The organism is Ruegeria sp. K5, assembly GCF_056531805.1.
This window is the reverse complement of record NZ_JBQFML010000005.1, coordinates 228,858-284,052: the sequence shown is the minus strand read 5'-3', so window position 1 is coordinate 284,052 and position 55,195 is coordinate 228,858. Positions and strand designations below refer to the sequence as shown.

Annotated in this window: 58 protein-coding genes (2 of these 58 only partly in view); 27 read left to right on the top strand and 31 right to left on the bottom strand. The window is 59.8% G+C overall.

What is annotated here, in order from left to right; translation table 11 throughout:
* The 4 genes from ACR0MO_RS15445 to ACR0MO_RS15430 form a co-directional block, all read right to left on the bottom strand.
* Window positions 1-781, bottom strand: partial view of a xanthine dehydrogenase family protein molybdopterin-binding subunit gene (locus ACR0MO_RS15445; RefSeq protein ID WP_170622938.1) — the 5' portion only. It extends 1,475 nt beyond the left edge of the window; 781 of the gene's 2,256 nt are visible here — the first part of the coding sequence; its start codon is at window positions 779-781; its stop codon lies beyond the left edge, outside the window.
* Window positions 781-1,260, bottom strand: a complete 480-nt coding sequence (locus tag ACR0MO_RS15440; RefSeq protein WP_170622937.1) for a (2Fe-2S)-binding protein — start codon at window positions 1,258-1,260, stop codon at window positions 781-783. The genes ACR0MO_RS15445 and ACR0MO_RS15440 overlap by 1 nt, the downstream gene beginning before the upstream one ends.
* Window positions 1,257-2,123 carry an FAD binding domain-containing protein gene (locus ACR0MO_RS15435; protein WP_170622934.1) on the bottom strand — a complete coding sequence of 289 codons (867 nt, stop codon included), beginning with the start codon at window positions 2,121-2,123 and terminating at the stop codon, window positions 1,257-1,259. Before ACR0MO_RS15435 ends, ACR0MO_RS15440 begins: the two co-directional genes overlap by 4 nt.
* A 162-nt stretch (window positions 2,124-2,285) precedes the next feature.
* Window positions 2,286-3,137, bottom strand: a complete 852-nt coding sequence (locus ACR0MO_RS15430) for a LysR substrate-binding domain-containing protein (RefSeq protein WP_170622933.1) — start codon at window positions 3,135-3,137, stop codon at window positions 2,286-2,288.
* 104 nt (window positions 3,138-3,241) lie between these two features.
* On the opposite strand from ACR0MO_RS15430, the gene ACR0MO_RS15425 reads away from it, so the two are divergent.
* Window positions 3,242-3,946 carry an SDR family oxidoreductase gene (locus ACR0MO_RS15425; protein WP_170622931.1) on the top strand — a complete coding sequence of 235 codons (705 nt, stop codon included), beginning with the start codon at window positions 3,242-3,244 and terminating at the stop codon, window positions 3,944-3,946.
* 4 nt (window positions 3,947-3,950) lie between these two features.
* On the opposite strand, the gene ACR0MO_RS15420 is transcribed toward ACR0MO_RS15425, so the two are convergent.
* From ACR0MO_RS15420 to ACR0MO_RS15410, 3 genes are all read right to left on the bottom strand, one after another.
* A complete protein-coding gene (locus ACR0MO_RS15420) occupies window positions 3,951-5,162 on the bottom strand; it encodes an NAD(P)/FAD-dependent oxidoreductase (protein ID WP_480892151.1) in 1,212 nt (403 codons plus the stop codon).
* Between the two features lie 276 nt (window positions 5,163-5,438).
* Window positions 5,439-6,596 (bottom strand): acyl-CoA dehydrogenase family protein, encoded by a 1,158-nt coding sequence (locus ACR0MO_RS15415; protein ID WP_480892138.1) that lies wholly within the window; start codon window positions 6,594-6,596, stop codon window positions 5,439-5,441.
* 112 nt (window positions 6,597-6,708) lie between these two features.
* Window positions 6,709-7,272: a TetR/AcrR family transcriptional regulator gene (locus ACR0MO_RS15410; protein ID WP_480892136.1), complete on the bottom strand. Its 564-nt coding sequence runs from the start codon at window positions 7,270-7,272 to the stop codon at window positions 6,709-6,711.
* A 303-nt stretch (window positions 7,273-7,575) separates the two neighbouring features.
* Here ACR0MO_RS15410 and ACR0MO_RS15405 point away from each other — a divergent pair, with 303 nt between their 5' ends.
* From ACR0MO_RS15405 to ACR0MO_RS15375, 7 genes are all read left to right on the top strand, one after another.
* The gene (locus tag ACR0MO_RS15405; protein WP_480892134.1) at window positions 7,576-8,040 is read left to right on the top strand and encodes a nuclear transport factor 2 family protein; all 465 of its coding nucleotides are present in this window, start codon (window positions 7,576-7,578) and stop codon (window positions 8,038-8,040) included.
* Window positions 8,041-8,051: 11 nt separating this feature from the next.
* Window positions 8,052-8,672: a pyridoxamine 5'-phosphate oxidase family protein gene (locus tag ACR0MO_RS15400; protein ID WP_480892131.1), complete on the top strand. Its 621-nt coding sequence runs from the start codon at window positions 8,052-8,054 to the stop codon at window positions 8,670-8,672.
* Window positions 8,673-8,720: 48 nt separating this feature from the next.
* Window positions 8,721-8,882, top strand: a complete 162-nt coding sequence (locus ACR0MO_RS15395) for a hypothetical protein (protein ID WP_480892129.1) — start codon at window positions 8,721-8,723, stop codon at window positions 8,880-8,882.
* A 141-nt stretch (window positions 8,883-9,023) separates the two neighbouring features.
* A complete protein-coding gene (locus tag ACR0MO_RS15390) occupies window positions 9,024-11,495 on the top strand; it encodes a heavy metal translocating P-type ATPase (protein ID WP_480892126.1) in 2,472 nt (823 codons plus the stop codon).
* Complete coding sequence (gene cueR, locus ACR0MO_RS15385) at window positions 11,492-11,881, top strand: Cu(I)-responsive transcriptional regulator (RefSeq protein ID WP_170452536.1); 390 nt, start codon at window positions 11,492-11,494, stop codon at window positions 11,879-11,881. Before ACR0MO_RS15390 ends, cueR begins: the two co-directional genes overlap by 4 nt.
* 96 nt (window positions 11,882-11,977) lie before the next feature.
* Window positions 11,978-12,850 carry an NAD(P)-dependent oxidoreductase gene (locus tag ACR0MO_RS15380; protein ID WP_170452538.1) on the top strand — a complete coding sequence of 291 codons (873 nt, stop codon included), beginning with the start codon at window positions 11,978-11,980 and terminating at the stop codon, window positions 12,848-12,850.
* A gap of 69 nt (window positions 12,851-12,919) precedes the next feature.
* Window positions 12,920-16,018: an aminotransferase class III-fold pyridoxal phosphate-dependent enzyme gene (locus ACR0MO_RS15375; RefSeq protein ID WP_480892123.1), complete on the top strand. Its 3,099-nt coding sequence runs from the start codon at window positions 12,920-12,922 to the stop codon at window positions 16,016-16,018.
* A 41-nt stretch (window positions 16,019-16,059) separates the two neighbouring features.
* Here the strand turns inward: ACR0MO_RS15375 and ACR0MO_RS15370 are convergent, their stop codons facing one another.
* Complete coding sequence (locus tag ACR0MO_RS15370; RefSeq protein WP_170452540.1) at window positions 16,060-16,536, bottom strand: hypothetical protein; 477 nt, start codon at window positions 16,534-16,536, stop codon at window positions 16,060-16,062.
* Window positions 16,533-16,706, bottom strand: coding sequence for a hemin uptake protein HemP (gene hemP / locus ACR0MO_RS15365; protein WP_170452542.1), 174 nt, complete (start codon window positions 16,704-16,706; stop codon window positions 16,533-16,535). The genes ACR0MO_RS15370 and hemP overlap by 4 nt, the downstream gene beginning before the upstream one ends.
* A gap of 224 nt (window positions 16,707-16,930) precedes the next feature.
* Here hemP and gph point away from each other — a divergent pair, with 224 nt between their 5' ends.
* Window positions 16,931-17,593, top strand: coding sequence for a phosphoglycolate phosphatase (gph, locus tag ACR0MO_RS15360; RefSeq protein WP_480626333.1), 663 nt, complete (start codon window positions 16,931-16,933; stop codon window positions 17,591-17,593).
* A 269-nt stretch (window positions 17,594-17,862) separates the two neighbouring features.
* Here gph and dld read toward each other — a convergent pair whose 3' ends face one another.
* From dld to ACR0MO_RS15340, 4 genes are all read right to left on the bottom strand, one after another.
* Entirely contained in the window at window positions 17,863-19,572 is a 1,710-nt protein-coding gene (dld, locus tag ACR0MO_RS15355) for a D-lactate dehydrogenase (protein ID WP_170452547.1), read from the bottom strand.
* Between the two features lie 18 nt (window positions 19,573-19,590).
* The gene (locus tag ACR0MO_RS15350) at window positions 19,591-20,742 is read right to left on the bottom strand and encodes an alpha-hydroxy acid oxidase (protein WP_170452549.1); all 1,152 of its coding nucleotides are present in this window, start codon (window positions 20,740-20,742) and stop codon (window positions 19,591-19,593) included.
* Window positions 20,743-20,754: 12 nt separating this feature from the next.
* The gene (locus tag ACR0MO_RS15345) at window positions 20,755-22,818 is read right to left on the bottom strand and encodes a TRAP transporter large permease subunit (RefSeq protein ID WP_170521776.1); all 2,064 of its coding nucleotides are present in this window, start codon (window positions 22,816-22,818) and stop codon (window positions 20,755-20,757) included.
* A 118-nt stretch (window positions 22,819-22,936) separates the two neighbouring features.
* Window positions 22,937-23,986: a TRAP transporter substrate-binding protein gene (locus ACR0MO_RS15340; protein WP_170521774.1), complete on the bottom strand. Its 1,050-nt coding sequence runs from the start codon at window positions 23,984-23,986 to the stop codon at window positions 22,937-22,939.
* Between the two features lie 335 nt (window positions 23,987-24,321).
* Between ACR0MO_RS15340 and ACR0MO_RS15335 the strand changes: the two genes are divergently transcribed.
* Together ACR0MO_RS15335 and ACR0MO_RS15330 are read left to right on the top strand one after the other, a co-directional pair.
* A complete protein-coding gene (locus tag ACR0MO_RS15335) occupies window positions 24,322-25,095 on the top strand; it encodes a FadR/GntR family transcriptional regulator (RefSeq protein ID WP_170622919.1) in 774 nt (257 codons plus the stop codon).
* A gap of 111 nt (window positions 25,096-25,206) precedes the next feature.
* On the top strand, window positions 25,207-26,031 hold the full coding sequence (locus ACR0MO_RS15330) for an IclR family transcriptional regulator (protein WP_170452555.1): 825 nt from the start codon (window positions 25,207-25,209) through the stop codon (window positions 26,029-26,031).
* Here the strand turns inward: ACR0MO_RS15330 and ACR0MO_RS15325 are convergent.
* Window positions 26,028-26,594, bottom strand: coding sequence for a tetratricopeptide repeat protein (locus ACR0MO_RS15325; RefSeq protein ID WP_170452557.1), 567 nt, complete (start codon window positions 26,592-26,594; stop codon window positions 26,028-26,030). The genes ACR0MO_RS15330 and ACR0MO_RS15325 overlap by 4 nt on opposite strands.
* A 30-nt stretch (window positions 26,595-26,624) precedes the next feature.
* Window positions 26,625-27,110, bottom strand: coding sequence for a winged helix-turn-helix transcriptional regulator (locus tag ACR0MO_RS15320; RefSeq protein ID WP_170622915.1), 486 nt, complete (start codon window positions 27,108-27,110; stop codon window positions 26,625-26,627).
* Between the two features lie 103 nt (window positions 27,111-27,213).
* Here ACR0MO_RS15320 and putA point away from each other — a divergent pair, with 103 nt between their 5' ends.
* Together putA and ACR0MO_RS15310 are read left to right on the top strand one after the other, a co-directional pair.
* Window positions 27,214-30,612, top strand: a complete 3,399-nt coding sequence (putA, locus tag ACR0MO_RS15315; protein ID WP_480892118.1) for a bifunctional proline dehydrogenase/L-glutamate gamma-semialdehyde dehydrogenase PutA — start codon at window positions 27,214-27,216, stop codon at window positions 30,610-30,612.
* A gap of 42 nt (window positions 30,613-30,654) precedes the next feature.
* On the top strand, window positions 30,655-31,398 hold the full coding sequence (locus ACR0MO_RS15310) for a rhomboid family intramembrane serine protease (protein WP_170622911.1): 744 nt from the start codon (window positions 30,655-30,657) through the stop codon (window positions 31,396-31,398).
* 7 nt (window positions 31,399-31,405) lie between these two features.
* Here ACR0MO_RS15310 and ACR0MO_RS15305 read toward each other — a convergent pair whose 3' ends face one another.
* Both ACR0MO_RS15305 and ACR0MO_RS15300 read right to left on the bottom strand, forming a co-directional pair.
* Window positions 31,406-32,191, bottom strand: coding sequence for an inositol monophosphatase family protein (locus ACR0MO_RS15305; RefSeq protein WP_170622909.1), 786 nt, complete (start codon window positions 32,189-32,191; stop codon window positions 31,406-31,408).
* A 98-nt stretch (window positions 32,192-32,289) separates the two neighbouring features.
* Complete coding sequence (locus ACR0MO_RS15300; RefSeq protein ID WP_170452567.1) at window positions 32,290-33,195, bottom strand: LysR family transcriptional regulator; 906 nt, start codon at window positions 33,193-33,195, stop codon at window positions 32,290-32,292.
* A gap of 94 nt (window positions 33,196-33,289) precedes the next feature.
* Here ACR0MO_RS15300 and metF point away from each other — a divergent pair, with 94 nt between their 5' ends.
* Window positions 33,290-34,156: a methylenetetrahydrofolate reductase [NAD(P)H] gene (gene metF, locus ACR0MO_RS15295; RefSeq protein WP_170622907.1), complete on the top strand. Its 867-nt coding sequence runs from the start codon at window positions 33,290-33,292 to the stop codon at window positions 34,154-34,156.
* Between the two features lie 234 nt (window positions 34,157-34,390).
* A complete protein-coding gene (locus ACR0MO_RS15290) occupies window positions 34,391-35,041 on the top strand; it encodes a J domain-containing protein (protein ID WP_170453140.1) in 651 nt (216 codons plus the stop codon).
* Between the two features lie 59 nt (window positions 35,042-35,100).
* On the opposite strand, the gene ACR0MO_RS15285 is transcribed toward ACR0MO_RS15290, so the two are convergent.
* On the bottom strand, window positions 35,101-35,619 hold the full coding sequence (locus ACR0MO_RS15285; protein ID WP_170622905.1) for a YHS domain-containing (seleno)protein: 519 nt from the start codon (window positions 35,617-35,619) through the stop codon (window positions 35,101-35,103).
* Between the two features lie 239 nt (window positions 35,620-35,858).
* Here ACR0MO_RS15285 and yghU point away from each other — a divergent pair, with 239 nt between their 5' ends.
* Entirely contained in the window at window positions 35,859-36,737 is an 879-nt protein-coding gene (yghU, locus tag ACR0MO_RS15280) for a glutathione-dependent disulfide-bond oxidoreductase (RefSeq protein ID WP_480582565.1), read from the top strand.
* A 58-nt stretch (window positions 36,738-36,795) separates the two neighbouring features.
* Here yghU and ACR0MO_RS15275 read toward each other — a convergent pair whose 3' ends face one another.
* The gene (locus ACR0MO_RS15275; protein ID WP_480892113.1) at window positions 36,796-37,584 is read right to left on the bottom strand and encodes an SseB family protein; all 789 of its coding nucleotides are present in this window, start codon (window positions 37,582-37,584) and stop codon (window positions 36,796-36,798) included.
* On the bottom strand, window positions 37,577-38,164 hold the full coding sequence (locus tag ACR0MO_RS15270) for a uracil-DNA glycosylase family protein (protein ID WP_480626340.1): 588 nt from the start codon (window positions 38,162-38,164) through the stop codon (window positions 37,577-37,579). The genes ACR0MO_RS15275 and ACR0MO_RS15270 overlap by 8 nt, the downstream gene beginning before the upstream one ends.
* A gap of 151 nt (window positions 38,165-38,315) precedes the next feature.
* On the opposite strand from ACR0MO_RS15270, the gene ACR0MO_RS15265 reads away from it, so the two are divergent.
* From ACR0MO_RS15265 to ACR0MO_RS15250, 4 genes are read left to right on the top strand one after another with little or no spacing between them, the layout of a single operon-like run.
* Entirely contained in the window at window positions 38,316-38,975 is a 660-nt protein-coding gene (locus ACR0MO_RS15265) for an ATP-binding cassette domain-containing protein (protein ID WP_170452578.1), read from the top strand.
* Window positions 38,953-40,539 (top strand): capsule biosynthesis protein, encoded by a 1,587-nt coding sequence (locus ACR0MO_RS15260; protein WP_170521756.1) that lies wholly within the window; start codon window positions 38,953-38,955, stop codon window positions 40,537-40,539. The genes ACR0MO_RS15265 and ACR0MO_RS15260 overlap by 23 nt, the downstream gene beginning before the upstream one ends.
* Before the next feature lie 5 nt (window positions 40,540-40,544).
* Window positions 40,545-41,378 carry a 3-deoxy-8-phosphooctulonate synthase gene (gene kdsA, locus ACR0MO_RS15255; protein WP_170622901.1) on the top strand — a complete coding sequence of 278 codons (834 nt, stop codon included), beginning with the start codon at window positions 40,545-40,547 and terminating at the stop codon, window positions 41,376-41,378.
* A 15-nt stretch (window positions 41,379-41,393) separates the two neighbouring features.
* Complete coding sequence (locus tag ACR0MO_RS15250; RefSeq protein WP_480626341.1) at window positions 41,394-42,890, top strand: phosphomannomutase/phosphoglucomutase; 1,497 nt, start codon at window positions 41,394-41,396, stop codon at window positions 42,888-42,890.
* Window positions 42,891-42,920: 30 nt separating this feature from the next.
* Here ACR0MO_RS15250 and ACR0MO_RS15245 read toward each other — a convergent pair whose 3' ends face one another.
* Entirely contained in the window at window positions 42,921-44,873 is a 1,953-nt protein-coding gene (locus tag ACR0MO_RS15245; RefSeq protein ID WP_480626342.1) for an AsmA family protein, read from the bottom strand.
* Between the two features lie 95 nt (window positions 44,874-44,968).
* Here ACR0MO_RS15245 and rimO point away from each other — a divergent pair, with 95 nt between their 5' ends.
* Both rimO and ACR0MO_RS15235 read left to right on the top strand, forming a co-directional pair.
* Window positions 44,969-46,357 carry a 30S ribosomal protein S12 methylthiotransferase RimO gene (gene rimO / locus ACR0MO_RS15240; RefSeq protein WP_170622896.1) on the top strand — a complete coding sequence of 463 codons (1,389 nt, stop codon included), beginning with the start codon at window positions 44,969-44,971 and terminating at the stop codon, window positions 46,355-46,357.
* A gap of 110 nt (window positions 46,358-46,467) precedes the next feature.
* Window positions 46,468-46,818, top strand: a complete 351-nt coding sequence (locus ACR0MO_RS15235; protein ID WP_170622894.1) for a hypothetical protein — start codon at window positions 46,468-46,470, stop codon at window positions 46,816-46,818.
* A 126-nt stretch (window positions 46,819-46,944) separates the two neighbouring features.
* On the opposite strand, the gene ACR0MO_RS15230 is transcribed toward ACR0MO_RS15235, so the two are convergent.
* Entirely contained in the window at window positions 46,945-47,130 is a 186-nt protein-coding gene (locus ACR0MO_RS15230) for a hypothetical protein (protein ID WP_170452593.1), read from the bottom strand.
* 229 nt (window positions 47,131-47,359) lie between these two features.
* Here ACR0MO_RS15230 and ACR0MO_RS15225 point away from each other — a divergent pair, with 229 nt between their 5' ends.
* Complete coding sequence (locus tag ACR0MO_RS15225) at window positions 47,360-47,602, top strand: CDGSH iron-sulfur domain-containing protein (RefSeq protein ID WP_170452595.1); 243 nt, start codon at window positions 47,360-47,362, stop codon at window positions 47,600-47,602.
* Here ACR0MO_RS15225 and ACR0MO_RS15220 read toward each other — a convergent pair.
* From ACR0MO_RS15220 to ACR0MO_RS15200, 5 genes are all read right to left on the bottom strand, one after another.
* A complete protein-coding gene (locus ACR0MO_RS15220; RefSeq protein ID WP_170521744.1) occupies window positions 47,585-47,863 on the bottom strand; it encodes a DUF6455 family protein in 279 nt (92 codons plus the stop codon). The genes ACR0MO_RS15225 and ACR0MO_RS15220 overlap by 18 nt on opposite strands.
* 14 nt (window positions 47,864-47,877) lie before the next feature.
* Window positions 47,878-48,132 carry a DUF6455 family protein gene (locus tag ACR0MO_RS15215; RefSeq protein WP_170521742.1) on the bottom strand — a complete coding sequence of 85 codons (255 nt, stop codon included), beginning with the start codon at window positions 48,130-48,132 and terminating at the stop codon, window positions 47,878-47,880.
* Window positions 48,133-48,145: 13 nt separating this feature from the next.
* The gene (locus ACR0MO_RS15210) at window positions 48,146-48,397 is read right to left on the bottom strand and encodes a DUF6455 family protein (protein ID WP_480892107.1); all 252 of its coding nucleotides are present in this window, start codon (window positions 48,395-48,397) and stop codon (window positions 48,146-48,148) included.
* Between the two features lie 69 nt (window positions 48,398-48,466).
* On the bottom strand, window positions 48,467-48,835 hold the full coding sequence (locus tag ACR0MO_RS15205; RefSeq protein ID WP_170521740.1) for a YigZ family protein: 369 nt from the start codon (window positions 48,833-48,835) through the stop codon (window positions 48,467-48,469).
* Window positions 48,832-49,539: a M48 family metallopeptidase gene (locus ACR0MO_RS15200; RefSeq protein ID WP_480892104.1), complete on the bottom strand. Its 708-nt coding sequence runs from the start codon at window positions 49,537-49,539 to the stop codon at window positions 48,832-48,834. Before ACR0MO_RS15200 ends, ACR0MO_RS15205 begins: the two co-directional genes overlap by 4 nt.
* A gap of 121 nt (window positions 49,540-49,660) precedes the next feature.
* On the opposite strand from ACR0MO_RS15200, the gene ACR0MO_RS15195 reads away from it, so the two are divergent.
* From ACR0MO_RS15195 to ACR0MO_RS15185, 3 genes are all read left to right on the top strand, one after another.
* Entirely contained in the window at window positions 49,661-49,909 is a 249-nt protein-coding gene (locus ACR0MO_RS15195; RefSeq protein ID WP_170452608.1) for a hypothetical protein, read from the top strand.
* A 220-nt stretch (window positions 49,910-50,129) separates the two neighbouring features.
* Window positions 50,130-50,708: a nitroreductase family protein gene (locus tag ACR0MO_RS15190; protein WP_480892102.1), complete on the top strand. Its 579-nt coding sequence runs from the start codon at window positions 50,130-50,132 to the stop codon at window positions 50,706-50,708.
* The gene (locus ACR0MO_RS15185) at window positions 50,705-51,403 is read left to right on the top strand and encodes an EI24 domain-containing protein (protein ID WP_170453141.1); all 699 of its coding nucleotides are present in this window, start codon (window positions 50,705-50,707) and stop codon (window positions 51,401-51,403) included. Before ACR0MO_RS15190 ends, ACR0MO_RS15185 begins: the two co-directional genes overlap by 4 nt.
* A 6-nt stretch (window positions 51,404-51,409) precedes the next feature.
* Here ACR0MO_RS15185 and ACR0MO_RS15180 read toward each other — a convergent pair whose 3' ends face one another.
* Complete coding sequence (locus ACR0MO_RS15180; RefSeq protein ID WP_170452611.1) at window positions 51,410-51,682, bottom strand: DUF1467 family protein; 273 nt, start codon at window positions 51,680-51,682, stop codon at window positions 51,410-51,412.
* A gap of 24 nt (window positions 51,683-51,706) precedes the next feature.
* A complete protein-coding gene (gene mce / locus ACR0MO_RS15175; RefSeq protein WP_170452613.1) occupies window positions 51,707-52,111 on the bottom strand; it encodes a methylmalonyl-CoA epimerase in 405 nt (134 codons plus the stop codon).
* Window positions 52,112-52,246: 135 nt separating this feature from the next.
* On the opposite strand from mce, the gene ACR0MO_RS15170 reads away from it, so the two are divergent.
* A complete protein-coding gene (locus ACR0MO_RS15170; RefSeq protein WP_170452615.1) occupies window positions 52,247-52,966 on the top strand; it encodes a response regulator in 720 nt (239 codons plus the stop codon).
* A gap of 258 nt (window positions 52,967-53,224) precedes the next feature.
* On the opposite strand, the gene aspS is transcribed toward ACR0MO_RS15170, so the two are convergent.
* Window positions 53,225-55,000, bottom strand: a complete 1,776-nt coding sequence (gene aspS, locus ACR0MO_RS15165) for an aspartate--tRNA ligase (protein ID WP_480892099.1) — start codon at window positions 54,998-55,000, stop codon at window positions 53,225-53,227.
* A gap of 79 nt (window positions 55,001-55,079) precedes the next feature.
* Window positions 55,080-55,195 carry the final stretch of a CPBP family glutamic-type intramembrane protease gene (locus ACR0MO_RS15160; protein WP_480892149.1) on the bottom strand. Its footprint extends 127 nt past the window's final position, so the window shows 116 of its 243 coding nt (coding positions 128-243); the start codon falls outside the window, past its right edge — the gene reads right to left on this strand; it ends in the stop codon at window positions 55,080-55,082.

Sequence of the window (55,195 nt, the reverse complement as noted above, 5' to 3'; positions counted from 1 at the left end):
CGAACCCTCCGCCGATTTCCGACGCGGTTACGCGCAATTGCGAGGTCTCTATGCCCAACAGCGCGGCGCAGGTTTTCTGTGCGATCCAGTGGCCTTGGGTGGTGCACCACAACTCACCCTTGCCGTCATTGCCCAACATACCCAGACAGGCATGTGGTTCGATATAGCCCTGATGGGTCGCCTCGGTCACAAAGCTGTCCTCGATGACCAGATCAGCCTCGGCAAAGCCAGCCTCGACATCGCCATGGCCGCTTTCGTGATAGCGGACAACGTTCGTATGCATGCCTTGCGGCACCGAGTAATCCGCAGCCCCTTCGCGGATCACCGGCGCGTCCGCTGCCATCGCTTTGTCTACATCGGTGACATGGGGCAGGACCTCGTATTCAACCTCGATCAGCTTGAGCGCATCGCGGGCCGCCAAAGCCGAACTTGCGGCGACTGCCGCCACGGCATGACCGTCATACAGCGCCTTTTCACCGGCCATGACGTTTTCCAGCACGTTCCAGAACTCGCCCGCCAGACCGGGGGCAAAGGGCACGTCGGCGAAATCGGCGCGTGTCACGACGGCTTTGACGTCCTTGTGCGCCTCGGCCTTTGAGGTGTCGATCTTCACGATCCGCGCATGGGCATGGGGCGAGCGCAGAACCGCGCCGTGCAACATGCCAGGTGCCGACATATCCGCGCCGAACTTGGCGCGGCCCGTGACCTTGTCCAAACCATCGGGGCGGTTCGGGCGGGTGCCAACAAAGGTGAAATCAGATTTGCGATCGTCCAGAGCCATTATGACGCCTCCCGCAGGTCTGCTGCCGTTTCCATCACGGCGCGAATGATCTTGTCGTACCCGGTGCAGCGGCAGAGGTTGCCTGCCAGCCAATACCGCGCCTCTTCCTCGGTCGGGTCCGGGTTCTTTTCCAGCAGCGATTTGGCCGCCACCAGAATGCCGGGCGTGCAGATGCCGCATTGCAGGGCAGCGTGCTCGATGAACTTCTGCTGCAATGGATGCAGTACGTCACCGTCTGCAATCCCCTCGACGGTTTCGATCTGTTTGCCGTCCGCTTCGACCCCCAGCACAAGGCAGGAACAGACCAGACGACCGTCAACGGTCACCGAACAGGCCCCGCAGTCTCCGGTGCCGCAGCCCTCTTTCGCGCCGGTCAGGTTCAGTTTGTCGCGCAGACAGTCCAGCAGTGTTTCGCGCGGGTCGCACAGGTATTCGACCGTGTCCCCATTCACGGATGTGGATACGTGGAGCTTGCTCATACATTTTCTCCCTTCGCACGGGCATAGGCGATTTTCGCGGCGCGCTTGGCCAGAACGCCTGCGACCTCGGTGCGGAATTCAATTGTGCCGCGCTTGTCGTCAATCGGGTTGCAGGCGGCAGAGGCCGCAGCGGCCAGCGCGTCCAGCGCTGCATCGTCCAGCGTGCTGCCAATGATCGCCGTGGCGCAGTCTTCCACCAGCAGAACAGTCGGTGCCACAGCACCCAAAGACACACGCGCTTCGGTGATGGTATCGCCGTCCAGACGCAGACTGACACCGACGCCGACAACCGCAATATCCATCTCGGTCCGCGGAATGAACCGCAGATAGGCGTCGCCTGCGTTGTCACCACGGGCAGGGATGTTAACCGCTGAAACCAACTCTCCCTTCGCCAGCGAGGTTTTGCCCGGTCCGGTCGGAATATCCTCAACCGCGACCTCTCGGGTGCCATCCGGTCCGGTGACCGTGACCGTCACACCCGCAGCCACCATGGCAGGCACCGAGTCCGCCGCAGGCGACCCGTTGCACAGATTGCCGGTCAGCGTCGCGCGCCCCTGAACCTGAGTCGAGCCGATCAAATCCATCGCCTCGACCACGCCGGGCCAGTCGCGGCCGAGTTCGGCATGCTCGCTCATTTCCGCGCCGGTGGTTGCCACGCCCAGCGTCCAACTGCCATCCGCGTTGCGGGTGATGTCATGCACACCGTTGATTTTCTTGACATCGATCAGCGTGTCGGGCGTCACCAGCTCGGCGCGCAACTGCACCAAAACATCGGTGCCGCCTGCCAGAAATCGTGTTATGCCCGTTGCGTTTGCCGCCAGGGCCGATGCTTCGGCAAAGCTGGCAGGACTGTGATAATCCATGAATTTACCTCGCGCCTGTTTGTCAGGGTTCACTGGGGATCGGGGCGACGTTAGAGGAGCCTAATGCCCGCGTCTATGGCTGGAATGGTAAATTTTCGCGGTCCCATTTTGCACGGTCGGGGGAACAGCAAACGCTTGGTCCGCCGAGCGTGCTATGGGCGCTTAGACCTGTGACAGCAACCAACGCCGCATCGCGTCGACCAGTTTGGGCTGGCGCGGCTTCCTCGGGGTCACGATGTAAAACCCCGGATCACCGCTTAGCACCTGTTCGAAGGGTTTGACCAACTGGCCTAAGGTCAGTTCGGACCCGACAAGCGCCGCATCTGCCAGGGCAAACCCCTGCCCCGCCACAGCCGCGTCAATTGCAAGGCTGGTGTGGTTGAACGTCATCATGCGCGGCCTTCCGTCCACCCCGGCATGTTCCAGAAACAGCGGCCAAAGACCATGTGAATCGCTAAGCAACGTCTGCCCCATCAAATCCCGCACATCAGACACGCGCCCGGCCAGATCTGGCGCGCAGACGACAATAAGCTCGGTCGAAAACAAGGGCTCGGCCCGCAGATCGGATGTCAGATGCGATTGACCGTGGCGCACAGCGATGTCGGCACCGTCTTTTCCAAATTCGGCAAGATGTTCCTGCGCATCGATCTGAACCTGAATTTCCGGGTGCTTCGCCGTGAAATCCGACAGCCTGGGCACCAGCCATTTCGACGCAAAACTGGGTGTCACGGATATCGTGATCCGACGCTGGTCTGCCGCCTCTTCCACCGCGTTTTCGATCAGGCGAAACGCGCGTTTTAGAGGCGCGCTGAGTTTGCGGCCCTCTTCCGTCAGGTGCAGACCGCGCGGCATCCGATCGAACAGGGCAATGCCCAAGCGCGCCTCAAGCCCTCGAACCTGCTGCGCCACAGCCCCTTGCGTAACGCCCAGTTCTTCCGCCGCAAGGCGAAAATTCAGATGTCGGGCCGCAGCTTCAAAAGCACGCAAAGCGTTCAGAGGTGGAAGGGCTGGCATATCCGCACACAGTAGATTTTCTACAGGCTTAGAGCAGAAGAACTGATTGGTCAAACGCAGCGCCGCGGCTCATTCTCAGGAAAGATGCAAATTGGAGCGCGAAAATGACCGAAAAAGTTGCCCTGATCACAGCCGGCGGCAGCGGGATGGGCGCTGACGCGGCCCGTCGGCTGGCCGCTGACGGGTTCAAAACCGGTATCCTGTCCTCATCCGGCAAAGGCGAGGCATTGGCCCGGGAACTGGGTGGCGTCGGTATAACCGGGTCCAACCAATCCAACGACGATCTGCAACGGCTGGTGGATGCGGCCATGTCCCATTGGGGGCGGATCGACGTTCTGGTCAATTCAGCCGGGCATGGCCCAAAAGGCGCGGTGCTGGATCTGTCGGATGACGACTGGCATCTGGGGATGGAGGTGTATTTTCTAAACGCCGTCCGCCCGACCCGGCTGGTGACCCCGATCATGCAGGCCCAAGGCGGTGGATCGATCATCAATATCTCAACCTTCGCCGCATTCGAACCGGACCCGGCCTTTCCGACCTCGGGCGTATTTCGCTCTGGCCTCGCGGCTTTCACCAAGCTCTATGCCGACAAATACGCGGCAGACAACATCCGCATGAACAATGTGCTGCCCGGCTTCATCGACAGCCTGCCCGAGAAACAGGACTTCCGCGACAGGATTCCGATGGGCCGCTATGGGCGCAGTCGCGACGAAATCGCGCCGGTGATTTCTCTGCTGGCTTCTGAGGGAGGCGGATACATCACCGGACAAAACATCCGGGTCGATGGCGGTATCACCCGCTCGGTCTGACGTATCAGAGCCGCGCCTTGATCAGATGCGTCAGCGCCGCGCCGGTTTCGAAATAAGCACGGCGCAGGCGCGTCCAGCTTTCGCGGTGCTCGGATACGACTGGCACCGGCAGGCATGAGAAATCCCCTGTCAAAAGGCTTTCAGCCATCAACCGCCCGAACATCGTGCCGGGCCCGATGCCGCGCCCGGAAAACCCATGGGCGGACAGGGCGTTTGGGCCAAGCTGAGTGATCTTGGGAATATGATCCGACGTCATGGCTATCCGCCCGTGCCAGCCCTGAACCAATGGTTGATCCGATAGGTGCGGAAACAGTTCGGCCAATTTGCGACTGACCCATCCTGTATGGGCCGCGCGGCCAGCATGGCTTAGATCCCCCATCCCGCCAATGATCATGCGTCCGTCCTGATCCAGCCGGAACGATGTCATGATCAGGCCGGTATCCCAGCACCCTTCGCCCTGCGGCAGAATGCTGTTGCGCAGATTGTGGGACAAAGGCGCAGTCGCATATTGAAAGTAGTAGACCGGCACATAGGCGGGCGCGGTGTCCTTGATGCCTTGGTGATAGGCGTTTGTGGCTTGTATGACCGCCCTTGCGCGCACCGATCCACCGGGGGTTTCCAGAACCCAAACCTCACCTTCCCGGCGCAGGTTGCGAACCGGACTGTTGGTGTAAATCTGCGCACCCGACTCACGCGCCACTCGCGCCAGACCCTGCACATAGGACAGTGGCTGGATCGTACCGGCCCGAGGATCAAACAGCGCCCCATGGAACGCATCGCTACCGGTTCTCTGCGCTGCGGTCCGGGCCGACAACAGCTCGACCGGAGCGCCCGCCGCGCTAAGCTGCGCGTGGCGGGTTTTCAGATCGCGCAACCCGGCAGGTGAATGCGCGCAGTGAAGTGTTCCGTTCCGCACCGGCTCGCAATCGATCTGGTGCTTTTCGATCAGGGCAAAGACCTCGGTCGGTGCTTGGGACAGAAGGTCAATCAGGCGGTCGCCAGTTGCCTGACCCAAGTGCTTGCGAATGTCGTCGGGGGGCAACCAAAGGCCCGCATTGACCAGCCCGACATTCCGCCCCGAGCCGCCATGGCCGATGTCCTGCGCCTCCAACAGACAGACCGTCGCGCCGGATTTCGCAGCGTGCAGCGCAGCGGAACAGCCGGTGTACCCGCCCCCGATTACGGCCAGGTCCACCGTCACATGGGCCGAGAGCATTTCGGCGTTCAGGTCTTCACGGCATGTCTCGCGCCACAGAGAGTTTTCGGGGTTGGTCACGGGTCACCTTTCATCCTTGCCCGCAGCATTAGCGCGCAAGGTGGCAGCAACTCAAGATGAGGAAAGAGGAACGGGGTTGTCAGGGTCGTGTCGGCGCAAATTTCGATGGCAGCGCTGAATATGACCCTGTGGGCCTGAACAAACGCCCTCTGCAAGCTGCCCGGCCCAACCAGCACAGTCGTTTCGACAGAAACGACGAAGATGGGCGGGAGCCCCCTAGACGTCGAGTGACCGCGCGATCAACTCTTTCATCACTTCGTTGGTGCCGCCATAGATCATCTGCACGCGTGCATCCGCGTAAAGACGGGCAATCGGGTATTCCATCATGAACCCATAGCCGCCAAACAGTTGCAGGCATTCGTGCATGATTTCGTTCTGCACCTCGGACCCCCAGTATTTGACCATCGAGGCTGTCGCGGCGTCCAACTCTCCGGCCTCCAGCTTGGCGATACAGTCATTCACGAAACTGCGCAGCACTTCGGCCTTGGTCTTGCACTCGGCCAGTTTGAAACGCGTGTTCTGAAAGTCCATGACACGCTGACCGAAGGCCTTACGCTCTTGCACGTATTTCACCGTCTCGGCGATGGCGAAATCGATTGCCCCAAGGGCCATCAGACCGATGGTCAGGCGTTCCCAGGGCAATTGCTTCATCAACTGATAAAACCCCTGCCCCTCATTCGGGCCCAGCAGGTTCGTCAACGGCACTTTGACATCCTCAAAGAACAGCTCGGCGGTGTCGTTGCCCTTCATGCCCAGCTTTTTGAGGTTACGCCCCCGGCGAAACCCATCCGCGCCTTCGGTTTCGACCGCGATCAGGGAAACGCCTTTTGCCCCAAGGGACTTATCCGTTTTCGCCGCAACAACGATCAGGTCCGCCGACTGACCGTTGGTGATGAAAATCTTGGACCCGTTGAGCTTGTAAGAGTTGCCATCCTTTTCGGCCGTCGTCCGCACGGCCTGAACGTCGGACCCGGTGCCCGGTTCAGTCATTGCAAGCGCGCCTACCATTTCGCCCGAGATCAGCTTGGGCAGCCATTTTTGCTTTTGGTCTTCGCTGCCATAGGTCGCGATGTAGTGGGTCACGATGGACTGAATTCCATACCCCCAACCCGCATCACCACGCGCGGCCTGTTCATAGATTGTCACGGCATCAAAGCCCATGCCGCCACCAACGCCGCCATATTCTTCGGCGACCGAACCCGCCATCAGCCCTGCTTCGCCGACCTTGTGCCAAAACGCGCGGTCGACAACGCCGTTGTCGGCCCATGTTTCAACATTCGGGGAAAGTTCATCATCCATGAACCGGCCTGCCATATCGGCAAACATGCGGTGTTCATCTGTAACCCAGGCGGCGGACGAGGTGAAAAGCGACATCTTCAGATCTCCGGATAAGCGTTTGTTATAGGCTACCTAGCCCAGCGCTTCCCGCCAATCCATGTGACGTCGCGTTGGGCCCCTGAACAACGCAACGTTCTTTCCCGGCGGGTTAGGCCAAGGCGGTTTTCAGCAGTAATGCGGCAGCCTCTTTGGCGTCTTCGGCAGGGTCGCCGCTTTTCAACAGCACGGCGGACACAATCGCGCCTTCCTGTAACAAGACAATCTGCCGCGCCAGCGTTTCCGGTTCGGCCGTACCGGCCTTTTTTGCCAGACCGGTGAAATGATCCAGCATCACCTGTTTGTGCCTGGCGGCCTGAACATGGATCGGATGATCGGCCTCCTGATACTCGGCGCCCGCCTTGATGAACATGCAGCCGCGAAATTCGTCCTGTTCGAACCATTCCTTGAGGGCGTCGAAACTGGCCAGGATTTGCCCCGCCGGCGTGTCGGCCCTGTCCGACATACGTCCCAGAACCCACTCGCGAAAGCTTTCGTCCCGTAGGCGCAGGACGGCCAGGATCAACTCTTCCTTGGTGCGGAAATGCTTGTACATCGAAGTTTTCGACACGCCCGTTTCCACCACCAGCTTGTCCATGCCAGTCGCGTGAAACCCGTCGCGATAGAACACCTGCATCGCCTTGCGAACAAGCTCATCTCGTTTGTTTGGACGCATGATCCCGCTCCTGCATGTACTGACCTGTACATATTAAACTTGGCCGCGCGGTTCAATCCACCTTGCCTACCCCGTTGAAATACATAGCTTTTCGATCCGCTTCTTAAGGAATTACATCAAGTCGCAAAATAATACTTGAGCTTATTGACAGATCGGTACACCTTAGAGGTATTCTTACCGATCAGTTCACCCAAGGATTTGACCGATGAAACGACACGCCAACCTTGTTCCACCACAATATCTGCCGGTCCTATTGACTCTGGCGATGATCGCTGCAGCACTCGTCTGAAAGAGCACCCGAAAATGTCCAGACCGCCGCTGCCGCCCTTCACCGTCGAAACCGCCACGCAAAAGGTTCGTATGGCCGAAAATGCCTGGAATTCCCGTGACGCAGATGTCGTGACCCCGGCCTATACCGAACACAGCCAATGGCGGAACCGGGCCGAATTCCTGTCCGGCCACGCCGACATCCACGCTTTCCCGACCCGCAAGTGGCGCAAGGAACTGGACTATCGCCTGATCAAAGAGCTTTGGGCCTTTTCCGGCAATCGCATTGCGGTGCGCTATGCCTATGAATGGCACGATGACAGCGGTCAGTGGTTCAGGTCTTATGGCAATGAGAATTGGGAATTTGCCGAGGACGGGCGCATGTCGCATCGTCACGCCTCGTTAAACGATTTGCCGATCACCGAGGATGACCGCCTGTTTCACTGGCCGCAGGGCGAACGCCCGGAAGACCATCCAGGGCTGTCAGACTTGGGTCTGTGAAAGGACAAACCATGCCGCGCGCCTTTTCCGAACTGACCTTCACCCCAGCCGTTCGCGCCCATCAGGAACGGATGGGATCGGCAAAAACCTATGCCAAGTTTATCGAAGGTGGCCCACAGCAAGGCCACCTGATCGGCGATGCGGAAAAAGCGTTTATCACAGCGCGGGACGGGTTCTATCAGGCCACCGTGTCCGAGACCGGATGGCCTTATGTTCAGTATCGCGGCGGCCCTGTCGGGTTCCTGAAAGTGCTGGGGACTCAGACCATCGGCTATGCAGATTTTTCCGGCAACAAGCAGTATATCTCGCGCGGGAATCTGAACGGGAACGATCGAATTGCGATGATCCTGATGGATTACGCCAATCAGCGCCGTCTCAAGATTCTGGGGCGTGTGGAGTTTACCGAAGGCGAGGCGGCCACAACCAGCCTGTATCCCGACGGGGCCACCACACGCGCCGAACGCGCCGTGATCATCCGGGTCGAGGCGCTGGACTGGAATTGCCCCAGCCATATCACGCCCCGTTATACCGAGGCTGAACTGCGCCCGCATCTGAACGCTTTGGGACAGCAACTGGCGCAGTTGCAGGCTGAAAATGAACGGCTGAAACAAGCACTGGCCCAATCGGATTAGGTCACAGAGACCCTTCAAATCACCTTCGCTGACGGAGGACGGACTACCATGCTACGTTCAACGATGAATATCGCCCTGATCTCGCTTGCAGGTGTCGGCTGCGCTTTGCTTGTTGTCCTCTATGGTTTTTTTGCCTCCCCGAATGCGGTCCGGACACAGCCTGCGACGGGTGAACAGACATTGTTGCTGGACCGCTTGCTGCAAAACTGACGGCGTACCTCGTCAGACGCCCTTCCGAATGCCCCAACTGCATTAACGCCTGATTTCCGCGAAAATCCATGGCGCGCCCCTTGACCTTCCCGTCACTGGAACCCTCATGTGGAGGGCAAAGATAGTTCCGAGACGAGTCGTATGGCACAGCCTCAACCAATACAGATCAAGATCACCGGACTGAACTGCGCCTCTTGCGTTGCGCGGGCCGAAGCTGCGTTGAACGGTGTTGCAGGCGTCGAGTCCGCCTCGGTCAACTTGGCAACCCACACTGCGCAGGTCGTAACCACGGGTCCGGTTACGGCGCTGACCGAAGCGCTGGACGATGCCGGTTATCCTGCGGCGATCGAACAGACTGTCCTTGCGCTCACCGGGATGAACTGCGCCTCTTGCGTGGCGAAGATCGAACGTGCGCTTGCCGCGACCACAGGTGTTTTGACTGCTGATGTCAATCTGGCGACCGGGTCGGCGCGGGTGACTTATCTTGAGGATGCCACCTCGCCCGAAACTCTGGCTCGGGTCGTGACCAATCTTGGCTATCCGGCCCGGATCGAGGGGCAGCGGGGCACTGCCCCCGCGACGCAGGATGACGAGGCGCAAACCCTGAAGCGGTCCACACTGCTGGCCGCGCTGCTTGCGGCACCGGTGTTCATACTCGAGATGGGCGGGCATATGATCCCTGCCTTCCATCATTGGGTGCACGGCACCATTGGCGGGCAAGCCAGTCAGTTGATCCAATTCGCGTTGACCTCGGTTCTGCTGATCGGTCCCGGGCGGGTGTTCTATCAAAAGGGCATCCCGTCCCTGCTGCGCGGAACGCCGGATATGAACGCGCTGGTCGCGTTGGGAACCGGTGCCGCCTACCTCTATTCGGTGACCGCCACCTTTACCCCCGGCGTGCTGCCGCAGGGCACAGCAGATGTGTATTTCGAAGCCGCCGCTGTCATCGTGGTTCTGATCCTTCTGGGCCGCTGGATGGAGGCGCGCGCCAAAGGCAAAACCGGCGCAGCCATTCGCAAGCTGATCGGGCTGCAACCCAAAACCGCGCGAGTTGAACAGGGCGGCGCTGCTGTCGACCGCCCCATTGCCGAAATCACTGTGGGCGACATCCTGCAAATTCGACCCGGTGAACGCATCGCGGTCGATGGGCAGGTGTTGGAGGGCTCTACGTTTGTGGATGAAAGCATGATCACAGGCGAGCCCGTTCCGGTCGGCAAATCACCCGGTGATCCAGTTGTTGGCGGCACCGTGAACGGAACCGGTGCTCTGCGGGTGCAGGCCACGCGTGTCGGGGCCGATACAGTCCTGGCGCAGGTCATTCGATTGGTGGAACAGGCGCAGGGGGCCAAACTGCCAATCCAGGGGCTGGTGGACCGGATCACCTATCGCTTTGTTCCGGCGGTCATCACTGTCGCTGTTCTGACCGTCCTCGCGTGGTTGCTATTCGGGCCTGCGCCCTCTTTGCCGCTGGCGCTGGTGGCCGGGGTCTCGGTCCTGATCATCGCCTGCCCCTGCGCCATGGGTCTGGCAACACCGACCTCGATCATGGTCGGCACCGGCCGTGCAGCCGAGCTGGGCGTGCTGTTCCGCAAGGGCGATGCGTTGCAGCAATTGCAACAGGCAAAGGTGATCGCATTGGACAAGACCGGTACGTTGACACTGGGCCGTCCCGAATTCGACAACATTACACCGACAACCGGATTCGATCCGACCGAGGTGCTTCGTTTGGCTGCGGCGTTGGAAGCACGTTCAGAGCATCCGATCGCATCGGCAATCACGCGCGCCGGTCCCGCAGATTTGCCCGATGCCTCCGAGGTTCAATCCCTGACGGGCCTCGGGGTGCAGGGCGTGGTCGAAGGTCGGCGCGTTCTGATCGGATCCAAGACCCTGATGCAGCAGCAAGGCCTTGACCTTGACGACCTGCAAGCCGAGTCTGACGCCCGCGCCACCGAAGGCGCAACGCCACTTTTCATGGCGATTGATGGGCGGCTGGCGGCGGCGCTGTATGTTTCCGACCCGATAAAACCCGGCACGCCCGAGGCATTGGCGCGCCTGCGCGAGGCCGGTTTGACGCTGGCGATGGTCACCGGTGACAACACCCGTACGGCGAGGGCATTGGCCAACCGTTTGGGTATCGACCATATCACAGCCGAAGTCCTGCCGGACGGAAAACGGGACGCGATACAATCCTTGCAGGACCGGTTTGGCACCCTGGCTTTCGTCGGCGACGGCATCAACGACGCCCCTGCCCTTGCTGCGGCCGACATAGGTGTCGCCATTGGCACCGGCACAGACGTAGCGATTGAGACTGCGGACGTCGTTCTGATGTCCGGCGATTTGCGCGGTGTTGCGAATGCCGTTGAAATCAGTCGCCGCACAATGCGTAACATCCGGCAGAATCTGGGCTGGGCCTTTGGATATAACATCCTTCTGATCCCGGTTGCAGCGGGGGTTCTCTATCCGTTTGGGGGTCACTTGCTGTCCCCGGCCTTGGCCGCAGGGGCGATGGCCTTGTCCAGTGTCTTTGTCGTCTCGAACGCGCTGCGCCTGCGGCGGGTGCGCGCGGATCTGCCTGATAACGCAAAGGCGACATCCAAGGAGGTCCGCGCATGAATATCGGAGATGTCGCTGCCCAAACCGGCCTGCCCGCCAAAACCATCCGCTACTACGAAGAGATTGCTCTGATCAAACCCCTGCGCGACGACAATGGGTACCGGGTCTTCCGCCCTCAGGACCTGCACAAGCTGACCTTTCTGGGCCGCGCCCGCGCTTTGGGGTTCACCATCGAAGACTGCCGCACCCTGCTGGCGCTTTACGAAGACGAAACGCGGGCCAGTGCGGATGTCAAACGGGTGGCCCGCGATCATCTGGCGCAGATCGATGCCAAGATCGCGGACCTGAAGGCCATGCGCGACACGCTGAGTCACCTGATCGACGCCTGTGCAGGGGATGATCGCCCCGACTGCCCGATCCTTCAGGATCTGGGCGGCAAGGCATGACGCGGGGTTGCCCTTTGGGCGCAGCTTTGCTTTGTCTCTGACCAACACTCCGGCCCGCTGAATGATACGGGGCCGGTCAGCAGAGAGGATCACCAAATGGCAAAAGTTGCGTTTCTGGGTTTGGGCGTCATGGGCTATCCAATGGCCGGACATTTGCAGGCGGCGGGTCATGAGGTGACCGTTTTCAATCGGACAGCCGCAAAGGCCGAAGCCTGGGTTGCCCAACATGGCGGCGCGATGGCGATCACCCCGCAAGACGCTGCTAAGGGCGCAGATTTCGTGATGGCCTGCGTCGGCAATGACGACGACCTGCGCATGGTCTGCACCGGCGAGGGCGGCGCCTTTCACGGCATGGCCGAAGGTGCAACATTCGTTGATCACACCACCGTGTCCGCCAAGGTCACACGCGAGCTGTATGCCGCGGCGCAAAGCAAGGGGATTGCCTTTGTGGACGCCCCGATCTCGGGCGGTCAGGCGGGTGCCGAGAATGGCGCATTGTCGATCATGTGTGGCGGCGATCAGGTGGCTTACGATGCGGCTGAACCAATCATGCAGGTCTATTCCAAGATCTGCCGCAGGATCGGTGACAGCGGCGCGGGGCAGATGACCAAGATGTGCAACCAGATTGCCATTGCCGGTCTGGTTCAGGGCCTGAGCGAAGCGTTGCATTTTGCCGAAAAGGCCGGCTTGGATGGGCGCTCGGTCGTTGAGGTGATCAGCCAGGGTGCTGCGGGCAGCTGGCAGATGGCGAACCGCTATGAAACCATGCTGGACGATCATTTCGATCATGGATTTGCGGTGGACTGGATGCGCAAGGATTTGGGGATCTGTCTGGAGACGGCGAATGAAACCGGGGCCTCCCTGCCGGTGACGGCTTTGGTCGACCAGTTCTACAAGGATGTGCAAAAGCTGGGCGGCGGTCGGTGGGACACGTCCTCGCTGTTCAAGCGTTTGCGCGCGCTGGACTGAGGTCAGGGGGGCTGTCTGCCCCCCGCCGCGCCTGAGGGCGCGTCTCCCCCCGAAGATATTTTCAGCCAGATGAAGGGGATCCTGGTGTCGGACGAACAGGGTATGAGCGATATGACTGTGTTCTGGGCAACTGCGCTGCGGCTGCACTGGGGGCTTGAGGCGCGTTTGACGCGGCTGGATGGTGAGTATGATCTGAACTTTCTGGTGCAGGCGAAAAACGGTCAGGATTACATTCTGAAGGTCATGCGCCCCGGCTGCGCGCGCGGTTTGGTGGATCTGCAGATCAAGGCGTTGGAGCATATTGCCGCGACGGCCCCGGGCCTGCCCTTCCCAAAGGTCTTTGCGGATTTGAATGGCGACGTTTTGCCGGAGATTCAGGACGAAACCGGTGCATCCCGTTTGGTCTGGCTGCTTGAGTGCTTGCCCGGCGAGTGTTACGCGCAAGCCGCGCCCAAAAGCGAGGAATTGATCCTGAGGTTGGGGCGCGTTCTTGGCGCGACGGATCGGGCGTTGGAAGGCTTCGCGCATGACGGGTTGGATCGGGCAGGGTTCAAGTGGGATCTGACGCAGGCCGGTTGGATCGCGGATCAACTGGGCGTCATTCAGGATGAAGACCGGCGCAGATTGCTAGGCGAAATCGTCGCCGGGTTCGACGCCATTTCGGACACGCTTGCGAGCCTGCCGAGACAGGCCATTCACAACGACGCCAACGATTACAATGTTCTGGTCGATGGCGCGCTGGGTCAGGGCCAGACCGTCACGGGCCTGATCGATCTGGGTGATATGTGCGCAGCGCCCCGCGTGTGCGACCTGGCCATTGCCGGTGCCTATGTCGTGCTGGATCACCCGAAACCCGAACGCGCCCTGACAGCGTTGGTGCGCGGCTATCACGCCGCGAACCGTCTGAGCCCGCAGGAGCTTGATCTGATCTGGCCACTTCTGCGGATGCGGCTGGCTGTGTCCGTGGTGAACTCGACCCTGATGGCGGCGGAAAACCCGGATGATCCCTATGTGACGATTTCACAGGCTCCGGCGTGGCGGTTTCTGGAAAACGCTGCGGTCAATGGCGGCTTGATGCCAGCACGTCTGCGCGCCGCATGTCACGTGCCGGTCACCGACGGGGCCGAACGTGTTCACGCCTATCTGGCGGCACATCGCGGTCACTTTGCCCAGATGTTCGGACAGGACCTTGGCGAGGTTCCCATGGGCTCGCTGTCGGTGGAAAACTCGACCTGGCCGCAAAACCCGTTCCACATGCCTTTGGAAGAGGCAGCGCGGGTCGGGGAAGAGTTCGGAGACGGGTTCTGGCTCGGATATTACAACGAACCGCGGCTGATTTATGCGGAACCGGGGTTTCGCAAAGGCCCGTGGAAGGCGTCCGACCGGCGGACAGTGCATCTGGCGGTGGATGTCTTTGCCCCGGCAGGCACCGCATTGCACGCGCCTGTCAGTGGGCGGGTCGAAGTGGTCGAAAACCGGGACAGCCATCTGGATTATGGCGGCGTGGTGATCCTGCGCCATGAAACGCCCCAAGGCGATCCGTTCTACACCCTCTACGGTCATCTGGACCCCGAGGTCTGTGATCGGCTGAAACCGGGCGATCCCGTGGCGCAGGGCGCGGCCTTCGCACAGCTTGGCGATGCCAGCCAGAATGGCGGCTGGGCCCCGCATGTGCATTTCCAATTGGCGCTGACAACGGTTGGGATGGAGGCCGCCTGGCCCGGCGTGGGCGACCCGGACGAGATGTTCCTGTGGCACGCGGTCTGCCCGAACCCCGCCGCGTTGTTGAACTTGCCGGATGACAAGGTGCTCTATCAACCGACCGACAAGCAGGCCATTCTGCAAGGCCGCCATGATCATTTCGGCGGCAACCTGTCGCTGACCTATGATGATCCGGTCATGCTGGTGCGCGGGTGGAAGCACCATCTGTTCGACGAATGGGGTCGCCCCTATTTGGACGCGTATAACAACGTCCCCCATGTGGGCCATGCGCATCCTCGCATTCAGGCCGTTGCGGCGGATCAGTTGAAGCGCATGAACTCGAACACGCGGTATCTGCATCCGGCACAGACGGCGTTTGCCGATAAGGTCTTGTCGAAACTGCCCGATCACCTTGAGGTCTGTTTCTTCGTCAATTCCGGCACCGAGGCCAACGAACTGGCCCTGCGGCTGGCCCGCGCCCATACCGGGGCCAAGGGGATCGTGACGCCGGATCATGGTTATCACGGCAATACCAACGCGGCGGTGGCAATCTCGGCCTATAAGTTCAACAAACCCGGCGGGGTTGGTCAGGCGGATTGGGTCGAACTGGTCGAGGTCGCGGATGATTATCGCGGATCGTTCCGGCGCGATGATCCGGACCGCGCCCAGAAGTTCGCCGATTTCGTCGATCCGGCGATCACCGCGTTGCAAAGCAAAGGCCATGGGCTTGCCGGGTTCATCGCAGAAACCTTCCCCTCGGTCGGGGGGCAGATCATTCCGCCCAAGGGCTATCTGCCTGCCGTTTATGAGAAAATTCGCGCTGCTGGGGGTGTTTGCATCGCGGATGAGGTGCAAACCGGGCTGGGTCGTCTGGGTGACTACTATTTCGGTTTTGAGCATCAGGGCGCGTTGCCGGACATCGTGGTGATGGGCAAGCCCATCGGTAACGGCCACCCTCTGGGCGTTGTGGTCACCACCAAAGAGATCGCCCAAAGCTTTGACAACGGGATCGAGTTTTTCTCGACCTTTGGCGGCTCGACCCTGTCTTGCCGGATCGGCAAAGAGGTGCTGGATATCGTCGATGACGAAGGCCTGCAGGAGAATGCGCGCCTGATGGGTGCGCGGCTGATCGACGGGTTGCGCCAGATCGAATCTGATTTCGGATGTGTCGGAGATGTTCGCGGGATGGGGCTGTTTCTGGGGGTGGAGTTGATCAACCCCGACGGCTCGGAAGGCACTGAAATCTGCAAATACGTCAAGAACCGGATGCGCGACCACCGCATCCTGATCGGCAGTGAGGGGCCAAAGGACAATATCCTGAAAATCCGCCCGCCCCTGACCATCGAAGCCGAGGATGTGGATATGATCCTGTTCGCGCTTAGGGATGTGTTGTCAGAGGTCGGTGATTTCACTCCGGCGCAGGTTTGCGATCACGACCACCATCACGCGGGATGTGGCTGCTGCTGACAAAGTAACCCCGGCCGTTAAGCCGGGGTTTACCGCGTCGTTTAGTGCAACACGGTCGAGGGGGTCTGGTGGCCGGTGGTCTGCATCGGAATGGCCGTCATCATGCGCCGCAGGGTCAGGCCCAGTTCCTCGGACAGTGATGCCAGAGCCGGGGCAAAATCCGGACGCACGATCAGGGATGCCATCATCATCGCATCCTCGCGCGCGCCTTCGGCTGCCGCGCCGATCATTTGCGCGAAACAGTTTTCATCCGCGCCCAGGCATCCGCATCCCAACCCATGCCGCACCAGCGGTCGGCGACCGTGATGGGCACAAAGCGAGCACAGCCGATCCAGCGTCAGCATCGCCGCCCGGCCCTGATCCGCGCCCAGCGCAATGTCGAAATCACTTGCTGCATCCGCACGGCCCTTGGGGCCATCGCCCCAAAGCCGCAGATACATAACAGCACCTGCTTCGATCGGGTCGAGGTCGGACAACCGGCCAACGGACGCCCCACCCCGCGACGTCGGCGCGCTCATTTGGTGAGAATCAATTTGCCCGCGCGGGTGATGCGCAGGGTATACATTTGATCGCCCAGCTCGATATGGGCCAGGTTGCCACCCTTTGTCAGCTCTTCGGCTTTGTGCGAAGGCAGCATGGACACAGCATAGGATTGAGTAGGGTTCGGGGTCGGGGTCTGCGCGTTCATCGGTCAACTCCAGAAGTTTTCAGGCAAACGGCCTTGTTTGTTCGCGGTTTATTACTCTGGCTGACCCGAGAATGGGCTGGCTCTCTGTTCCTGCGCTTAATCTGATTATTTTAGTAAGGTATGTCAAGTGCCCTGTTTGCACGCGCGGGAATTTGCCGGTTTGCGACCAGCGCCAAGCCACGATAAGTCTTTGACAAATTCAGCAATTAGGCAGGTATTCAGTGATGGCAGCGGTTGTATTTGACCTCGATGGAACTCTGATCGACAGCCTCGGCGATATCGTGGCAGCCGCAAACCGGACGCTGGACGACGTCGGCCTGCCGCCCCTGCCCCCAGAGGTCATCGGTCGATTCGTCGGAAACGGTCTGCCCAAGCTGGTCGAGCGCGTGATCCGGCACTGTAACCTGCCGATGGACCGCCACAGCGAACTGACCAAAGTGATGCTGGCCCATTACAATGCCGGGGCCAGCAAAACGACTGTGCCCTATGATGGCATTCCCGAGGCGTTGGACGACCTCAGACGCATGGGCTGTACCCTTGGCGTCTGTACCAACAAGCCCGAGGCCCCGGCCCATCACATTCTGGATGCGCTCAACCTGTCACCTTTCTTCGATGCGGTCCTTGGTGGCGACAGCCTGGACACACGAAAACCCGACCCCAGCCACCTGTTCGCCAGCTTTGACGCGCTCAGCGCCCCAGGGCCACGCCTGTTTGTCGGGGACAGCGAAGTGGATGCAGAAACCTCGGACCGGGCGGGGATTCCATTTCTGCTGTTTACCCAAGGCTACCGAAAATCGCCGGTCGCGGAGATTCCGCACACCGTTGCCTATGACAGTGCAACCGAATTACCGGCGTTGGTATCTCGGATGCTGGAAGAGGCACAGTAAACCCACGCCCAAAAATTATTGAGGGGCCGGCCGAGGGGGTAGTGACCAGCCCCTCATCGGGGAAAAACTGTTTGGTCGCGCGCGACCTGTGGTTGGGTTCGTTCTAACGAATCCCTTTTCGCGGCGAAATTGGGGGTTTCCCGTAGAGAAACAAAAAAGTTGCAAAAGGCTGCTTTGGATACCTGCGACGGTCCCGCAGTATCAATCAGGCCGACCTGGCGAACAGGATGCTGTTCACGCTCGTTCCGCGACTTCTGCGAGCCTTAGTCCTATTGTGCGGCAGAGTTCACACCGCGTTGATCCTGATAGTGTTTTGCCTTCGACATTTTCCCGATACCCGGATTGAACGAGTTGGTCGGATCGCAGCATGTGTAATGTGCCGCCAGATCGGGCTTGGCCTTATACAGGTGGCCAACATTGTGTTCTGCCGGGTATTCCGCCCCGCGCTGATCGAACAGCTTCAGCATCGCAGCCTTGAGCGCCTTGGGATCTGCCCCCTTCCGGACCACGTAATCCTGATGCATCACGTGGCACATGAAGTGGCCGTAATAGAGTTTGTGGACCAGTTGATCCTCGATCTCGGGGGGCAGTTTTTCCAACCATTCCCTATCGTTGCGGCGCAGGGCGACATCCAGCGCGATGATGTCTTCAACCTCATTGGCATGGATGGCCATATAGCGCACGGCGGCACCCGCGGCGGCAAACCGGTGCAGACCGGCAATCTTGGCCTCGCGCGCGTCGCATTCGAAGAAATCCGCATCACGGTCTTTCAGAAATTCCGGCAACCAACTGGCGGCCTCGGCGATGCCACCCTCTTTCATCTTCAGGATCAGGTGGTGTTCGTACTTGTCCCGGAACTGCGTCATTCGTTTAGGCAGTACGCGGGGCCACAAAGACACCGCCATTTGCATGAACCTGTCGGTAAAACTGCTGAGGAACGGAACGCGGCGCAAACGGGCATCCACGGCCCCCTTCATGGCAAAGAAGAATGGCAGCCGATCTGTGCCCAGCTTGTCGATCATCACCACCGTGTCCTTGCCGTATTTCGCGGTGATGTCGAATACCTCACGCTGCATGTATTCGGCGGATACCGGCAGAGACTGGAACTCGGACAGGATATGTCGACGCAAGTCTGCCAGATCCTCGGGGTCGTTGGTTCCGATATAGAAGACCTGTTCGGCCTTGTTCTTGGGGAAGGTATCAAGACGCACGGCAAACACCGCCAATTTTCCGGCGGATCCGGCGGATTCGAACAGTTTGGCCTTGTCCGCGTTGAACCGCGCAGGTGTTTCGGCATCCACGTCCCGTACGATCTGCGCATAGTCGCTGGCCGAGGCGCGCTTGTTCGTCGCCCCCGGATTGCGCTCGAACTGTCCTGCATCGAGATTGGCAAGGATTTCCTCGGGCGTTTCGCCCAGATCGATGCCCAGATGGTTGACCAGTTCCAACTCGCCCTGTTCGGTGATCCGGGCATAGACGGACAGTTCCGTATAAACCGGCCCGCGTTCAACCAGCGAACCGCCCGAGTTGTTGCAGACGCCACCCACAATCGACGCGCCGATACAGGATGATCCGATCACCGAATGCGGCTCGCGCCCAAGCGGGGCCAGCAGTTTCTCCAATGCAAACAGGGTGGCGCCCGGAAAGCTGACGATCTGCGCGCCATCATTCAGGGGCACCAGAGCATCCATCCGCCGCGTGTTGATCAGCACCACATCGCGATCATAACTGCCCGAAGGGGTCGACCCCTCGGTCAGTCCGGTATTGGCCGCCTGCATAATGACGATCTTGTCGGCGGCAACGCAGGCTTGCAGCACCTTCCACTGTTCCAACAAAGAACCGGGTTGAATGACGCACAGCGCCTCCCCCTCGCCCGAGCGGAAGCCGCGCCGGAACCGTTCGGTCGCGCGTTCGCCTGTCAGGACGTGGCGCGATCCGACGATGGAACGGAAATGTTTGATCAGCGCGTCATTGGTCATGGCAGCCTCCGGCCCGTTCTATACGTTGCGAAAACGGATGTTCTCGCGGCTCAGTTGATCGATGCTGGTGACGCCCATCAGTTTCATGTCGCGTTCAATCTCGGCCCGCATCAAGCCAAGGGAGCGTTCGACCCCCGCCTGCCCTGCAGCGGCCAGCGGGTACAGATAGTGCCGTCCGACGCCCACAGCTTTGGCCCCTATCGACAGTGCCTTCAGCACATGCGTGCCACGTTGGATGCCACTGTCCATCATCACGTCCAGCTTGTCACCCACCGCATCGACAATCTCGGCCAGTTGATCGAACGGCGTGCGCGATCCGTCCAGTTGCCGCCCGCCGTGGTTCGACAGGATGATGCCGGTGCAGCCGATCTCAGCCGCGCGTTTGGCGTCCTCGACGGTCATGACGCCCTTGAGGCAGAACTGACCGTCCCAGTCGCGCACCATCTGCGCCACGTCATCCCAGTTCATCGACGGATCCAGCATGTCGGTGAAATACCCACCGATGGAGCTGGCCCCACCGCCCATATCCACATGCTCCTCTAGCTGCGGCAGGCGAAATTTCTCATGCGTAACATAGTTGATCCCCCACATCGGCTTGATTGCGAACTGGATCATGCCGCCCAGCGTTAGGCGGAACGGGATCGAGAACCCGGTGCGCAGGTCGCGTTCGCGGTTGCCGCCGGTGATGCTGTCAACGGTCAGCATCATCACCTCGACACCAGCCTCTTTAGCGCGCTGCATCATGGCCGAGTTCAACCCGCGATCCTTGTGGAAGTAAAACTGATAGACCTGTGGGTTCTTGTGTTTCTGGCGCAGTTCTTCCAGCGACACCGTCCCCAGTGACGAGACCCCGAACATCGTCCCGTATTTCTCAGCCGCCGCCGCCACCGCGCGTTCCCCCTGATGGTGGAACAGGCGCTGCAGGGCGGTGGGTGAGCAATAGACCGGCATATCCAGCTTTTGCCCCATCACCGTCACCGACATATCCACGTCCTTCACGCCGCGCAGGACCGAGGGCAACAGGTCGCAACGGTCGAACGCGTTGGTATTTTCGCGATACGTCACCTCATCATCCGCGCCACCGTCGATGTAGTTGAAGATCGGTCCCGGCAGCCGCTGTTTGGCCAACCGCCGGAAATCGTGGAAGTTATGACATTGGGTCAGGCGCATTGTTGAGGCTCCTTAATAGGCGACCGAGGGCAGCCAGGTGGCCAATGTGGGCCACAGGAAGACCAGCGCCAGACCGGTCAGCTGCAACAGGACAAAGGGGATGATGCCTTTGTAGATGTGGGTCAGCTTGATCTCGGGCGGGCAGACGCCTTTCAGATAGAACAGGGCGAATCCAACCGGCGGTGTCAGGAAGCTGGTTTGCAGCGTCACCGCGACAAGGATGACAAACCACACCAGCGCCGGTTCATCCAGAACGCCAAAACCGGGAATGTCGATGCCCAACCCGTTCACGATGGGGCGCATCAGGGGCAGCACGATCAGCGTGATCTCGATCCAGTCCAGCACAAAGCCCAGGAGGAAGACGATGAACAGGATGAATAGGATCGTGCCGTTGGCACCGAACCCGGTTGATTGGACGACGTGTTCGATCAGCTCGTCCCCACCCAGTTCCCGCAGGACGTAGGAGAAAACGGTCGCGCCAAGGAAGATCGCGAAGATATAGGCGGTGGTGTTGAAGGTCGAGACCAGCACGTTCCACAGTTTCGCGAAGGTCAGCTTGCGATAGCCAAGCGCCAGCAGCGTCGCACCCAACGCACCGATACCTGAGGCCTCGGTTGGAGTGGTCAGACCAGCAAAGATCGACCCCAGAACCGCGAGGATCAGCATCAGCGTCGGGATGACCGCGATCAGCACGTCCTTGACGGCGGCCCAGTCGGGGGCCTTTGCGCCCTCGGGCACCGGGGCTGCGTCGCGTTTCACCAGCGCGAGGATGAAGATATAGGTCAGGTACAGACCACCGATGATCACGCCCGGAAAGACGGCGGCCATGAACAGGTCTCCGACAGACAGGGCCATCTGGTCGGCCATGATCACCAGCATGATCGACGGCGGGATCAGAATGCCCAGCGTGCCCGAGGCTGAAACCACACCCGCCGCTAGTGTCGGCTGGTATTTCTGCTGCATCATCGAAGGCAGCGACAGCACACCCAGCAGAACAACCGACGCACCAATGATGCCGGTCGAGGCAGCCAGAATGATCCCGATCAGGGTCACGGTGATCGCCAGCCCCCCGCGCACCGTCCCGAACAGGCGCTGCATCGAGGACATCAGACGCTCGGCCACACCGGATTCGTCCAGCATCAGGCCCATGAAGATAAACATCGGCAAGGCCACGAGAACCGCGTTGGACATGGTCGCATAAACCCGGTTCACCACCGCGCCGAGGGTCAGGTAATCGAGCCCCGTAAATGTGCTTTCAAGGCCCGTCCACAGCATCAGATCATTGTCGAACAGGTAGGCCAGACCACAGTAGGCCACACCGACACCGGCCAGAACCCAAGCCACCGGGTAGCCGGTAAACAGCAGCGCGATGAAGGTCAGGAACATCGCGATGACCAGCTTTTCCTCGGTCGTCTCAACAAGGAACGTCAGGCCCACGCAAACGGCGGCAAAGACAGCCAGCACCAGCAGGATACGGCGCAGCGGCGCGCCTTCGCGTTCCGAGGCCGGTCCGTATAGCAACGCGTGCCCATCGTGGATCAACCGCGCCAGCGCCGCCAAAGCCAGCAGGATGAAACTGATCGGAATCACCGCCTTGAACGCCCAACGTGCAGGCAGACCGGTGGGGCTGTCAGACCGTTCATTGACGCGGAAGCTTTCGTAGAAATAGTCATAGCCCTGATCGATCATCAGGTAGATGAACGGGGTCAGCAGGGTCAGGATGCCGATCACTTCGATGATCCGCTGCGCCCGGCGTGACAGCTGCATATGCAAGACGTCCACACGCACATGGCTGTCGGTGATCAGGGCATAGGAAATGCCGATCATCGTGACGATGCCGTAGAAATGCCACTGGATCTCATCCAGCTTGGGATAGTTCTGGCTGAACAGATAGCGCAGCGAGACCTGAGAAAAGATCGCCGCCATCAGCAGGACGTTCGCCCACATGACCACGTGACCTACGGCCTTGACGCTGGTGTCGATGGCAACGGCGATTTTCTGGCGGTCGGTCTCGGGATGTTCCAGGATGCCTTCATAGGCTTCGACCGGATCGTTGAGGTTCTTTTGCGTGGCCATGGTCATTCCTCGCTCAGCAGCCCGGCGCGCGGGCGGTGAAAGGTTAGAAAGTCCGAAATTCAGAAACAAAGAACCGGAGCGACGGTTGCCGCCGCCCCGGTTGCGTCAGTCAGGAAGGTTACTGACGCGGGAGGAAGGCGTTGGTCTTCCACAGGTCATAGCCGTCACGGAATTCGTTCATGTCGGCCAGGACTTTGGCAAAGAAGGCGTCGTTTGCGGCTTCCTCAGCAGCAACCTCTTCCCAGGTCGCGCGGAAGGTATCCAGCATCTCGGGCGACCATTGCTTGATGGTGACACCGTTGTTTTCGACATTGTCGATCAGCGCTGCGTGTTGAATGGCTTCGCCTTCGGCAAAGCTGTCCGCCATCGAGGCCTTACAGGCGTTTTCGATGATTGCCTTGTGCTGATCGCTGGTCTCGTTCCAGACGTCCTTATTGATCATCAACTCAAACACGGTCGCCTGCTGGTGCCAGCCGGGGAAATAGTTGAACTTGACCAGCTTGTGGAAGCCCAGACGCGCATCGATCGCGGGCATCGAGAATTCGGTCGCGTCGATGGCGCCTTTTTCCAGTGCTGGGAAAATCTCACCACCCGGTAGCAACGAGGTCGCAACGCCCAGTTTCTGCATGACTTTGCCGCCCAGACCGAAGAAACGCATCTTCAGACCGTTCAGGTCTTCGGGCGAGTTGATCTCGGTCGCAAACCAGCCCGAAGTTTCGGGGGCAATAACCGCGCAAGGGATGACGTGGACGTTGTAGCCGGCCTGATCGTACATCTCCTGATACAGGCTCATGCCGTTGCCGTAATACAGCCATGCCATATATTCGCCTGCCTCGGGACCGAAGGGCACAGCCGAGAACAGCGGCGCGGCGGGGATTTTACCTGCCCAATACCCAGCAGTGGTGTAGCCCGAGTTGATCTTGCCGGTGGACACAGCGTCCAGAATTTCGAACGGCGGAACCAGCTTGCCCGGCTCATACACCTTCATTTTTAGCGTACCGCCCGACATCAGGTCCAGTTGCTCGGCCACGCGCGGAATCGGCGAGCCCAGGCCGGGCAATTCGGTCGAGAAGGCAATCGGGGTTTTCAGCAAAAGCTTGTCAGCGGCAATCGCTGGTGCGGCCAGAACGCTGGCAGCAACGGCCAGGCTCGTCAGGGTCTTCTTCATGAAATCTCCTCCAGGGTAGGTCGGGCAAGTGCCTCGATCAGCGGCGCAGGCTCTTCCAGCGCCTCTCCGGTGGTAAATTAACTTTACCATTACAAACCAGTCAACAATTTTGTTTACCAATGGGCAAGATCACCAAGGCGATTACAGGAGCTTTCCTAATTTAGTTTGATCGACGATGGGCATTCCCTCAGCGTCCGCCGTGCCAAAAATCGCATTTAAATGAACGAATTGCGCGCAAAAATCAGGCACAGCGTGTTTTCTTGAGTTTTTCCAACAGATGGTTATATTTATTTACCAATAGACCCGTTCTTTACACCCAAAGCGAGGCGACACCCATGTCCACCAAAGCGATTTTCGAACCAGTCGGACACGAATCGCTGGCTGACGCAGTGGTTGCGCAGATCGAGGATCTGATTGCTTCGGGCATCCTGAAACAGGGGCGCAAACTGCCGTCGGAACGCGATCTGGCTGAGATGCTGCGCGTGTCACGCCCGAAGCTGCGCGAGGCATTGTCGGTTCTGGAAGAACGCGGCTTAGTGACCACGCAACACGGGGAAGGCACCTTTGTTGCCGCTTTGACCGGCCAAGCGATGCTGCCAGCCCTGTTGGCCCTTTATGAACGGCACGAGCCTGCGTTTTTCGACTATCTGGAATACCGGCGCGAGCAAGAAGGCTTTGCCGCCCGTCTCGCCGCGCGTCGTGCGACCAAGGCCGATAAGGAACGTATTGCCGAGATTCTGGCCGAAAACGAACGAGCCTGGCATGAGAATGACGCAAAGGCATCGCGCGAGGCTGATTTTGCGCTGCACGCCGCAATTGTCGATGCCAGCCAGAACGCCACGTTGATCCATATGATGGCCTCGATCTACGAGTTGACCAAACAGGGCGTTTTCTACAACCGCAGCTTTTTGAAATCGATTGATGGTTCGGGCAAGAAGCTGCTCGACCAACATCTGGAACTTGGTCAGTCCGTCATAGATGGGGACGAGCAGCGCGCTGAACAGGCGGCGTTCGATCATATCGATTTCGTGGAAGACTCGTTCCGGCTGGGCATCGAACAACAGCGGCGCGAGGTGATGGCTGAAAAGCGGCGGATACTCTCAACGTGACTGAATGAGACCAAGATCGCCTCAACGACCAAAAAATAAAAATATTTTCCACTATATGAAAAATACGACCTGCCCCCTATGATTTTGCCGAAACGCAATAAGGGGGCTGGATTGGACACACCCAAACGACCGCGCGGCAGGCCGAAATCCCTGTTCAAGGAAAGCTCGGCCGGGACGCTGCAATCTCTGGACCGCGCCCTTGGAACCCTCAGCGCCGTTGCCCGGCTGGAACGCTGCACCCTGACGGATCTGAGCCGCGAAACCGGCGTGCCGACCGCAACCACCCATCGCATACTGGCCACGCTCGCCAATCGCGGCTTTGTGCGTTTCGATGAAGACCGGCAGGAATGGATGGTCGGGATCGAGGCGTATCGCGCCGGGGCCGCCTTTTTGAAACGCAACAACGTGGTCGAAATCTCGCGACCCATCATGCACAGGCTGATGCAGGAGACCGGCGAGACCGCAAATCTGGCCGTACCAGACGCCGGAGACGTGGTTTTTGTCGGCCAGATCGAGACGAAAAACCCGATCCGCGCCTTTTTCCCGCCGGGTGCGCGGACGCCCATGTACGCCTCGGGCACGGGCAAGGCAATTCTGGCCGCGATGGAGCCCGATGGCGTGCGGAAACTGCTGTCTTCATCAACGCTCGAAGCCTTCACCGAACGCACACACAGCGACGTCGCTTCCCTTGAAGCAGATCTGAAGGTTATCCGGCAGCGCGGCTGGTCTTATGATGTCGAGGAACGCTATCTTGGGATGTCCTGTATCGGTGCGGTGATATTCAACGAACAAAACCTGCCCTGCGCCGGAGTGTCCGTGTCCGGGCCAACCGCGCGGTTTAATTCGGAAACGATTGATCGGTTCGGCGATCTGGTCTCAGCCGCTGCACGTGAAATCACGCGCGCCGTTGGTGGGCGGCCGATGCACCCTGATTAGATGTCCTGTCCGGGCGGGTCCAACGGTCCGCCGGGTGCCAGCAGGGCCCGTTCCGACAACCAGGGATTAAGGTCCAGCGCGTCTTTTAGCGCGGTTCTTGCCTCGTCCAGCCGGTTCAGGCCAAGCAGCGACAAGGCCCGCCCGCTGATCGCCGCAACATGGTTCGGAGACAGCTCAATCGCGATGTCGAGGTCGCGCAGCGCCGATCCGTAATCCTGCCGCAGGTAATTGACAAAGGCCCGCTGATTGTACCCTTCCGCATATTGCGGGCAGTAGTCGACTAGCGCGTTCAACTCGTCCAAAGCCCCGATCAGGTCCCAAGCCTCGCGCCGCGCCATGCCCCGATCCAGCATAGTCTGGGATTTGGCATCGGGCGCATCGGTCCAAAGCTCCCACATCTGGCTGGAGAATACGCGCGCCTCGGTCTCGGACCCGGCCTTTTGGGTCTGCGCAATCAGGTCACTGACGCCGTCGATATGATCTGGCGCGTCCGGGCAAGACTGTGCTGTCGCCGCAGACGCTACCGCACACCCAATGATCGCTGCCTGGAGTAGATGTCGCATAATCCAAGGATGGCGCGGGATGAGGTTCTGTCAAGTTGCGTCCAGTGCGCCCAGCATTCCGGTTTCCTTTACAGCCTCCATCGCGACAAAGGTCGATGTGCTGGCCACATGCGGCAGGGACGAGATCTTTTCGGCCAAAACAGCCCGGTATTCCGACATGGAACCGGTCCTGACCTTCAGCAGATAGTCGAAATTCGACGCAATCATATGCGCCTGTTCGATCTCGGCAATCTTGCGGACCGCCGCATTAAACTCGGCCAGCGCCTTTTCCCGCGTGTCCGTCATGCGCACCTCGACAAAGGCCACGTGATCCAATCCCAGCCGGATCGGATCCAGCATCGCGCGGTAGCCTTTGATGACCCCATCCGCCTCAAGCCGTTTCAACCGCGCCTGCGTCGGAGATTTGGACAACCCGATCCGCCGGGCCAGATCCGCGACCGAGATACGCCCATCCTCGGCCAGGGCTTGCAGGATGGACCGGTCGAACCGATCCAGTTCAGGAAAGTGCATTTGCATCGTTCAAAACCCAAATTTCAGGCGAATGGCCCATGATACATCAACCTTCAAGCGATTGTCCTGATTTTTTACGCATATACTACTAAAAACGCCCGGAGGATTCATGTCACACAGCCTGCGCACCCTAATCGACACTCAAACCTATGCGGAGCAGTCATCTGTGCTGCAGTCCCAGATCGACACGGCAAACCTGACCGACGCAGATCGCACCGCCATTTGCGCTGCCGCCGCCCAGCTGGTCCGCGACATCCGGTCAAGCACCTCGCCGGGGATGATGGAGGTGTTTCTGGCCGAATACGGCCTGTCGACCGACGAAGGCGTGGCCTTGATGTGTCTGGCCGAGGCGCTGTTGCGCGTGCCGGATGCAGACACGATCGACGCGCTGATCGAAGACAAGATTGCGCCCTCGGACTGGGGCAAGCATCTGGGCCAGTCCTCATCCTCGCTGGTCAATGCCTCGACCTGGGCTTTGATGCTGACCGGCAAGGTGCTGGATGAAGGCAAGGCGTCCCCCGTCAGCGCCCTGCGCGGGGCGATCAAACGGCTGGGTGAGCCGGTCATTCGCACCGCCGTTGGCCGCGCCATGAAGGAAATGGGCCGGCAATTCGTTCTGGGAGAGACCATTCAATCCGCCATGGGCCGCGCCAGCGGGATGGAGGCCAAGGGCTACACCTATTCCTATGACATGCTGGGCGAGGCCGCGCGCACCGAGGCCGACGCCGCCCGCTATCACCTGTCCTATTCCCGCGCCATCGCCGCCATTGCCGAGGCGTGCACCCATGACGACATCCGCGCAAACCCCGGCATCTCGGTCAAGCTGTCCGCCCTGCACCCGCGCTATGAATTGGCACAGGAAGAGCGTGTCATGGATGAGCTGGTGCCGCGCCTGCGCGCACTGGCCCTGTTGGCCAAAGCCGCCGGGATGGGCCTGAACGTGGACGCCGAAGAGGCCGACCGCCTGTCCCTGTCGTTGCAAGTGATCGAAGAGGTTATGGCCGAGCCTGCGCTGGCCGGTTGGGATGGCTTTGGCATCGTTGTGCAGGCTTACGGGCCGCGCGCGGGGTTGGTGCTGGACACGCTCTATGACATGGCGCAGCGCCATGACCGCAAGCTGATGGTCCGTCTGGTCAAAGGCGCCTATTGGGATACCGAGATCAAGCGTGCGCAGGTCGAAGGGGTCGATGGGTTCCCTGTCTTTACTCACAAGGCTGCCACCGATGTGTCCTATGTCGCCAATGCGCGCAAGTTGCTGGGCATGACCGACCGCATTTATCCGCAATTCGCGACCCACAACGCCCACACCGTCAGCGCCATTCTTCATATGGCCAAGGATCAGCCGTTCGAATTCCAACGCCTGCACGGCATGGGTGAGACGCTGCATCAACTGGTCATGGAGAAGCACAAGACCCGCTGCCGCATCTATGCTCCCGTCGGGGCGCATCGTGACCTTCTGGCCTATCTGGTCCGGCGCTTGCTGGAAAACGGCGCGAACTCGTCCTTCGTGAACCAGATCGTGGATGAGGCTGTGCCGCCGGAAGAGGTTGCAGCCGACCCGTTCACCGCCGTTCAGTCAGCCTCAACACCGCTGCCGACCGGGCCGGAACTGTTTCTGCCGGAACGCCCAAATTCCAAGGGGTTTGACCTGCGGCATACACCGACGCTCGACAAGATCGATGCGGCGCGGGACCGGTTCCGGGCGCATCACTGGTATGCGCAGCCCCTGCTGTCCGAGCGGGCCAAACCCGCGGCAGATCAACCTGTCATCAACCCGGCGCACCCTCAGGACAAGCCCGGCGCGGTTGCCCCCGCCAGCACCGCAGATGTCGAACTGGCTTTGGCCTCGGCCAGCCCATGGCAGGCCCCTGCCGCGCAACGCACTGAGGTTCTGAACAAGGCCGCTGATCTGTACGAGGCCCATTTCGGTGAGCTGTTCGCCCTTTTGGCCCGCGAGGCCGGTAAATCGCTGCTTGATGCGGTGGCTGAGCTGCGCGAGGCGGTAGATTTCCTGCGCTACTATGCGGCCAACATCCCTGCGGCCAAGCCTGCCGGGATTTTCACCTGCATCAGCCCGTGGAACTTCCCGCTGGCGATCTTCACCGGTCAGATTTCCGCAGCGCTGGCAACCGGCAATGCGGTTCTGGCAAAACCCGCGCCGCAAACCCCGCTGATCGCGCATCGCGCCATTCAGTTGCTGCACGAGGCCGGGGTGCCCCGTGATGCGCTGCAACTGCTTCCCGGCGGGCCAGAGGTGGGCGCGGCGCTGACCTCGGACGCGCGCATCTCGGGCGTGGCCTTCACGGGATCGACGGCAACGGCGCTGAAAATCCGCTCGGCCATGGCGCAGAACATGCGGCCCGGCACGCCGTTGATCGCGGAAACAGGCGGGCTGAATGCGATGATCGTCGACAGCACCGCGCTGCCGGAACAGGCCGTGCAATCGATCATCGAAAGCGCGTTTCAGTCCGCTGGCCAGCGATGCTCGGCCCTGCGTTGCCTGTATCTGCAAGAGGACATCGCCGAGGATGTACTGACGATGCTCAAGGGCGCGATGGATGCGCTGCGCGTCGGCGACCCGTGGCTGATTTCAACCGATTGCGGCCCGGTGATCGACGAAACCGCGCGTCAGGGCATTGCGGATCACGTCGCCAAAGCGCGGGCCGAAGGGCGCGTTCTCAAGGAACTCGGCACCCCGCCCGAGGGGGTGTTTATCGCCCCGACACTGATCGAAATCAGCGGTATCGCTGATCTTGAGCGTGAAATCTTTGGCCCGGTTCTGCACGTGGCCCGCTTCAAAGCACAAAAGATCGATCAGGTGATCGCGGACATCAACGCCACCGGATATGGCCTGACCTTCGGCCTGCACACGCGTATCGACGACCGCGTCCAGCACGTGACCGAGGCGATCCACGCGGGCAACGTTTATGTCAACCGCAACCAGATCGGGGCCATCGTCGGTTCTCAGCCCTTCGGTGGCGAGGGGCTGTCGGGCACCGGGCCCAAGGCGGGGGGCCCCAACTATATGGCCCGGTTCTGCGCACCGGATCGCCAGTCGGCATCTGAGACCTGGAGCGCATCGGCAGAGTTGCCCGCGCCAAAAGGCCAACCTGCACCGGTTCAGACGCAAACCCTGCCCGGACCGACAGGGGAATCGAACCGGTTGTCCGAGTTTGCACGGCCACCGGTCCTGTGCCTTGGCCCCGGTTCCACGGCATCACATGCACAGGCCGATGCGGTTCTGGCCTTGGGTGGAACCGCGATTGAGGCTGCCGGAGCGCTTGATCTGCATCGCTTGGAGAACCTGACCGGCATTTCGGGCGTTTTGTGGTGGGGCGATGAGGATACCGCCCGTCAGATCGAACAGCATCTGGCCCGTCGCGACGGTCCGATCCTGCCGCTGATCCCCGGCCTGCCGGACCGCGCCCGCGTGTTGGGCGAACGGCATGTCTGTGTCGATACCACAGCCGCAGGCGGTAACGCCGCGTTGTTGGGCGGTGCGGCATAAGCTGACCTTGACGCTGGGCCCTGAAAAGCCCAGCGTCGCGCCATGTTTCCGATCCGCGACCATAACCCCTCGGGGCGCACGCCCTATGTCGTTTACACGCTGATGGCGGCGAATATCCTGATCTTCCTCAGCTATGTGGGGATCATGGATAACCCGCAATTGATCCAGCGGTTCTATTTCGACTACGCGATCATTCCCGCGCGCATCGCGGATGGCTATGCGTTCGAGACATTCGTGACGTCCATGTTCCTGCATGGCGGCTGGATGCATCTGGCCGGGAACATGCTGTTTCTTTGGATCTTCGGGGACAATCTGGAAGATGAAATGGGCCACCTGCCCTTTCTGCTCTTCTATCTCGTCGCCGGATTAGGGGCCGGGCTGATCCACGTCATTACTGCGCCGGATTCGGTGGTGCCGACAATCGGAGCCTCGGGCGCAATTGCCGGGGTGATGGGCGGCTATCTTTTGCTGTTCCCAAAGGCCCGCGTCGATATTCTGCTGATCCTGATCGTCTATTTCAGGGTCTTTTCGATCCCGGCTATTGTGATGCTGGGCGTCTGGCTGGTGATGCAGTTCTACGGCAGCCTGAACAGCAACCCCGACGAAGGCGGCGTGGCCTATTGGGCCCATACCGGAGGGTTCGTCGTCGGGCTGATCCTGTGTATCCCGCTATGGCTGAAACGCGGCGGCACAGCGTTCTGGGATCGCACCCATGGCCATCCGCCACACCCCGAGACGAAATACAAGCTATCGCAATCACGCATCCCGCGCGTGCCGCGCAAGTAGGCGTGTCTTAGCCCCGGATTACCTTGGCAAAACTGTCAAAGATCGGCTCGTTGGCGCAGATAACCTCGCCGTCTTCCAGCACGCTGCCTTCGGGGTTCAAAGGCTGCACAAAGCCACCCGCTTCTTTCACGATGATCATACCAGCGGCCAGATCCCATGCGTTCAGGCGGCGTTCCCAGAACCCTTCGTAACGGCCAGCCGCCACATAGGCCATGTCCAAGGCGGCAGCGCCCCAGCGACGCACACCGGCGCAGGCGGGCATCAGGCGCGCAAGGTCTTGCAGGGTTGCAGGTAGATCGGAACGGCCACCAAAGGGCAGACCGGTCGAGAAGATCGATTCAATCATGCGGTGACGACCGGACACGCGGATACGCATATCGTTCATCCATGCGCCTTCGCCCTTTTCGGCAAAGAACATCTCGTCCTTGGCAGGGTCGTAGATCACACCGGACACGATCTTACCCTTGTGTTCCAGTGCGATGGACACCGCCCAATGCGGCAAACCGTGCAGGAAGTTGGTGGTGCCGTCCAGCGGATCGACGATCCAGCGGCGGGTCGGGTCCTCGCCGTCAATCGAACCGCCCTCTTCGGCCAGCCAGCCATAGGTCGGGCGCGCACCCAGCAGTTCTTCTTTCAGGATGGCCTCGGCGGCGATATCGGCCTTGGACACAAAGTCGCCCGCGCCCTTCATCGACACCTGCAGGTTCTCGACTTCACGGAAATCCTTGACCAGAGACCGCCCCGCCTTGCGCGCGGCTTTGATCATGATGTTGAGATTTGCACTGCCAACCATTGTGAAAAGGCTCCTGTCCGGTCAAACCGCGCGTATACTGATGCAATGCGCCCTTGCCAAGAGGAATGATGCGCATAGCAGCCCCGCGCAAAACGCCGCTACTGGGCCTGCAGCTTGCGCGCCTCGTCGCGGGCCAGTTTGACCAGTTCCTGCACAAAGGGTTTTTCCAGATCTTCCGAGCGGACGGCGGCATATAGACGGCGCGTGATCCCCTCACTCGTCAGTGGCCGGGTGACGTAATCCGAGTTGTACTTGACCTCGCGCACGACCCAGTCGGGCAGGACCGAAATGCCCCGGTTCGACGCAACCAGCAGCAGGATCACCGCCGTCAGTTCGACCTGCCGGATGGCGGCCGGTTCGACCCGCGCCGGGATCAACAGCTGACTGAAGACATCCAGACGCGTGCGCTCAACCGGATAGGTGATCAGGGTCTGACCACGAAAATCCTCGGCCTCGATATAATCCTTCTCGGCCAGCGGATGGGATGAGGCGGCGACAAACACCGCGTTGTAGTCGAACAGTTCGACAAACTCGACACCCGGCAGATCTTCGGGGTCGGATGAGACGACCAGATCAACTTCTTCCTTCTGCAATGCGGGCAAAGCATCAAAAGCCAGACCGGGGCGAATGTCGACATCCACGTCACCCCAGGACTTCCGGAAGGATTCCAGCACCGGGAACAGCCATTCGAAACAGGCGTGACACTCGATGGCGATATGCATCCGGCCCGTGCGACCGTCACGCAGCGAAGTGAACTCCTGCTGGGCAGCTTCGACCTGCGGCAGAATCTGTTCCGCCAGACGCAACAGGCGCAGTCCGGCGGCGGACAGTTTCATCGGCTTCGACCGGCGCAGGAACAGTTCGACCCCAGCCTGATCCTCAAGCCCTTTGATCTGGTGGCTCAGCGCGGATTGCGTGATGTTCAGCTGATCCGCCGCACGCGCCAGCCCGCCGCATTCATGGATGGCCTTGATGGTTCGCAGGTGCCGGAACTCGATGTGCATATGTCGCGCACCTCATGTTGTTCTTGAAGAATATGAGTTTGTCTCACATCGCCCCACATGGCACAAGAGGCTCAATTGATCCTGTGAGGCCATGATGACCAAACCTGAAATTTCGTTCGAGTTCTTTCCGCCCAAAACGCTTGAGGCCTCATTCCGCCTTTGGGACACGGTGCAAACACTGGCCCCGCTAGAGCCCCGGTTTGTTTCGGTCACCTATGGCGCAGGCGGCACCACGCGCGAGTTGACGCGGGATGCGGTTGCGACGCTGCACAAGTCGTCTGGCCTGCCGGTTGCGGCGCATCTGACCTGCGTCGATGCCTCGCGTCAGGAAACGCTTGAGATCGCTGACAAGTTCGCCCGCGCCGGTGTCGAAAACATCGTTGCCCTGCGTGGCGATCCGCCAAAAGGACAGGACAAGTTCATCCCCCACCCCGACGGCTTTGCGCATTCTGTGGAACTGATCGAGGCACTGGCCGAGACCGAGATGTTCAGCATCCGCGTTGGAGCCTATCCAGACAAACATCCCGAAGCCCGCAATACGCAAGCGGATGTGGACTGGCTGAAAGCCAAGCTGGACGCGGGTGCCGATGAGGCGCTGACCCAGTTCTTCTTCGAGGCCGAGACCTTTTTCCGGTTCCGTGATGCCTGTGAGAAAGCGGGTATCGACAAGCCCATCGTCCCCGGCATTCTGCCGATCGAAAATTGGAAGGGCGCGCGCAGCTTTGCCCAGCGCTGCGGCACCCACGTTCCCGATTGGATCGATCAGGCGTTCGAGAAAGCCATTCGCGATGATCGTGAAGATCTTCTGGCCACGGCGCTGTGCACCGAGTTGTGCTCTGACCTGATCGAAGGCGGCGTGGACAAGCTGCATTTCTACACGCTGAACCGCCCGGAACTGACCCGTGACGTGTGTTTTGCGCTGGGCATCACACCCAAGGCCGAATTGCAGAACGTCGCCTAATTCAACCATTCATTGCGCCTTGCCCGGGTCCAAAACTGGCCCGGGCTTTTTTGTGTTCGCAAACCGCCGGAAAGCTGGTGCTGACACTGCACCCAAAGGTTCGCCCGAAATCAGGAACAATCCGCATTCTGGCTTCGCATTGTCACCCCAGCCCAACTCAATACTCTGTAAAAATTGACAAAAACACGACACTCGGGAAACTGAGGATGTGTGGTTGTAAAGAGTGAATTGAGTATGGAGCACGTCGACGAGTTCAAGGCGCGCAAGGACGCTTTGGCGGATCTGGGACTGGACCCGGACGCCGATTCAGAAGACATCCGAGACGCATGGCGGCGGATCGCCTTTCATGCCCATCCTGATCACACAGGGGGGGATTCAACAAATTTCGCGCGGGCCAAGGCGGCCTATGATTATCTGCGCAAAAAGGGCTACACCGCGAAAGAGGCCGATACCGGACCGCGCAAGCCGAAACGGCCACGCCTGAGAAAGCGCATCATCGAGCTTGCGCCCGAAGATATCGCAACCTGTCAGGCGATGCTGGATCCCGGTCGCGCTCTGCCGCATATGTCACAGCGGGATGAGTCCAACTATGTCGCGTCCGACCACGTTCCGGATGCGGTTGGGTGTTATGGGCGTCATCTGACGTATTTCGTCACTACGCCGGTCTGCCAGGGGGCCAATCGGGTCGCTCTGCCGACCTCTGTCCTCAGCGCTTCGCGCAATACCGAGACCGAAGTTCTGAGCTTCCAGTCAAATGACAAAGGGGCCGGAGAGGTCGTGATCCCGGACACAATCTGCGAACGCAAATTCCCGGGGGCGAAAAGTGTGCGCATCCGGTTCGAGGCCGATCAGGCCATTCGCAACGAATACTGGCTGGCGAGTTAACCGCGCGGAAAGCCCGGCTCTTGAGGGGGTGAGAGCCGGGCTGAGGGTCGTGAGTGGCCTTAGTTTGTGATCGGGCCTTCCGAAGTGAACTTCGGAATGACGCTGGTGGATGCGTCACCCCCTTCGATACCCGGCCAGTTGCCTTCGGCGATGTTGATGTTGCCCGGAACATCTTCTTCCCAGAAACCGACAACAACATCGGTGATGTTCAGGTACAGCTTGTCATCGACGATGCGCCACAGATTCGGATTGGCCGGAACCTTACCGCCCTTGGACACGCCATACGCGCAGTGGCCATCATATTGCGGCGCGTAATAGGCCGGGTTTTCCAGAAACTTGTCGCGGTTTTCTTCGGTCGCGAAGGCCCAGGTGGCACCGTTATATTCGGCGGTGATGTCTGCATTTCCGCGCACACCTTCGGGTTGCGACTGACCGATGGCAACCTGATCCAGGCTGCGATAGGCAACAACGTCATACCCAGAGACAGCAAAACCGGTGCCGTCGACATATTGCGGGCCAGCGAAAGCTGGAACTGCCAGGGCCATGGCCGCGGCAAAGGTCAAAGCAAAGCGTTTCATGTGGTCAATCCTTTTCAAGTCATCTGCCCAAGGGTGCCGAGTTGGCGGGACTGTCGAGACAATATGCTATTTTTTGGCGCTGCGTAGTCCCCCTCGCGCCGCTGTGACCAAGAACGAGAAAACGTGAGAGGTTTGTCTGAATTTATTACAACAACACGGGGTTGGACTCTGGATACTGCAACATTAGCTGTTAGACGATTGGGTGCGCGGACCCCCGGCATTGGACAGAAAGGCACGAGATGAGCGATCAATCCACTTACACCCCTCCGAAAGTCTGGACCTGGGACAGCGAAAGCGGCGGGCGGTTTGCCAATATCAACCGGCCGATTGCAGGTGCCACCCACGACAAGGATCTGCCCGTAGGTCGCCATCCCCTGCAGCTGTATTCGCTGGCCACGCCCAATGGCGTCAAGGTCACGATCATGCTGGAAGAGCTGTTGGCCCTGGGCCATGAAGAGGCTGAATACAATGCCTGGCTGGTCAATATCGGCGAAGGCGACCAGTTCAGTTCCGGCTTTGTCGGTGCCAATCCGAACTCGAAAATTCCTGCGCTGTGGGACCGATCAGGTGATGAGCCTGTGCGCGTATTCGAAAGCGCCTCGATCCTGTTCCATCTGGCCGAGAAATTTGACGCTTTCCTGCCCAAATCAGGCCCCGAGCGGACCGAGGTGATGAACTGGGTCTTCTGGCAGATGGGCAGCGCACCCTATCTGGGCGGCGGATTCGGTCATTTCTACGCCTATGCACCTGAAAAATGGGAATATCCGATCAACCGCTTTGCCATGGAGGCGAAGCGTCAGTTGGACGTTCTGGATCGGGAGTTGGCCGGGAAAACCTTTATCGCGGGTGAGGATTATTCGATTGCCGATATGGCGATTTGGCCCTGGTACGGTCAGCTTGTGCTGGGTCGTCTGTACGACGCCGCCGAGTTTCTGGATGTCGAATCCTATAAGAATGTCATGCGCTGGGCCAAGGCCATCGACGAACGCCCGGCTGTGCTGCGGGGACGCATGGTCAACCGCCCGTTTGGCGAGCCGCATATGCAGCTTCATGAACGGCACGAGGCCAGCGATTTCGAGACCCGCACGCAGGACAAGCTGGAACCAGCTGCCGAATAACCGGCCAAAAAAGGCGACGCGGCGCTGGCTTGCGCCGCGTTTTTCATTTGGGCGGGGCCTATTTCAGGATCGGGGGTTTGGCCGGGTCGCTACCCGGTATGGGCCGGACAGTCTCGGGCATCTCGGGCTGCGGCAGATCGAACCTCAGCCCGGTTTTGGCCAGCAATCCTGCCGCCACGTCGTCCATGGCAAAAAAGCCCACATCCATCGCCCCGGCCTCGATTCCCGAAAAGGTCAGCGCCTCGGACGCGGCCTTGGCCAGCGCAGGTTCTGCGCCTTCGGCCGCCCCGACAAATCCCAGCAGGTGACCTGACACACCGCTTTGCGATCTAGTCGCCACCAGATAGGCCGCCTGTGCCAGCCCCCCGGCGGTGACCAGCTTGGCGTCCAGCGCGGTCAACAGCATATCGGGCAGGCCCGCAGGTGGCAGAAACTCGGCCAGCTTCTCGTGTACTTCTTCGGGGGCGTGTTGAAGGGTTGTCGCCAACCACCCCAGAGCCTCGGACGGGATCAGCATCGATGAAGGTGCAACTTCGAGGTTCAGACCCAAACCAATCCCCTGCCCCGCAAGCATGGATGACAGCACCCGACCGGACAGCGCCACATAGGGCACCGGACGGCTCGCAAACTGCGCCAGCCGGTCCTCGCGATCAAAGGCCAGGACGAACTGCCCATCTGCGACGTCGAACACTTCCGGTGAGATGTTCTCGCCCTGTGCTTCTTCGGTCAGCATCAGGAACAGCTCACTATCCGCCAGACGTTCGAAAAACCTCAGCCGGGCGGTGTCGTCCTGCGGGGCGGCCTGCATTGCGGCATGGGCTGTATCCAGCGCGGTTGTCTCAGTCATTCAACACCTCTTGCACCCGCGCGCGCAGAACCGGCAGCAGGTCGGCCTCGAACCACGGGTTTTTCTTCAGCCATGCCGTATTGCGCCACGACGGATGAGGCAAGGCAAAGACGCGCGGGGCGTGGGTTTTCCAGTCTTTGACCGTCTCGGTGACCGAACTGCGAACACCAAGGTGGTATTTATGCGCGTGACCGCCGACCAGAACGGTCAACGGCACCTGCCCCAGGGCCTGCATGACGCGATCATGCCAGGTCTTCCGGCAAAGGGCCGGCGGCGGCAGGTCCGCGTTCTTTTCGTCATAACCCGGAAAGCAAAAGGCCATGGGCACGATGGACAGCCTGGCCCGGTCGTAGAACACGGTCTCATCAATCCCCAGCCAGTCGCGCAGGCGATCCCCGGATGGATCGGTAAACGGCCGCCCCGAGGCATGAACCCGCGCACCCGGCGCCTGCCCCGCGACAAGAATCGGAGTGCCCGGCTGAAACCAGACCACAGGGCGCGGCACATGCGCTGTCGCCGTCTGCGCGAACTGATCGGCGCACAGGCGACACGACTGAATATCCTCCATCAGGCTGGTCATGGAATGTTACGTAAGCCTTCCTGCCGCTGGCGCATATTGATGATTTGTTTCATAATTCGACATAATGTAGCCAACATGGGCCGATAGGGAACACTCTCCCTCATCGCCCGACAAGAGCGACACGAAAACTGGATTGAGCAGCAGGCCACCTATGCTTGAGTTCGAGAATGTCAGCAAATCCTTTTGGACCGGGACGCGCCGCAAGGTGATCCTGGACAGGGTCTCGTTCCGGGTCGAACTGGGTACATCGCTTGGCATTCTTGCGCCCAATGGCACGGGAAAAACCACGCTTATCAATATGATGGCCGGGCTGGAAAAACCGGATGAAGGCGTCATTCGCCGCGATTGCCGGGTGTCTTTCCCGATGGGTTTCACAGGTGGCGTTTCCAGCAAGATGTCCGCGCTGGAAAACGCGCGCTATATCGCAAAAATCTACGGCATGGATCCTGACTATGTCGAGGCGTATTGCAGCTGGCTGTGCAATCTGGGCGAATATTTCAACCAGCCCCTGTCGACCTATTCTTCCGGCATGCGCTCACGTTTCACCTTCTCGCTGATGCTGGCGCTGGATTTCGACATGTACCTGATTGATGAGGGGATGCCCTCGTCCACGGATGTTGAATTCAACAAGAAGGCCGGTGACATCCTGCGGGAAAGGCTGCGCACGACGACCCTTGTGATCGTGTCGCACAGTCCATCGACGCTGGAAAAATTTGCACAGCAAGCCGCGGTTCTTTTGGACGGGCAGCTTTACATGTTTGAAACCTTGGAAGAGGCAAAACAGTTATATGACTACGAAACCCAAGGTTAGAAAATACAACTTGCGCCGCAAGCAGCCGGTCGAAGGCTCGGCCGAGGCGCGCGCAGATGCGATCTCGCGCATTCGCAGCGCGACCGAAGGACCATCTGCCGCAAACGCCCCGCAGCCCGGAACCGAACTGGATGACATCAAGCGTGAGGGGCTGACCGGTCGGCAGCTACGCATTGCCCGTCGGCTGGCGCAGAAACACGGGCTTGCGGCCTCGTCCGATTATGATGCCGTTCGTCTGTTGCGGAAAAAGGGGATCGACCCGTTCGAGCGGACAAACCTGCTGGACCTTGCCGCCGCCAAAACCTCCCAAGGCAGCACAACGTCGAAAAAGCCCAAGGACAAGGTCAGGATACAGCTGCCGCAAACCGTGCAGCACAAGGAATTCAGCCCGCCGGGCCCCGAGATGAGTCCGGCAGAACGCCGAAACCTTGAAATCGGTCAAATCCAGAAGGACATCGCGCGCAGGCGGCGCGTCAAGCTGTTTGCGCTGTTCGCACGGCTGGCAGCGTTTGTACTGCTGCCCACCTTTGTTGTGGGGTTCTATTTCTATCGAATCGCGACCCCGATGTATGCCAGCAATTCGTCCTTCTCGATCCTGCAGGCAGATAGTGCGGGTGGGGCCGTCGGTGGCCTGCTGTCCGGTACGCAATTTGCCACGGCACAGGATTCGGTCTCGGTTCAGGATTTTCTGGAATCGAAAGAGGCGTTGCTGCTGCTGGACAATGACGCAAGCTTTACCGAAGTCTTTCAACAGGATTGGATTGATCCGATCCAAAGGCTGGCAGCCGACGCCACGCTTGAGGAAGCCTATAAGCTATACAGCCGCATCGTCACGATCGGCTATGACCCCACGGACGGGATCATCCGGATGGAGGTGATTGCCCCTGACCCGCAAACCTCGGCCGAGTTTTCCGATCGCTTGATCTCTTACGCCGAAGGTCGGGTGAACAAACTGTCCGGTGAAAAGCGCGACGACCAGATGCGTGACGCGCTGGAAAGCTTTGAATCCGCGCAACAGGCGCGCCGTCAGGCGCAGGAAGACCTGATCGAGTTGCAGCTTCAGGGCGCGATTCTGGACCCCGAAAATGTGATCGCCGGGCTACGCGGGCGGATCAACGAAATCGAAATTCTGTTGCAGGACAAAAACCTGGAACTGGCGGCCCTTCTTGACAATCTGCGGCCCAACAAGGCCAAGGTCGACGGGGTCACAGCCGATATCGCACGGCTGGAAGTGGTGCTGGACAACCTGAATGCCGAGATGCTGGATGTTTCGGCAGGCGAAAACTCGCTGGCGCGGTTGAGCGTGCGGATTCAGATGGCGCAGGCCGATCTGGTCGCGCGGGACATGATGCTGCAAAACGCTATGCAATACATGGAAACCACGCGCACCGAGGCCAACAGGCAGGTGCGGTATCTGACCGTCTCGGTGAACCCGGTTCCCAGCCAGGATCCGTCCTATCCGCGCAAGTTCGAAAATACGATTTTGGCTTTCCTGTTGTTTGCTGGTATCTACCTGATGATCTCGCTTACCGCGTCGGTCCTTCGTGAACAGGTATCCTCATAAGACCCATGAAACATGTAAAAATCTCCGACATTACCGTCGGCAACGATCTTCCGCTGACCATTATTGCCGGCCCCTGCCAGCTTGAGACAGCGGACCACGCCCAGATGATTGCGGGCACCATGAAAGAAGCCTGCGATGCTGCGGGCGCGCAGTATGTATTCAAAGCCTCGTATGACAAGGCCAACCGCACCTCTCTGTCCGGTAAACGCGGCATGGGAATCGATGCGGGGCTCAAGGTTCTGGACGATATTCGCAAGACCATAGGCGTTCCAGTTCTGACCGACGTGCATACCGAGGCCCAATGCGCCATTGCGGCTGAGGCTGTTGATGTACTGCAAATCCCCGCTTTCCTGTGCCGTCAGACGGATATGCTGTTGGCAGCAGGCAATACAGGGGCCGTCATCAACGTCAAAAAAGGTCAGTTTCTCGCGCCTTGGGAAATGCCGAACATCATCTCGAAAATCGAAAGCACGGGTAATCAGAACATCTTGCTAACCGAACGCGGGACGTCTTTTGGCTATAACACCCTCGTTGCGGATATGCGGTCTCTGCCACAGATGGCGCAGACGGGGTATCCTGTCGTTATGGATGCCACGCATTCCGTACAGCAGCCGGGCGGGCAAGGTGGATCGTCGGGTGGCCAGCGCGAATTCGCACCGGTCATGGCACGCGCTGCGGTTGCCGTTGGGTCGGCTGCGGTCTTCATGGAAACGCATCAGGACCCAGACAATGCACCGTGCGACGGCCCGAACATGATTTACTTGGACCAGATGCCCCAACTTGTTGACACATTGATGCGTTTTGATGCGCTTGCGAAAGCGAATCCTATTCAGATTTAACGATTGAGACTTGTTATGACCAAACCATTCCCCGAGGTGACGCCAAACACCTGGAGCTTTTTGCGTGACGCGATGATCAAGCCCACGGGCTTTCGCGAATATGATGCACGCTGGAAGTACCCTGACGAGATCAACCTGCCCGGCATGACCGCACTTGGTCTGGGTTTGGGCACTCAGATGCGGCGGCGCGGGATTGACCCGGTCATCGCAGTGGGCAACGACTATCGCGACTATTCCCTGTCGATCAAGAACGCCCTGATCCTGGGGCTGATGCAGGCCGGGATTCAGGTCAAGGATATCGGCCCCGCGCTTAGCCCGATGGCCTATTTCGCGCAGTTTCATCTGAACGTTCCCGCCGTGGCGATGGTGACGGCCAGCCATAATCCAAATGGCTGGACCGGAGTGAAAATGGGCTTTGAGCGTCCGCTGACTCACGGCCCGGACGAGATGTCCGAACTGCGCGATATCGTCCTGAACGGCGAAGGCCAGCCGCATCAAGGCGGGTCCTATGAATTCGTCGATGGCGTGAAAGAGGCCTATATCGACGATCTGGTCGGGGATTTCAAAATGTCCCGTCCGTTGAAAGTGGTCTGCGCCACGGGGAACGGTACCGCCTCGGCCTTTGCCCCCGAGATTTTCGAACGGATCGGGGTTGAAGTCGTACCCAGCCACAATCGTCTGGATTACACTTTCCCCAACTACAACCCCAACCCCGAAGCCATGGAAATGCTGCACGACATGTCGGACAGTGTGAAATCCAGCGGCGCGGATCTGGCGCTTGGGTTTGATGGGGATGGCGACCGCTGCGGTGTGGTCGATGATGAGGGCGAGGAGATTTTCGCCGACAAGGTTGGCGTCATCATGGCCCGCGATCTGGCCAAGCTGCACCCGGGCTCGACCTTTGTGGCAGATGTCAAATCAACCGGTCTGTTCGCCAGCGACCCTGAACTGCAAGCCCTCGGCGTCAAAGCGGACTATTGGAAAACCGGTCACAGCCACATGAAGCGGCGCGTGAAGGAAATCGGCGCGCTGGCCGGGTTCGAGAAATCGGGCCACTACTTCCTGGCCGAGCCGGTCGGGCGTGGCTATGACTGCGGGATGCGGGTCGCGGTTGAGATTTGCAAGCTGATGGACCGCAACCCCGGTCAAAGCATGTCCGATCTGCGTAAGGCCCTGCCTAAGACCTGGTCCACCCCGACCATGTCGCCCTACGCGGCTGATACCGAGAAATACGATATCCTCCAGCGACTGGTCGACAAACTGGTGGCCAAGGCGGACGCAGGAGAAAGCTTTGCCGGTCGCGCCATCAAAGAGGTGGTCACTGTCAATGGCGCGCGGGTCATTCTGGACAATGGCAGCTGGGGTCTGGTGCGCGCCTCCTCGAACACGCCGAACCTTGTGGTGGTGTGCGAAAGCAGTGAAAGCGAGGCGGAAATGCGTGCGATCTTTGCCGATATCGACGCCGTTATCCGCACCGAACCGAGTGTTGGCGATTACGACCAGACGATTTGAACCAGGGGGCGTCGCTGGACGCCCCTTTCATCAATCGCCGCCAAACAGTTTCAGCAGACCCTTCTTCGCCTCATCCTCAAGCTTTTTCTTCAGCGCGTCTTCGATTTGATCGCTGTCGGTTATGGTCGTGTCCAACTCATTGCCGACCTTGTCCAGCACCTTCTGCTTGGCGTCATCCTCAAGCTCTTTGACTTTGCCTTCCGCCGCCGCCTCGATGACTTTGGTCAGGTCAGGCGTGATCGACGGGCTGCTCCACGGACCATGGATGCGCACGGGCACCGAAATTCCCTGCCCCGCATTCGCCCGTAGCGCGGTTGGCGTGAACAGATAGTCCAACGTACGCGCACCCAGATTGACCTTGCCCTCACCATCGGCGCGGAAGTTTTTCAGGGACATCAGCAGGTCAGAGTTGGTCAGCACGCCTTTGTCGATCGAGAAGCTTGCGGTCAGGCTGTCAAACACCGTCGTACCGCCCGACCCGGTTCCCCGGCCCATCAGCCGATCCAGATCGAAGCCCGAAATCACCCCGGACCCGACATCCACATTCCCCTTGCCGCTGAGCGAGCGCATGATCTGGTCTTCACTCTGCCCGACGCCAAGAAACTGAAACGCGCCGGATGCGGTGCCGGACAGACGGTCTACATCTGCAAGTGTCGATAACGCCTGCTTCAGGTTGATGCCGCTGGCTTTCAGATCGCCGCCCACCGACAATCCGTTGCGGTTATTCGCAACCACCTGACCGTTGAGCTGGCCGGAGAACAGCGTTGCCGGGTGCATTTCCAGCACCGCACGCGAACGATCCAGACCAAGCGTCAGGTCAGAGGCCCCGAATTGCATCCCCGGAACGGCAATAGACTTGGCCGTCAGGCGGATTTTGCCGTTGGCCAATGACAGCGGCGACGCATCAATCGGTGCCTTGGACCACCCGTCCGCCGCAGATGACGCGGCCCCTGTCCCGCCCCCCGATCCGGGCTCGGCATCGGTCACGCGCGACAGGTCCAGCGCATCGGTATTCAGGCGCGCCACGATCTGAGGGGGATCGGCGATGGTGATGTCGGCCTCTCCGGCCAGCCGATTGTCATCAAGCTGCGCCACCATTTTGCGCAGGGACACACGGCCATCCTTGGTATAGGTCATCTGCCCCGAGATATTTGCCGTCCGGCCCAAACCGTGGGGAACCGCCACACCGCCTTGCCCAAACGCGGTCAACATCATTTCCGTGCTTTGCGTGATGATCTGCATCTTGCCATCCATCTCGCCGGACAGATTGACATTGCCGTTGAACCCGATCTCTCCGCCCGGGGCGGTCAGCGCCACATCCAGCGGCGTCACAGCGCCCGACGAAAAGGCGGGCAAATCGGGCAGTTTCAGGTCCACCTGCACCGCACCGCCCGGCACTGCCATACTGGCCTGCATCACCATGGGCGCGGATACGTCCGGCCAACTGGCGGACAGGGTCACACCCGCAAAATCCATCTGCGTTACGCCGTTTTCGACGTAGATCAGCCGCGCATCCATCAGTTCCAACCGCTCCAGCGTCACGGCACCGGTTTCGCCCGAGGGCGCGCCGCCTGTAGCGCCCGCTGACGGCGTGGTCTCAGCCGCGCCCATGACCCAGTTTCCGCGACCCTCTGACAATTCCAACCGCAGAACCGGGTTTTGCGCAAAGACCCGCTTGATCTTCAGATCGCCCGCCAGCATTGCGGCAGCATCCACACCAACAGCCAGACTGTCCGCGCTTAGCATCGGATCAGGCCCGGCCCATGGCGCGTTGCCGAATGTTACGGGCCCGGTTTCCATGCCCAAAACCGGCCAGAAGGACAGGTTGACGTCCCCCGACAGCGTCAGCTCGCGCCCCGTGTTGGCCTTGACCTGCTCAGACAGGATCGCGGCCAGCTTGTCCCCGGGCATCAGCAGCAACGCCCCAATGACCAGCCCGACCACGGCCACAACAATGAACAGAATGCGTATCAGCCATTTCATCTATCTGCTCTCCGCCTTTTTGGCTTGATTGAAATCATCATCCAAACGCACCGTGACATTTGCAAGGGGAAGCGTTCCCCACTATATGCCGCGCCATGACCACGAACCCGCCAAATCTCCGCCCCGACCTGGCGCCCGCCGCCCGGATGCCCGAGACGTCCCGTGCAAACCAGCCGACCATCGGCATGGTCTCGCTGGGCTGCCCGAAAGCTTTGGTCGATAGTGAGCGTATCCTGACTCGCCTGCGGGCAGAAGGTTACGGCATTTCGCCCGACTATTCCGGGGCCGATGCCGTAATCGTGAACACCTGCGGGTTTCTGGACAGCGCCAAGGCCGAGTCGCTGGATGCAATTGGTGAAGCTCTGGTTGAAAACGGCAAGGTGATCGTGACCGGCTGTCTGGGGGCCGAGCCCGACTACATCCGTGAACACCACCCCCGCATCATGGCGGTGACCGGGCCACACCAATACGAACAGGTCTTGGATGCGGTGCACACAGCGGTGCCACCGGACCCGGACCCGTTTGTCGATCTGCTGCCCGCCAGCAGCGTTCAACTGACCCCGCGCCACTACAGCTACCTGAAAATCTCGGAAGGCTGTAACCACAAGTGCAAGTTCTGCATCATTCCCGATATGCGCGGGAAACTGGCCAGCCGTCCGGCCCATGCAGTTCTGCGCGAGGCCGAAAGGCTGGTCGATAACGGCGTGCGCGAGTTGCTGGTGATTTCGCAGGATACCTCGGCCTATGGGCTTGACCGGAAATACGATGTGAACCCGTGGAAAGACCGCAAGGTGCGCAGCCACATCACCGATCTGGCGCGCGAGTTGGGGCAGTTGGAGGCCTGGGTGCGCCTGCACTATGTCTACCCCTACCCGCATGTGCGCGATCTGATCCCGTTGATGGCGGATTCCGGGTGCAACATTCTGCCCTATCTCGACATCCCCTTCCAGCACGCGCACCCGGACGTTCTGAAACGCATGGCTCGGCCAGCCGCTGCCGCCAAAACATTGGATGAAATCCGCGCCTGGCGCGCGGTGTGCCCGGACATCACCCTGCGGTCGACCTTCATCGTGGGTTATCCGGGTGAGACCGAGGCCGAATTCCAGACCTTGCTGGACTGGATGGACGAGGCGCAACTGGATCGCGTCGGGTGTTTTCAGTACGAAAACGTCGATGGCGCACGCTCGAACGATCTGCCGGATCATGTGCCCGCCGAGGTCAAGCAAGAGCGTTGGGATCGCTTCATGGAAAAGGCGCAGGCAATTTCCGAGGCGAAGCTGCAGGCCAAAGTCGGACAGACGATTGACGTCATTGTTGACGAAATTGACGATGAGGCCGCCACCTGCCGCACCAAGGCAGACGCGCCCGAGATCGACGGAAACCTGTTCATTGACGAAGGATTCGAGGGGCTTAAACCCGGCGATATCGTCTCGGTCACCGTGGACGAGGCTGGTGATTACGACCTCTGGGGACAGCTTGCCTGACCGCTTCGGGCCGTGTCGGAACACGGCCCATCGGTAAAGCGTGACCCGAGTTTATTGGAGAACAGGCGCCCCCGCTCTCACCTTGAACATGAAGCCAAACGGAGGTTTTCATGTTTCGAGTAACTCATTTTGCCAAACGCAGCATGGTGGTCGCCCTGTCGGCCATGATGCTTTCGACCCCCGCTATCGCTGAGGGTTTTGGCCGGTCGTCGGCTGAAATCGTCTATGTCGGCGGCAAGAAATTCAATTTCCATGTCCGGGGTGTTCACCCGCATCACCGCCCCTATTTTGCGCCCAAATCCGGGCATCACATCAAGAAACACCGCAAAAGGGCGCACAAACCGCATGTCCACGCGGGTCACAAACGCAAGGTTTACAGGTACCAGCCGCATCGATCCTTCCGCGGGCACAGGCATCACGCCTTCAAATACAGGCACGGGTTTCGCTTTAGAAAACACTAAACGCCCGACCTATATGTAATGGTTCGCAGCAACGCGTCCGGCAATCAAAAAAAACCGCCCCTAGGGCGGCATCACATTCTCAAATCTTGGGCAGGCGGTCCCAAATCGGGACCGCCTGCAAAGGGTTTATCCCGCAACCGGGTTACAGACAGTCTCGCCTGCTTCGGTGGTCGCCAGTTCATACCCGGCGGCACAGCTTGGGGTACCGGCTTTGTCATAGCTGGGCGAAATATAAACAGGGGTGGGTTCCGGCTGCGCGCAGGCAGTCAGGATCAGCGCAAAGGCTCCAACAGCAGCGAGTTTGATTTTCATGTCCGTCAATCCTCTATTACTTTTCTGATATTGCCCAGTTTTTCGGGGCCGGGTTCAGGATACGGGTTGATCGGCAATCTGGCAACAGAATCGATCACATCCTTGTGAACGAAGGCGAAACCATGCTTGGGACGCCCTGGATCGCAGCACCGTCAGCGACGCGCGCTACCTTTTTTGGCGCATTGCCCTAAACTCGTGACCTGACATCAGCCAAGAACGGAGAAGCCACATGTCCGACGCCCCGATCATCGCCCAGAAAGAGCCCATGGCGGTCGAAGTTGTCGAAGGAAAGAGTTATTTCTGGTGCGCTTGTGGCCGATCCAAGAAACAGCCGTTTTGTGATGGATCGCATAAAGGCACCGACTTTGAACCCTTAAAATACACGGCTGAAGCAAGCAAAAAAGTGTTCTTCTGCTGTTGCAAGCACACCGGCAAGGCGCCGTTATGCGACGGATCACACGCGCGAATTTGACGGGCGGCGAAGCCGGTTCAAGGCTTGGGCATTGGCGCAAAACTCGGGGGCAGCATCGGCAAGTTGTTGTTGCTGGGACAACCAGATCGCACATTGCCCACAGCAATTTGACGCCCGGCATCGTGTGACCAGTTCGGCATAGCCTTCGGCGGAAAGTTGCCCCTCGGCCATTGCCTCGGTCAGCGAAATACCCAGGCAACGGGCCACTGAACGCGTCAGCCAAAAGTGCTTTTCGATCTCTCCAAGGGCGACCTGTGGCATCACGCGCCCCCGACCTAAGCGGATTTCAACGCCGCGAATCGCGCCCGATTCGGGCAGGTTTCAGGCGCATTTGCGATAGCCTGATGCTGATCCAGCCATTCGGGGCAGTCCTTTGCCCATGCGCAGCCACGACAGAACTGCACCATCTCGGCCCAGTCTTCCTGGCTCAGGTGGCAGGCGTGATGCGCTGCAACGATATCCGTGCCCGTCGCCTGACCCATTCGCAGAACCAGACGCATATGGGTCATGATTTCTCCGAGACGTGGCATAGGCCCCTCGCATTTACGGTCTGAGTTTTTCCAGCAAAGTGTAGTTGCGGCAGTATTTCGGGGCGCGGCTTAGCGCAGACGCTTCTTTCAACAGGGATTGGCAATGTCCGGGGTTCGGGCAATCTGTGCACCTGACCACGGCGTCTGAAATCTGGTCGATTGATACGGCACCCTCGATGGCGGATTCCTGCAGATCGATATCCAGCATCCGCGCCATGTCATCGACCAAACCGGCGTGCAATCGCAAAGTCTCTCGGCTGGGCATGTCCTGTCCTTTCCCTGTCGCGCTTTGGTCAGAGCGTAGTTGCTGGACAAGGGGAATCCTTGATTCAGGTCAAGCAGAGGCCCCAATTTGGTCGAGATAAGCACGCGTTGCGTCCTGAACGCGGCGAAAACGGTCCCCGCCCAGCTTTTTGCCGCCATACCAGCGCGTAACGATGATGACGTGGTTCTCTAACCCCTCACGCTCCATCATGCGCAGAATGACCATGCCCGCCCCGCTTTCTCCATCGTCGGCCTTGAGCGCCCCGGTTGGCAACGTCGCCGCCCAGGTGTTGTGCGTGGCCTTTGCATAGGCTTTGTCCGTCTTCAGCTTGGCAAGCACCGCGTCAATCTGATCCCGCGATGTCACAGTTGCGCCGGACACCGCGTATTTCGATCCGCGATCGGTCAGAATCACGCCCAGCTGCACCAGTTCAGTCATTCTGTGACACCCAGCTTTCGCGCGGTTTGCTGTACAATGTCGACCCGTTGCGCATTGGGTGGGTGCGATCCCAGGAACTGGTCACCCGGATCGGGAATGCGGGCAAAATACTTCGCCCCGATCAGCGGGTTGTATCCGGCATTATAGGTGATGAGTGTTCCCAACTGATCCGCCTCAAGCTCAAAGTCTTTCGCATAGGCCTGAACGGCCACCTTTGCCCCTATCTTCTGTGCCTTTTCAACGGCGGCATCGCTTTTGCCACGCTGCCGCTCGGCCTCTCCGAACTTGGCTGCGCCAACACGGGCGTTTTCGCTTTGCCGTCCGATGTGATCCAAAACGTGATGCGCCGCCTCGTGCCCCATCACAAAGGCCAATTCATCCGCATTCCGGGTCGAGCGGATCATGGATCGGGTGAAGATGATCGCGGGCTGTTTCTTGTCATCCAGAGTCTGAAAAGCATTTGCGGGCGCGGTCGGGTTCAGATCGACCAGAATTCTGAAATCGCAGCTTTGCGGTTTGGAAGATCTCAGGCACTGGGCGCGCGCCTCACGACCAATATCGTGGCTGACTTCGCGAAACGCCGCGGCGCTGGCGGCTTCTTCCGCCGAGAGCCCACGCCAGACTTCTGCGGGAATCACGCGCAGCCTGTCCGTTGCACAGGCCGACAGAAGCAGGGAAAAAACCAGAAAAAGGAGAAGGCGCATCAAGGGTCCTATTAGCCGATCAGGCGTTGTTCCCAACATAGCCGGACCAACCGGGCAGTACCACCGCGGTTTCGGCCAGTGACGGGTTGCATTGGCGGGCGGTGACCTGCACTCTGGCCCCATGTTTTCGATTGAGCATGAATTCGACTCGACAGTCATTACCCTCGTGGATGAAGGCCCCAAGCCTTTGCAAGAGGATGTGGTGATCAACAGCTTCGCCGAGTGTGTGACGCTGGAACAAATGGACCCCCGTACGGATCAGATTCAGAAGATCACCCTGTCGCCCGAACAGGTCCGCGATCTGGCTGCGGCGCTGGATTTGCCAGAAGGTGTCTATCAGATTCGCGAAACGCAGGATCAGGGCTCGTAGGGTTCGAGCTATGGCGGTTCTGGCCAAGCGACGCGGAGTCCAAAATCCGTGACCAATGGTTTATTGAGTTTTCGTAAGTCGCCAAGCCCCCCATCCAGCGTCATTCCGCTTGCACCCGGCGTACCGGAATGAAAATGATCCCCAAAATCCAACGGCCCGCCCTTGAATCGCCAGCCGTACCGCCCAAGATACAGATGGCTGATGTAAAGGAAGTTAACATATGTCCCTGAAAAACCCTGCCGCCCTGGAGTTTTTACAGTCGCGCCGGTCCAGACCGGCCAAAACACTGATTGCTCCGGCCCCGACACGGGACGAGCTTTTGCCTTTGCTGACCGCCGCCGCCCGCAGCCCGGATCATGGCAAACTGGAACCCTGGCGGTTTATCGCGATCGAAAAGGGCGCGATGGCGCGTCTTGCTGACCTGACCGAAGTCTGTGGCAAGGCGCTGAACAAATCGCCGGAAGACATTGCCAAGGCCCGCAGCCAGTTCGACATGGGACATCTGGCTGTGGCCGTGATCGAGGTTCAGAAACCGTCGGAAAAGATCCCGGCGATTGAACAAACCTACTCTGCCGGTGCCGTCTGTCTGGCCCTGCTGAACGCGGCCCTCGCCGCCGGATGGGGCGCGAACTGGCTGTCTGGCTGGCAATCGCATGACCGGGATTTCTGCAAATCCGCTTTTGGGTTGGCCGAAAACGAACGACTGGCCGGCGTGATCCATATCGCAACCGAAGGGACCGCCCCGCCAGAACGCCCCCGGCCGGACGTTGCCGCCCTGACTGAATGGCTCACGGAATGATCATCCTGAACGCGTTCTTCGCGGCCCTTGGTCAGATCGGAGACCCCAAGTTCCGCTCAGTCCTGTTTCGCGGCATAGGTCTGACGATCCTGTTGCTGATCCTCGCCTGTGCTGCCGCGATCTGGTTCATCAATGCGCTGTCCGGTGACGAGATTTCACTGCCCTTTGTTGGCACCGTGTCGTGGCTGAACGATGTGCTGAACTATTCCGGCATCCTGCTGGTTCTGGTGTTGCCGGTGTTCCTGATGGTGCCCGTCGCCTCGGCCATCACGTCGATCTTTTTGGAAGAGGTCGCGCAGGCGGTCGAAGACAAAAACTACGCGCACCTGCCCCCGGCCCCAAAAATCCCGCTTGGCGAGTCCATTCAGGATGGTCTCAGCTTTATGGGCGTTCTGATCGTGGCAAACCTGCTGGCGCTGATCCTGTATGCGATCTTCACGCCCCTTGCTCTGTTTATATTCTGGGGCATGAACGGGTTTCTGCTGGGCCGGGAATATTTCACGCTGGCCGCGATGCGCAGGTTGGGGCGTGAGCGTGCGCGCCAGCTGCGTGCGAAACACACGGCAACTATCTGGCTTGCCGGGACGCTGATGGCGATCCCGCTTTCAGTTCCGCTGGTAAATCTGGTGATCCCGATTATCGGTGTCGCCACCTTCACCCATATTTATCACAATGTGTCAGGCCGCGCGGCCTGACACGGCTCAGCGCGGCTCAAGCTGGTTCAACCAGTCGAAATCCCGAACCGAGATCACCCCGGACAGGATAATCCCGGCGATGATGGCCCATAAAACGATCGAAATGCCCGTGGTGATCCACATCTTCTTCTTCATGTGATGCACCTCCGGCGCACCCGCATGGGTGCCCGGAACGATCTCGCCCAGATCGCCCTGCGTCTTGATGCGAATGGGCAGAACGATCAGCAGGGTCAGAAACCAGATGACTGCAAACAGCACCAATGCGGCAGTGATGGTCATTTCGGGCCCTCCGAGCTTGTGGCGTTACACCTGTTCCAGTTCGACGAGGCAGCCGTTGAAATCCTTGGGGTGCAGGAACAGAACGGGCTTGCCATGCGCGCCGATCTTGGGTTCTCCGCTACCCAGCACACGTGCACCACTTTCCTTCAGGTGGTCGCGGGCCGCGATGATGTCTTCGACTTCATAGCACACATGGTGGATGCCACCGGCCGGGTTTTTCTCAAGAAAGCCATTGATCGGGCTGTCATCGCCCAGCGGGTACAGAAGCTCGATCTTCGTGTTGGGCAGTTCGATGAACACCACCGTCACACCATGATCCGGTTCGTCCTGCGGCGCGCCCACTTTGGCGCCCAGCGCGCTGCGATACTGCTCGGATGCGGCCTCAAGATCCGGAACGGCGATGGCGACGTGGTTTAGTCGTCCGATCATAGTAAACTCCTCTGTCCTACGTTGAGTGGGTTATGGGGGCAGTTCCGGCAAAGGACAAGTGCGCCAAATCGCCCGTTAACCCTGTGTTAGCCAGAAGTTCCTAGCGTGAGGCATCTGCTGGATAGGAGATCTGACATGGACGATTCGGTTCCTTTCGCCACAACTATCGCTACGCCCACAGCGACGCGGCCTTTGCTGGGACAGACCATTCTGGTTGTCGAGGACAGCCGCTATGCCTGCGACGCGATCCGCCTGATGTGCCTGCACAGCGGGGCAAGGATCCGACGTGCCGATTGCCTGAAATCCGCGCGGCGTCACCTTCAGATCTATCGCCCCTCGGTCATTCTTGTGGATATGGGTCTGCCGGACGGGTCCGGGGCCGATCTGATTGCTGAACTGACACAGGCCTCGCCCAGGATCAGTGTCATTCTGGCGATGTCCGGTGATACATGCACCGAGTCTGCTGCCCTTGGGGCCGGGGCTGACGGGTTTTTGCCCAAACCCCTAAAATCCATGTCTTATTTTCAAAAAGCCATTCTGGAACGCCTCCCCGAGGACCGTCGGCCCAGCGGGTTGCACGCCGTTCGGGACGAAGTCATTCACCCCGATCCACTGGCCTATCAGGACGATATGGCGCACATCGCGGACGTTCTGGCAGGGCCGACCGATCCGCGCATGCTGGACTATGCTGCCCAGTTTCTTCACGGCGTTGCGCGTGAGGCCAACGATACGGTGTTGGCGGACGCGGCCCGAAAACTATCACTCTCCCGGGCGCAAGGCAGTCCGATCACCGCTCAGGCCGCGCAGGTTGCCGGGCTAGTTCAAAACCGGCTGGAACAGCGGGAGGCGATCTGAGATGGCCACCGCCTATTTCATCACCGCGTCCCTGGTGTTCGGGTGGATGTACCGGCAAACCCGGCAGAGCGCCCGATCCATTCGCGTGAACCGGCAGAAGCTGGGCAAAGGGATTGATTGAATCCCTTGACGTTGCGTTTGCCGGTCTGCCCTAGACACAGGTGACAAACGCAAACCGCCCGCGCGTAGCGGACGGTTCAGTCGTCATACGGTTTGCGCCGCGCAATACGTGCGCTCATCACCAGACAAGCGACAGGCTTAATCCTGCGGAATGATCCGCAAACCAAGTTCCATCAACTGATCCGAAGTCGGATCGGACGGCGCGTCCATCATCAGGTCTTCGGCGCGCTGGTTCATCGGGAACATCATGACTTCGCGGATATTGGCCTCGTCCGCCAACAGCATCACGATCCGGTCGATGCCCGCAGCACAGCCCCCGTGCGGCGGCGCGCCATAGTGGAAAGCGTTGTACAGGGCACCAAAGCGGGATTTGACCTCATCCGCGCCGTAACCTGCCAGCTCAAAGGCTTTCAGCATGATCTCGGGCTTGTGGTTCCGGATCGCACCCGAGACCAGCTCATACCCGTTACAGGCCAGATCGTACTGATAGCCGCGCACGTCCAGCGGATTGCCCTGCAGCGCCTCCATACCGCCCTGCGGCATCGAGAATGGGTTGTGTTCGAAATCGATCGCGCCGGTTTCCTCGTCCTGTTCATAGATCGGGAAATCCACGATCCAGGCAAAGGCAAAGCGGTCTTTTTCGGTGAGGCCAAGGTCTTCGCCAATCACGTCGCGGGCCTTGCCTGCGACCTTTTCAAAGGCTTTCGGCTTTCCGCCCAGGAAGAACGCCGCATCACCGACACCCAGACCCAGTTGCTGCCGGATTGCCTCGGTGCGTTCGGGGCCGATGTTTTTGGCCAGCGGACCGGCTGCCTCCATCCCCTGCCCCTGATCGCGCCAGAAGATATAGCCCATGCCGGGCAGACCCTCTTTCTGGGCGAATGCATTCATGCGGTCGCAGAACTTGCGGCTGCCGCCGGTCGGCGCAGGGATGGCGCGGATTTCGGTGCCGTCCTGCTCCAACAGCTTCGCGAAAATCGCAAAGCCACTATCGCGGAAGTGGTCGGAGACCACTTGCATTTTGATAGGATTGCGCAGGTCGGGTTTGTCGGTGCCATACCACAAGGCCGCGTCCTTGTAGGAAATCTGCGGCCACTCTTGGTCAACCTTCCGGCCACCTCCGAACTCTTCGAACACGCCGGTCAGAACGGGCTGGATGGTGTCGAACACGTCCTGCTGCTCGACAAACGACATCTCAAGGTCAAGCTGGTAGAAATCGGTGGGCGAGCGGTCGGCGCGCGGGTCTTCGTCGCGGAAGCAGGGTGCAATCTGGAAATACTTGTCAAAGCCCGACACCATGATCAGCTGCTTGAACTGCTGCGGGGCCTGCGGCAGGGCGTAGAACTTGCCCGGATGCAGGCGCGAGGGCACCAGAAAGTCACGTGCGCCTTCGGGCGAGGATGCCGTGATGATCGGCGTCTGATACTCGCGTAAGCCCTGATCCCACATGCGTTTGCGCATCGAGGCCACAACGTCCGAGCGCAGGGTCATGTTCTGCTGCATCGCTTCGCGGCGCAGGTCGAGGTAGCGATAGCGCAGGCGGGTTTCCTCGGGGTATTCCTGATCGCCGAACACCATCAGCGGCAGTTCGTCGGCGGCACCCAGCACCTCAAGCTCACGCACGTAGACTTCGACCTCGCCTGTCGGCAGCTTGGGGTTCACAAGATCCGCGTCACGGGCTTTGACGGTACCGTCGATGCGGATGCACCACTCCGACCGCACCTTCTCAAGTTCGGCAAAGGCCGCGCTGTCGCCGTCGCACAGCACTTGCGTCACGCCGAAATGGTCGCGCAGGTCGATGAACAGCACGCCACCGTGATCGCGGACCCGATGCACCCAGCCGGACAGGCGGACGGTTTCACCGACATTGGCGGCGGTCAGAGCGGCGCAGGTGTGGCTGCGATAGGCGTGCATGGATCATATCCCTTCGGGCGCAGAATTCGTCGCGCCGATACACCCTGTCAGGCCCGGAAAGTCAAGGCAGGTCGCGCCGTCAAAACGGCCTTTGCACATTGCCTGAATAGAAATAAACGCCCAGACCCACGGCAAAGATGATGTTCCCTGCAATCGCGTGCAGCAGAACGGCGTAAAAGAACGAGCCGCGCTTGC

Bases quoted from the DNA above. Each gene is read 5' to 3' on its own strand.
- ACR0MO_RS15440 (WP_170622937.1), bottom strand. From the start codon at position 1,260: ATGAGCAAGCTCCACGTATCCACATCCGTGAATGGGGACACGGTCGAA.
- ACR0MO_RS15435 (WP_170622934.1), bottom strand. From the start codon at position 2,123: ATGGATTATCACAGTCCTGCCAGCTTTGCCGAAGCATCGGCCCTGGCG.
- ACR0MO_RS15430 (WP_170622933.1), bottom strand. From the start codon at position 3,137: ATGCCAGCCCTTCCACCTCTGAACGCTTTGCGTGCTTTTGAAGCTGCG.
- ACR0MO_RS15425 (WP_170622931.1), top strand. From the start codon at position 3,242: ATGACCGAAAAAGTTGCCCTGATCACAGCCGGCGGCAGCGGGATGGGC.
- ACR0MO_RS15420 (WP_480892151.1), bottom strand. From the start codon at position 5,162: ATGCTCTCGGCCCATGTGACGGTGGACCTGGCCGTAATCGGGGGCGGG.
- ACR0MO_RS15415 (WP_480892138.1), bottom strand. From the start codon at position 6,596: ATGTCGCTTTTCACCTCGTCCGCCGCCTGGGTTACAGATGAACACCGC.
- ACR0MO_RS15410 (WP_480892136.1), bottom strand. From the start codon at position 7,272: ATGCGTCCAAACAAACGAGATGAGCTTGTTCGCAAGGCGATGCAGGTG.
- ACR0MO_RS15405 (WP_480892134.1), top strand. From the start codon at position 7,576: ATGTCCAGACCGCCGCTGCCGCCCTTCACCGTCGAAACCGCCACGCAA.
- ACR0MO_RS15400 (WP_480892131.1), top strand. From the start codon at position 8,052: ATGCCGCGCGCCTTTTCCGAACTGACCTTCACCCCAGCCGTTCGCGCC.
- ACR0MO_RS15395 (WP_480892129.1), top strand. From the start codon at position 8,721: ATGCTACGTTCAACGATGAATATCGCCCTGATCTCGCTTGCAGGTGTC.
- ACR0MO_RS15390 (WP_480892126.1), top strand. From the start codon at position 9,024: ATGGCACAGCCTCAACCAATACAGATCAAGATCACCGGACTGAACTGC.
- cueR (WP_170452536.1), top strand. From the start codon at position 11,492: ATGAATATCGGAGATGTCGCTGCCCAAACCGGCCTGCCCGCCAAAACC.
- ACR0MO_RS15380 (WP_170452538.1), top strand. From the start codon at position 11,978: ATGGCAAAAGTTGCGTTTCTGGGTTTGGGCGTCATGGGCTATCCAATG.
- ACR0MO_RS15375 (WP_480892123.1), top strand. From the start codon at position 12,920: ATGAAGGGGATCCTGGTGTCGGACGAACAGGGTATGAGCGATATGACT.
- ACR0MO_RS15370 (WP_170452540.1), bottom strand. From the start codon at position 16,536: ATGAGCGCGCCGACGTCGCGGGGTGGGGCGTCCGTTGGCCGGTTGTCC.
- hemP (WP_170452542.1), bottom strand. From the start codon at position 16,706: ATGAACGCGCAGACCCCGACCCCGAACCCTACTCAATCCTATGCTGTG.
- gph (WP_480626333.1), top strand. From the start codon at position 16,931: ATGGCAGCGGTTGTATTTGACCTCGATGGAACTCTGATCGACAGCCTC.
- dld (WP_170452547.1), bottom strand. From the start codon at position 19,572: ATGACCAATGACGCGCTGATCAAACATTTCCGTTCCATCGTCGGATCG.
- ACR0MO_RS15350 (WP_170452549.1), bottom strand. From the start codon at position 20,742: ATGCGCCTGACCCAATGTCATAACTTCCACGATTTCCGGCGGTTGGCC.
- ACR0MO_RS15345 (WP_170521776.1), bottom strand. From the start codon at position 22,818: ATGGCCACGCAAAAGAACCTCAACGATCCGGTCGAAGCCTATGAAGGC.
- ACR0MO_RS15340 (WP_170521774.1), bottom strand. From the start codon at position 23,986: ATGAAGAAGACCCTGACGAGCCTGGCCGTTGCTGCCAGCGTTCTGGCC.
- ACR0MO_RS15335 (WP_170622919.1), top strand. From the start codon at position 24,322: ATGTCCACCAAAGCGATTTTCGAACCAGTCGGACACGAATCGCTGGCT.
- ACR0MO_RS15325 (WP_170452557.1), bottom strand. From the start codon at position 26,594: ATGCGACATCTACTCCAGGCAGCGATCATTGGGTGTGCGGTAGCGTCT.
- ACR0MO_RS15320 (WP_170622915.1), bottom strand. From the start codon at position 27,110: ATGCAAATGCACTTTCCTGAACTGGATCGGTTCGACCGGTCCATCCTG.
- putA (WP_480892118.1), top strand. From the start codon at position 27,214: ATGTCACACAGCCTGCGCACCCTAATCGACACTCAAACCTATGCGGAG.
- ACR0MO_RS15310 (WP_170622911.1), top strand. From the start codon at position 30,655: ATGTTTCCGATCCGCGACCATAACCCCTCGGGGCGCACGCCCTATGTC.
- ACR0MO_RS15305 (WP_170622909.1), bottom strand. From the start codon at position 32,191: ATGGTTGGCAGTGCAAATCTCAACATCATGATCAAAGCCGCGCGCAAG.
- ACR0MO_RS15300 (WP_170452567.1), bottom strand. From the start codon at position 33,195: ATGCACATCGAGTTCCGGCACCTGCGAACCATCAAGGCCATCCATGAA.
- metF (WP_170622907.1), top strand. From the start codon at position 33,290: ATGACCAAACCTGAAATTTCGTTCGAGTTCTTTCCGCCCAAAACGCTT.
- ACR0MO_RS15290 (WP_170453140.1), top strand. From the start codon at position 34,391: ATGGAGCACGTCGACGAGTTCAAGGCGCGCAAGGACGCTTTGGCGGAT.
- ACR0MO_RS15285 (WP_170622905.1), bottom strand. From the start codon at position 35,619: ATGAAACGCTTTGCTTTGACCTTTGCCGCGGCCATGGCCCTGGCAGTT.
- yghU (WP_480582565.1), top strand. From the start codon at position 35,859: ATGAGCGATCAATCCACTTACACCCCTCCGAAAGTCTGGACCTGGGAC.
- ACR0MO_RS15275 (WP_480892113.1), bottom strand. From the start codon at position 37,584: ATGACTGAGACAACCGCGCTGGATACAGCCCATGCCGCAATGCAGGCC.
- ACR0MO_RS15270 (WP_480626340.1), bottom strand. From the start codon at position 38,164: ATGACCAGCCTGATGGAGGATATTCAGTCGTGTCGCCTGTGCGCCGAT.
- ACR0MO_RS15265 (WP_170452578.1), top strand. From the start codon at position 38,316: ATGCTTGAGTTCGAGAATGTCAGCAAATCCTTTTGGACCGGGACGCGC.
- ACR0MO_RS15260 (WP_170521756.1), top strand. From the start codon at position 38,953: ATGACTACGAAACCCAAGGTTAGAAAATACAACTTGCGCCGCAAGCAG.
- kdsA (WP_170622901.1), top strand. From the start codon at position 40,545: ATGAAACATGTAAAAATCTCCGACATTACCGTCGGCAACGATCTTCCG.
- ACR0MO_RS15250 (WP_480626341.1), top strand. From the start codon at position 41,394: ATGACCAAACCATTCCCCGAGGTGACGCCAAACACCTGGAGCTTTTTG.
- ACR0MO_RS15245 (WP_480626342.1), bottom strand. From the start codon at position 44,873: ATGAAATGGCTGATACGCATTCTGTTCATTGTTGTGGCCGTGGTCGGG.
- rimO (WP_170622896.1), top strand. From the start codon at position 44,969: ATGACCACGAACCCGCCAAATCTCCGCCCCGACCTGGCGCCCGCCGCC.
- ACR0MO_RS15235 (WP_170622894.1), top strand. From the start codon at position 46,468: ATGTTTCGAGTAACTCATTTTGCCAAACGCAGCATGGTGGTCGCCCTG.
- ACR0MO_RS15230 (WP_170452593.1), bottom strand. From the start codon at position 47,130: ATGAAAATCAAACTCGCTGCTGTTGGAGCCTTTGCGCTGATCCTGACT.
- ACR0MO_RS15225 (WP_170452595.1), top strand. From the start codon at position 47,360: ATGTCCGACGCCCCGATCATCGCCCAGAAAGAGCCCATGGCGGTCGAA.
- ACR0MO_RS15220 (WP_170521744.1), bottom strand. From the start codon at position 47,863: ATGCCACAGGTCGCCCTTGGAGAGATCGAAAAGCACTTTTGGCTGACG.
- ACR0MO_RS15215 (WP_170521742.1), bottom strand. From the start codon at position 48,132: ATGCCACGTCTCGGAGAAATCATGACCCATATGCGTCTGGTTCTGCGA.
- ACR0MO_RS15210 (WP_480892107.1), bottom strand. From the start codon at position 48,397: ATGCCCAGCCGAGAGACTTTGCGATTGCACGCCGGTTTGGTCGATGAC.
- ACR0MO_RS15205 (WP_170521740.1), bottom strand. From the start codon at position 48,835: ATGACTGAACTGGTGCAGCTGGGCGTGATTCTGACCGATCGCGGATCG.
- ACR0MO_RS15200 (WP_480892104.1), bottom strand. From the start codon at position 49,539: ATGCGCCTTCTCCTTTTTCTGGTTTTTTCCCTGCTTCTGTCGGCCTGT.
- ACR0MO_RS15195 (WP_170452608.1), top strand. From the start codon at position 49,661: ATGTTTTCGATTGAGCATGAATTCGACTCGACAGTCATTACCCTCGTG.
- ACR0MO_RS15190 (WP_480892102.1), top strand. From the start codon at position 50,130: ATGTCCCTGAAAAACCCTGCCGCCCTGGAGTTTTTACAGTCGCGCCGG.
- ACR0MO_RS15185 (WP_170453141.1), top strand. From the start codon at position 50,705: ATGATCATCCTGAACGCGTTCTTCGCGGCCCTTGGTCAGATCGGAGAC.
- ACR0MO_RS15180 (WP_170452611.1), bottom strand. From the start codon at position 51,682: ATGACCATCACTGCCGCATTGGTGCTGTTTGCAGTCATCTGGTTTCTG.
- mce (WP_170452613.1), bottom strand. From the start codon at position 52,111: ATGATCGGACGACTAAACCACGTCGCCATCGCCGTTCCGGATCTTGAG.
- ACR0MO_RS15170 (WP_170452615.1), top strand. From the start codon at position 52,247: ATGGACGATTCGGTTCCTTTCGCCACAACTATCGCTACGCCCACAGCG.
- aspS (WP_480892099.1), bottom strand. From the start codon at position 55,000: ATGCACGCCTATCGCAGCCACACCTGCGCCGCTCTGACCGCCGCCAAT.